The organism is Acinetobacter sp. (assembly GCF_041911495.1).
Classification (GTDB): Bacteria; Pseudomonadota; Gammaproteobacteria; order Pseudomonadales; family Moraxellaceae; genus Acinetobacter.
The window spans coordinates 1-56,415 of the sequence record NZ_JAYROT010000043.1; the positions used below are offsets into that span (position 1 = coordinate 1).

General features: G+C 41.5%; 44 protein-coding genes, 1 tRNA gene and 3 pseudogenes. 26 read left to right on the plus strand and 22 right to left on the minus strand.

Annotated features, from left to right (window positions below; all coding sequences use genetic code 11):
- Positions 1-197: 197 nt before the first annotated feature.
- The 8 genes and pseudogenes from ACE3PQ_RS05710 to hflX form a co-directional block, all read right to left on the minus strand.
- The gene (locus ACE3PQ_RS05710; protein WP_374296012.1) at positions 198-3,368 is read right to left on the minus strand and encodes an efflux RND transporter permease subunit; all 3,171 of its coding nucleotides are present in this window, start codon (positions 3,366-3,368) and stop codon (positions 198-200) included.
- An 88-nt stretch (positions 3,369-3,456) separates the two neighbouring features.
- Positions 3,457-4,635, minus strand: a complete 1,179-nt coding sequence (locus tag ACE3PQ_RS05715) for an efflux RND transporter periplasmic adaptor subunit (protein ID WP_374296014.1) — start codon at positions 4,633-4,635, stop codon at positions 3,457-3,459.
- Between the two features lie 45 nt (positions 4,636-4,680).
- A complete protein-coding gene (locus ACE3PQ_RS05720; RefSeq protein ID WP_374296017.1) occupies positions 4,681-5,310 on the minus strand; it encodes a hypothetical protein in 630 nt (209 codons plus the stop codon).
- Positions 5,311-5,466: 156 nt separating this feature from the next.
- Positions 5,467-5,916 (minus strand): DUF2147 domain-containing protein, encoded by a 450-nt coding sequence (locus tag ACE3PQ_RS05725; RefSeq protein ID WP_374296019.1) that lies wholly within the window; start codon positions 5,914-5,916, stop codon positions 5,467-5,469.
- Positions 5,917-6,014: 98 nt separating this feature from the next.
- A pseudogene (locus ACE3PQ_RS05730) lies at positions 6,015-6,472 on the minus strand (DUF2147 domain-containing protein).
- A gap of 328 nt (positions 6,473-6,800) precedes the next feature.
- Positions 6,801-7,469: an LrgB family protein gene (locus ACE3PQ_RS05735; protein ID WP_241571196.1), complete on the minus strand. Its 669-nt coding sequence runs from the start codon at positions 7,467-7,469 to the stop codon at positions 6,801-6,803.
- A gap of 76 nt (positions 7,470-7,545) precedes the next feature.
- Complete coding sequence (locus tag ACE3PQ_RS05740; RefSeq protein ID WP_374296021.1) at positions 7,546-7,911, minus strand: hypothetical protein; 366 nt, start codon at positions 7,909-7,911, stop codon at positions 7,546-7,548.
- Between the two features lie 117 nt (positions 7,912-8,028).
- A complete protein-coding gene (gene hflX, locus ACE3PQ_RS05745) occupies positions 8,029-9,357 on the minus strand; it encodes a ribosome rescue GTPase HflX (RefSeq protein WP_374296022.1) in 1,329 nt (442 codons plus the stop codon).
- A gap of 236 nt (positions 9,358-9,593) precedes the next feature.
- Between hflX and ACE3PQ_RS05750 the strand changes: the two genes are divergently transcribed.
- Complete coding sequence (locus ACE3PQ_RS05750; protein ID WP_374296024.1) at positions 9,594-10,472, plus strand: lysophospholipid acyltransferase family protein; 879 nt, start codon at positions 9,594-9,596, stop codon at positions 10,470-10,472.
- Positions 10,473-10,532: 60 nt separating this feature from the next.
- Here ACE3PQ_RS05750 and ACE3PQ_RS05755 read toward each other — a convergent pair whose 3' ends face one another.
- Entirely contained in the window at positions 10,533-12,113 is a 1,581-nt protein-coding gene (locus ACE3PQ_RS05755) for a phosphatidylserine/phosphatidylglycerophosphate/cardiolipin synthase family protein (protein WP_374296026.1), read from the minus strand.
- Positions 12,114-12,518: 405 nt separating this feature from the next.
- Here ACE3PQ_RS05755 and ACE3PQ_RS05760 point away from each other — a divergent pair, with 405 nt between their 5' ends.
- The 8 genes from ACE3PQ_RS05760 to infC all read left to right on the plus strand — a co-directional run bounded on the left by ACE3PQ_RS05760 (position 12,519) and on the right by infC (position 24,894).
- Positions 12,519-13,529, plus strand: coding sequence for a metallophosphoesterase (locus tag ACE3PQ_RS05760; RefSeq protein WP_374296028.1), 1,011 nt, complete (start codon positions 12,519-12,521; stop codon positions 13,527-13,529).
- Between the two features lie 650 nt (positions 13,530-14,179).
- Complete coding sequence (locus tag ACE3PQ_RS05765; protein WP_374296089.1) at positions 14,180-17,020, plus strand: 2-oxoglutarate dehydrogenase E1 component; 2,841 nt, start codon at positions 14,180-14,182, stop codon at positions 17,018-17,020.
- Positions 17,020-18,222 (plus strand): 2-oxoglutarate dehydrogenase complex dihydrolipoyllysine-residue succinyltransferase, encoded by a 1,203-nt coding sequence (gene odhB, locus ACE3PQ_RS05770; protein ID WP_374296030.1) that lies wholly within the window; start codon positions 17,020-17,022, stop codon positions 18,220-18,222. Before ACE3PQ_RS05765 ends, odhB begins: the two co-directional genes overlap by 1 nt.
- A 143-nt stretch (positions 18,223-18,365) precedes the next feature.
- Positions 18,366-19,802: a dihydrolipoyl dehydrogenase gene (gene lpdA / locus ACE3PQ_RS05775; RefSeq protein ID WP_374296032.1), complete on the plus strand. Its 1,437-nt coding sequence runs from the start codon at positions 18,366-18,368 to the stop codon at positions 19,800-19,802.
- A 146-nt stretch (positions 19,803-19,948) separates the two neighbouring features.
- Positions 19,949-21,115 (plus strand): ADP-forming succinate--CoA ligase subunit beta, encoded by a 1,167-nt coding sequence (gene sucC, locus ACE3PQ_RS05780; protein ID WP_374296033.1) that lies wholly within the window; start codon positions 19,949-19,951, stop codon positions 21,113-21,115.
- A gap of 13 nt (positions 21,116-21,128) precedes the next feature.
- On the plus strand, positions 21,129-22,019 hold the full coding sequence (sucD, locus tag ACE3PQ_RS05785; RefSeq protein ID WP_374296035.1) for a succinate--CoA ligase subunit alpha: 891 nt from the start codon (positions 21,129-21,131) through the stop codon (positions 22,017-22,019).
- A gap of 394 nt (positions 22,020-22,413) precedes the next feature.
- The gene (gene thrS, locus ACE3PQ_RS05790) at positions 22,414-24,336 is read left to right on the plus strand and encodes a threonine--tRNA ligase (protein ID WP_374296037.1); all 1,923 of its coding nucleotides are present in this window, start codon (positions 22,414-22,416) and stop codon (positions 24,334-24,336) included.
- Between the two features lie 6 nt (positions 24,337-24,342).
- Positions 24,343-24,894, plus strand: coding sequence for a translation initiation factor IF-3 (infC, locus tag ACE3PQ_RS05795; RefSeq protein WP_374296091.1), 552 nt, complete (start codon positions 24,343-24,345; stop codon positions 24,892-24,894).
- Between the two features lie 30 nt (positions 24,895-24,924).
- On the opposite strand, the pseudogene ACE3PQ_RS05800 reads toward infC, so the two are convergent.
- From ACE3PQ_RS05800 to ACE3PQ_RS05835, 8 genes and pseudogenes are all read right to left on the minus strand, one after another.
- Positions 24,925-25,479 (minus strand): annotated as a pseudogene (locus ACE3PQ_RS05800) (IS30 family transposase); the annotation flags it as partial.
- A gap of 193 nt (positions 25,480-25,672) precedes the next feature.
- Positions 25,673-25,894 carry a helix-turn-helix domain-containing protein gene (locus ACE3PQ_RS05805; protein ID WP_374296039.1) on the minus strand — a complete coding sequence of 74 codons (222 nt, stop codon included), beginning with the start codon at positions 25,892-25,894 and terminating at the stop codon, positions 25,673-25,675.
- Between the two features lie 224 nt (positions 25,895-26,118).
- Positions 26,119-27,039, minus strand: coding sequence for a CysB family HTH-type transcriptional regulator (locus ACE3PQ_RS05810; protein ID WP_374296041.1), 921 nt, complete (start codon positions 27,037-27,039; stop codon positions 26,119-26,121).
- A 163-nt stretch (positions 27,040-27,202) separates the two neighbouring features.
- Entirely contained in the window at positions 27,203-28,267 is a 1,065-nt protein-coding gene (locus ACE3PQ_RS05815; RefSeq protein WP_374296043.1) for a sulfate/molybdate ABC transporter ATP-binding protein, read from the minus strand.
- Positions 28,268-28,354: 87 nt separating this feature from the next.
- Entirely contained in the window at positions 28,355-29,218 is an 864-nt protein-coding gene (gene cysW, locus ACE3PQ_RS05820) for a sulfate ABC transporter permease subunit CysW (protein ID WP_374296045.1), read from the minus strand.
- A complete protein-coding gene (gene cysT / locus ACE3PQ_RS05825; RefSeq protein WP_374296047.1) occupies positions 29,215-30,048 on the minus strand; it encodes a sulfate ABC transporter permease subunit CysT in 834 nt (277 codons plus the stop codon). The genes cysW and cysT overlap by 4 nt, the downstream gene beginning before the upstream one ends.
- 365 nt (positions 30,049-30,413) lie before the next feature.
- Positions 30,414-31,061, minus strand: a complete 648-nt coding sequence (locus ACE3PQ_RS05830; protein WP_374296049.1) for an RBBP9/YdeN family alpha/beta hydrolase — start codon at positions 31,059-31,061, stop codon at positions 30,414-30,416.
- Positions 31,062-31,123: 62 nt separating this feature from the next.
- Positions 31,124-32,131, minus strand: a complete 1,008-nt coding sequence (locus tag ACE3PQ_RS05835) for a sulfate ABC transporter substrate-binding protein (RefSeq protein ID WP_374296051.1) — start codon at positions 32,129-32,131, stop codon at positions 31,124-31,126.
- A gap of 195 nt (positions 32,132-32,326) precedes the next feature.
- Here ACE3PQ_RS05835 and pabC point away from each other — a divergent pair, with 195 nt between their 5' ends.
- The 5 genes from pabC (at position 32,327) to ACE3PQ_RS05860 (ending at position 36,718) form a co-directional block, all read left to right on the plus strand.
- Positions 32,327-33,187, plus strand: a complete 861-nt coding sequence (gene pabC, locus ACE3PQ_RS05840) for an aminodeoxychorismate lyase (protein ID WP_374296053.1) — start codon at positions 32,327-32,329, stop codon at positions 33,185-33,187.
- A gap of 87 nt (positions 33,188-33,274) precedes the next feature.
- Positions 33,275-34,357, plus strand: a complete 1,083-nt coding sequence (gene mltG, locus ACE3PQ_RS05845; RefSeq protein ID WP_374296055.1) for an endolytic transglycosylase MltG — start codon at positions 33,275-33,277, stop codon at positions 34,355-34,357.
- Between the two features lie 19 nt (positions 34,358-34,376).
- Positions 34,377-34,979, plus strand: a complete 603-nt coding sequence (gene tmk, locus ACE3PQ_RS05850; protein WP_374296057.1) for a dTMP kinase — start codon at positions 34,377-34,379, stop codon at positions 34,977-34,979.
- Positions 34,980-35,494: 515 nt separating this feature from the next.
- A complete protein-coding gene (locus ACE3PQ_RS05855) occupies positions 35,495-35,989 on the plus strand; it encodes a hypothetical protein (protein ID WP_374296060.1) in 495 nt (164 codons plus the stop codon).
- Positions 35,990-36,244: 255 nt separating this feature from the next.
- Positions 36,245-36,718, plus strand: a complete 474-nt coding sequence (locus ACE3PQ_RS05860; RefSeq protein WP_241571219.1) for a Dps family protein — start codon at positions 36,245-36,247, stop codon at positions 36,716-36,718.
- 387 nt (positions 36,719-37,105) lie between these two features.
- On the opposite strand, the gene ACE3PQ_RS05865 is transcribed toward ACE3PQ_RS05860, so the two are convergent.
- Positions 37,106-37,594: a winged helix-turn-helix transcriptional regulator gene (locus ACE3PQ_RS05865; protein WP_374296062.1), complete on the minus strand. Its 489-nt coding sequence runs from the start codon at positions 37,592-37,594 to the stop codon at positions 37,106-37,108.
- A 126-nt stretch (positions 37,595-37,720) separates the two neighbouring features.
- Entirely contained in the window at positions 37,721-38,869 is a 1,149-nt protein-coding gene (locus ACE3PQ_RS05870) for an iron-containing alcohol dehydrogenase (RefSeq protein ID WP_374296093.1), read from the minus strand.
- 98 nt (positions 38,870-38,967) lie between these two features.
- Here ACE3PQ_RS05870 and ACE3PQ_RS05875 point away from each other — a divergent pair, with 98 nt between their 5' ends.
- From ACE3PQ_RS05875 to ACE3PQ_RS05895, 5 genes are all read left to right on the plus strand, one after another.
- Positions 38,968-39,507: a low molecular weight protein-tyrosine-phosphatase gene (locus ACE3PQ_RS05875; protein ID WP_374296064.1), complete on the plus strand. Its 540-nt coding sequence runs from the start codon at positions 38,968-38,970 to the stop codon at positions 39,505-39,507.
- Positions 39,508-39,561: 54 nt separating this feature from the next.
- Entirely contained in the window at positions 39,562-40,632 is a 1,071-nt protein-coding gene (gene murB / locus ACE3PQ_RS05880) for a UDP-N-acetylmuramate dehydrogenase (protein WP_374296066.1), read from the plus strand.
- 43 nt (positions 40,633-40,675) lie between these two features.
- Positions 40,676-41,827, plus strand: coding sequence for a YdcF family protein (locus tag ACE3PQ_RS05885; RefSeq protein ID WP_374296068.1), 1,152 nt, complete (start codon positions 40,676-40,678; stop codon positions 41,825-41,827).
- Positions 41,828-41,829: 2 nt separating this feature from the next.
- Positions 41,830-42,873 carry an alpha/beta hydrolase gene (locus ACE3PQ_RS05890; RefSeq protein WP_374296071.1) on the plus strand — a complete coding sequence of 348 codons (1,044 nt, stop codon included), beginning with the start codon at positions 41,830-41,832 and terminating at the stop codon, positions 42,871-42,873.
- 66 nt (positions 42,874-42,939) lie between these two features.
- Positions 42,940-43,764, plus strand: coding sequence for a Rossmann-like and DUF2520 domain-containing protein (locus ACE3PQ_RS05895; RefSeq protein ID WP_374296073.1), 825 nt, complete (start codon positions 42,940-42,942; stop codon positions 43,762-43,764).
- A gap of 232 nt (positions 43,765-43,996) precedes the next feature.
- Here the strand turns inward: ACE3PQ_RS05895 and gcvH are convergent, their stop codons facing one another.
- The 3 genes from gcvH to ACE3PQ_RS05910 form a co-directional block, all read right to left on the minus strand.
- Entirely contained in the window at positions 43,997-44,371 is a 375-nt protein-coding gene (gene gcvH, locus ACE3PQ_RS05900; RefSeq protein WP_374296075.1) for a glycine cleavage system protein GcvH, read from the minus strand.
- A 244-nt stretch (positions 44,372-44,615) separates the two neighbouring features.
- Entirely contained in the window at positions 44,616-45,629 is a 1,014-nt protein-coding gene (locus ACE3PQ_RS05905; RefSeq protein WP_374296076.1) for an AraC family transcriptional regulator ligand-binding domain-containing protein, read from the minus strand.
- A 278-nt stretch (positions 45,630-45,907) separates the two neighbouring features.
- Positions 45,908-47,740 carry an ABC transporter ATP-binding protein gene (locus ACE3PQ_RS05910; protein WP_374296078.1) on the minus strand — a complete coding sequence of 611 codons (1,833 nt, stop codon included), beginning with the start codon at positions 47,738-47,740 and terminating at the stop codon, positions 45,908-45,910.
- 561 nt (positions 47,741-48,301) lie between these two features.
- Between ACE3PQ_RS05910 and ACE3PQ_RS05915 the strand changes: the two genes are divergently transcribed.
- The 7 genes and pseudogenes from ACE3PQ_RS05915 (at position 48,302) to ACE3PQ_RS05945 (ending at position 55,859) form a co-directional block, all read left to right on the plus strand.
- Positions 48,302-50,332, plus strand: a complete 2,031-nt coding sequence (locus tag ACE3PQ_RS05915) for an FAD-dependent oxidoreductase (protein WP_374296080.1) — start codon at positions 48,302-48,304, stop codon at positions 50,330-50,332.
- Positions 50,333-50,458: 126 nt separating this feature from the next.
- Positions 50,459-50,548: transfer RNA gene (locus ACE3PQ_RS05920), tRNA-Ser, on the plus strand.
- 97 nt (positions 50,549-50,645) lie between these two features.
- Positions 50,646-51,227, plus strand: a pseudogene (locus ACE3PQ_RS05925) (putative toxin); the annotation flags it as partial.
- Positions 51,228-51,238: 11 nt separating this feature from the next.
- The gene (locus ACE3PQ_RS05930; protein WP_374296082.1) at positions 51,239-52,621 is read left to right on the plus strand and encodes a hypothetical protein; all 1,383 of its coding nucleotides are present in this window, start codon (positions 51,239-51,241) and stop codon (positions 52,619-52,621) included.
- Between the two features lie 423 nt (positions 52,622-53,044).
- On the plus strand, positions 53,045-54,037 hold the full coding sequence (locus ACE3PQ_RS05935) for a DUF1852 domain-containing protein (protein ID WP_374296084.1): 993 nt from the start codon (positions 53,045-53,047) through the stop codon (positions 54,035-54,037).
- A gap of 82 nt (positions 54,038-54,119) precedes the next feature.
- Positions 54,120-55,151, plus strand: coding sequence for a methionine synthase (locus ACE3PQ_RS05940; protein WP_374296085.1), 1,032 nt, complete (start codon positions 54,120-54,122; stop codon positions 55,149-55,151).
- A gap of 189 nt (positions 55,152-55,340) precedes the next feature.
- Entirely contained in the window at positions 55,341-55,859 is a 519-nt protein-coding gene (locus tag ACE3PQ_RS05945) for a flavin reductase (RefSeq protein ID WP_374296088.1), read from the plus strand.
- Positions 55,860-56,415: the final 556 nt, after the last annotated feature.

Below are 56,415 nucleotides of genomic sequence, written 5' to 3' on the forward strand. Positions count from 1 at the left end.
CGCATTTTTTGGTTTTTTTCTGTGTGTGGAAAATAAAAAGCGACTCGCTCGCATACAATGTCCTAATTAAAAATCTACTAATTCAAAACGTCTTAATTTACACTTTTCGCAATGCGATCGCACAGTGTATTACAACCAAATTGTCTGATTCAAGACATATGCCTAGTTGTTACCAAGCGTATACCCGAAGAAGCTCGCTATGATATGATTTTTCTAAACACTCGGGAACTAAAATTTTTCAAATCTTCCAAATAAGTGAAAAATACTGGCACTACAATCAAGGTCAATAATGCAGAAGTAATTAAACCGCCAATCACAGCATGAGCCATCGGCGCACTTTGTTCGCCACCTTCACCGAGCCCGAGTGCCAAAGGTACCATACCCATCACCATCGCACAGGTAGTCATTAGAATAGGGCGTAGGCGAGTCTGACCTGCTTCTAAAATTGCCTCATGGCGTGACATGCCGTGATCCATGGCTTTTTTGATAAAGTCGATCAGCAAAATGGCGTTCTTCGTGACCAAGCCCATCAACATAATAATGCCGATGATCGAGAAAATATTTAAGGTACTATTAAATAAGAACAACGCCAAGAACACGCCAATCAAGGACAATGGCAATGCCATCATGATCGCAGCAGGGTGGATGAAGCTATTAAACTGCGAACCAAGCACGATATAAATAAACACGATGGACAATGTAATTGCAGTCATCGCATAGCCTGCCGACTCCGCCATATCCGCATTCGCACCTTGCGTAGAGAAACTATAACCCGCAGGAAGATCAAAGTTTTGCTGTAAATTCTCAATATCTCGACCAATATCCCCCGCAGGACGACCTGCGGTATTCGCTTCAACCAAGATTTCACGGGTTAGATCACGACGGTTAATCTTCGAAGCTCCTAAAGTTTCCTCCATTGTGGCGACTGCTGAAAATGGAATCAATGCGCTTGCGCTATTATTTGACAATGTTGAATTTTGGGTAGAATTGGCGAGTGTATTTTGAGTTGTGCCATTTTGTGCAGAGCTTGCATTCCCGCTAAAATAAAGCTGTTGTAAGTCACTTGGACGTGAACGATCTTGTTCAGATAGGCGAATATTCACATCATAATTTTCACCATCCTCATCCTCCCACGTGGTGACATTATCACCTGCGATGAGTGGACGAAGTGCCGTCGCAATTTGATTGACTGATAAGCCTAAATCACTGGCGATCTGACGATTAATCTCAATCGACAGTGTAGGCTTCGGCTCACCCAGTGAACTTTCCAAATCGACCAGACCTTCAATCTTAGAAATTTCCGTCATAAAACGATCGGAGATTTTTTGTAGTTCTTTCAGGTCAGGTCCTTTGATGGAGATCAGAATCGGCTTTTGACCGCCTGAAACGCTTTCATCAGCAGAAGACACAGAGGTGATTTTGATCCCTGCAACATGGCTGATGCGATCACGAAAATCATTGGTCAGTTCAATCAGTGATTTATCACGTTCTTGGCGTGGCGTGAGGCTGACTTTGATGCTGGCGTGATTTTTGCCTTGATCATTGACTGCATTGACCACGCCGTAAGTATTTCTCACTTCGGGAAATTCTCGTAGAATTTTTTCCACTTGTAAGAGCTTGGCATTGGTATATTGCAGTGAAGAATCGACAGGGGTTTCAAATTTGACCACCGCTTCGCCTTTGTCTGGAATCGGTACGAACTCTGTACCGATTAATCCTGCCAAAGCAAATGCACCAATTAACGAACCGACAGCGATCATCATGGTGACAAAACGGAAACGTAACGCCCATTTCAACACTTTGGCGTAAACATCATTTAAACGATCAAGCTGATTCGATGTCCATTGGAAAAAACGAGTAATAACGCTAGGTTTTTTATTTTCTAGTTGGTCTTTCTTTTCTGCCCAATGTGCTGAAAGCATTGGATCAAGGGTAAAGCTGACAAACATCGAGATCAATACCGCAGCACTGACAGTCACGCCAAACTGATAGAAGAAACGTCCGATAATGCCACCCATAAACGCCACAGGTAAAAATACCGCAACAATCGTCAGGGTTGTGGCAAGTACGGCGAGTCCAATCTCTTGCGTACCTTCAATCGCCGCAGTGATATGATCTTTACCCATATCGGCATGGCGGACGATATTTTCTCGCACCACGATTGCATCATCAATCAATAGACCAATACTTAGTGAGAGGGCGAGTAGGGTCATCATATTGATACTAAAGCCCATCGCCCAAACCACGGTCAAGGTACCAAATAGCGCAATCGGTAAGGTTAAACCTGTGATAATGGTTGAGCGGAATGAGCCAAGAAAAAGTAGGACGATTAATACAGCAAGTACAGCACCTTCGACAATCGTCCGTGCCACATCTTTGATTGAGTTACGAATACCTTTTGAGGTGTCAGTGACGACAGTCAGGCTCATGCCTTGAGGAAGTTGTGTTTTGATGTTATCAAGGCGTTTGTAGAGATTATCAATGGTGGAAATGACATTGGCATCCGAGTTGCGCAGAATATCAACCGAGAGCGCAGTTTCACCATTGAGATAGGCACTACTTTCTTGTTCCGCAGTTCGATCTTCCACTTTGGCAACTTGTCCTAAGCGGATTGGAACGCCACCCAAATTACTGACGATTAAATTATTAAAATCCGCAGGCTGACGGACTTTGGCTTGGATTTCAACAACCAGTTCTTTATTGCCTTGTTTTAGTGTACCTGCGGGAATTTGTACATTTTCACTTTGTAGGCTTTGCATGACTTGGTTAATGCCAATACCGTAGCTTTGTAAACGTAGTGGATCGACTTCGATACGAATTTGACGTTCAGTTTCACCTTGCAGATTGACGCGTCCGACACCTGATACTGTGCGCAGTTGTGGAATAAGCTGTTGATCAACATAGCTACTCAACTCACGCATATTCATCTGTTTAGATTCAAACACCACCGACATCACCGCACCTGCTGATGGGTCGTAGCGATTGATAATCGGATCATCGATCTCATCACGGAACTGGCTTGATACAGGTGCAATCTTGTCACGAACTTCTTGTGCTGCCACAGAGGAATCAACATCGAGGTTGAACTCTGCAACGACCGTCGAGATGCCTTCATTGGAGATGGAAATAACGCTTTTTAAACCCGAAATGGTATTGATCTGATCTTCTAGTTTTTCGGTAATTTCACTTTCGACAATCTCAGGCGATGCGCCTGCATACGTGGTGTGAACGACAACAAAAGGGAAGTCCACATCGGGGAACTCTTCGACGTGCATACGCTGCCAAGAGGCAAGACCCAGTACCAAAAAGCACAACATCATCATGATGGTGAAAACAGGATATTTGATACTGATTCGAGTAAACCACATGCTGTGAGATTCCTTTCCTAAATGATTTTGTCGCTTAAATTGCCTTGTCGTTAAAATCGTTTTATCGCAAACCGCTTTTAACTTTGTTTTAGTTCGCTTGAGCTACTTCGCCTTGAGCTATGTTGTTTTGAATTTCGTCATTTTGAATAATGACAGCTTTATTTTGATCATCATGTTTAAAGTCAATCAAACTTACCAAATCATTATTTTGCAGACCACTGACGATAGCGAGTTGATCGGTACTTTGCTTTTGCATGACATCGACTTTAACTTTGAGCAATTTTTTATCACGAATTACCCAAACAAAAGGTGCGGTGTCGATATGTCGAATCGCATTTAGTGGAATGATTTGACCAGAAGCTTGTTGATTGCTACTGCGAATAATAGAACCTTCAACAAAAGCCCCAATGTGTAATGGTGCTTGCGTCGTTGGGCGTGCAAAGAATGTGATATTTCGGCTTGCTTGATCGGCGACTGGGGACACACGAGTCACTTTAGCAGGGTAGAGTGTGGTATCGCCTTGTAGGCGAAATTCAATATTTTGCCCGACAAAGAGTTTATAGGCTTCAGACACAGCTAGACTGGCTTTGAGCTCTAAGTTTGATGGATCAACGATTTCAAATAAGGTTTGTCCGACTGAAATGGTTTGCCCTTGTTCCACTTGACGGTTGGTGATCACACCATTGATCGGGCTACGAATCACCGTATCTTGCGCTGCTTTTTTTGCAATATTGACATTGGCTTGCTCAGCCTTGATTTGTTCAGCTTGCGCAAGATATTCGACTTGGCTTTGCTCATATTCCAACTTGGAAATAAAACCTTGTTGCCACAGTCTGCGTTTGCGCTCTACCAATGATCTATTGAGCTCAGCTTGGGCTTGGGTCGCTGCGAGATTGGCATTTGCTTGTGCCAAGCGAGCGTTATTGTCTTGATTATTTAGCCGAACTAGGACCTGTCCTTTGGATATGGATTGTCCAATTTCTGCGGTAACCTGCATTGCTGTAGCACTGACTTGAGATTGCACACTGGTTTGTGAAACGGCTTGAATCGTCCCTGTAAATGGTGATTTGTCCGCAAGTGATCCAGTTTGTATCTGTACAACGTCTTCTGCAATCAACTCAATCGCTTGCTGATTGTTTTGCTGACCATTTTGTGGATTGGCGTTCTGATTTGCAGTTTCGATTGCTTCTTTTTGGCAGGCTGTTAAACCGAGCAACGTGCAAAGAATGAGGGAAAAGCGAAGATATTTTTGTTTTTGAATGTCCATATTTACATGAGGCAAGCTGTGTAGTGCTTGCCAATATAAAAAGGATTACATCACTTGTAAACGGTAAATAACGTAATCGTAATACTCTTGTTGATCCGAGATGGTTTTTTTCAGGTTTTCGATTGCACCACGAGTGTTTTGAATGTGTTGATTATTATTATAAATATTGGTTTCCAAAACGCTGGGGATATCTTCTTTTTTCAACAAAAAATTCGCTTTTGCTGTGAGATATTTACTCCGATCTGACTGCAATTGTTTCATCAGAATATATTGTTGACGCAACTGTTTGTTTAAAACTTTCATCACATCATTTTTTTTGCGAGTAGCGTATTCCACATCACGAAAAGAGCGTTTGATTTGTAAGTCTTTGCGATGACGTTCAAATTGAATTGCACGTTGCTTTTCTTCACGTAAATCTTTTTCAACATTATAGGCAGGCACTTTTTTGATCAAATACATATTTTGATCAAGCACCTCATAACCTCTGCGGATATGCGTTGGCGTGACAGTGCGACTGACCGTGGCGACACCATTACTATAATATCGATAGTAGGCAGCTTTTGGCTGTGTGTTGTTGGCAAAGACAAAATGGCTCGAAAACGCAAAAATTATAGGCAAAACACTGCCAAAAATGCGTTTAAAATAAGTTTTGTGCTGTATTTTGTGAATATTCATCAGCAACTTCATTCTAAGTGTATAGACCCCTAACAATGCTTCGATTGTGAATTGAATAAGGATATTTAGTCAAGAAAAACATGCAAATAAAGCCAAAAATCCCAGAGAATTGATCTGGGAATTTGAGCAATAAATTAATTCAGAAAAGCGGAAAGCTTATTCATCACGAATCCAAGTTTGACTGCGACCAAAGACTTCAACACCGACATAACCACGCATTCTTAAGCGTTTACCATTGTTACTGACTTTGATTTTGCTTTTGTAAATCTTGCCAGATAAAGGATCAAGAATCGTACCGCCTTCATATTCAGTGGTGTTCTTTTGCTTCATTCCATCAAGTACAGTCAACCCAAGGATTGGCGCACCCTTATAAGGAGCTGGGCAGTCTTGGCAATGGGTCTTTGGCGTATAGCCTGGGCGAGGCAAGATTTTGATAATTTTACCTGTATATACACCTTTGCCATCTTTTTTGATCTCGATCAGTGCTTTACTAAAACCTGTCTTATCATCAATAGATCGCCATGTGCCTGCGATGTCATCTGCGGCAAAGATTGATGATGCGCTCAACATTAAACCTGTGAGGAGTGCAAGCTTCATTTTTTTCATCATAAACATCCTTTTTTAACTACGATATTCACTACCAAGCGGTGACCTTGTAACGACTTCCTGAATTCCTCAAGATCACCAAGCTGATATTTGCTGAATTAGTCCTGACGTATCCAAGTTTGGCTACGACCAACGACTTCAACACCTACATAACCTCGCATATTTAAGCGAGAACCACTGCTATTTAACTTCATTTTGGTTTTGTAAGATTTACCAGTCAGCGGATCTAAGATACGGCCACCAGTAAACTCACGTTCATTTTTACTAGATTGCTTCATACCCGAAAGTACAGTCATTCCAAGAATTGGTTGATTCTTTAAAGCACCTGAACACTTTTCACAAGTTGCCTTAGGGGTATAACCAGGGCGTGGAATGACCTCAACGTTTTACCTGAGTAAGTGCCGTCACCAGATTTGGTGATTTTGACAATACCTTTACTAAAACCAGTTTTATCATCAATCGTACGCCAAGTACCCTGGATATCTGTTGTTGCGAACACAGATGCGGATGCCATCAGTAATGAGCTAGATAATAAAAACAGCTTGATGCCTTTCATTCGGTAAATCCTATACAGTTGTAAACCTTATAATCTCATCTTAACGCTTTAAAATAGGTGAGTAAATATGCTGAAAATATCTAATAACTATCCTTTTGAGAACTTTTAATTGACAAAAAATATCACTTAGCACTTTTCTTGTTTTGAAGAATGTTTTAATTAATTGAATTATAAGTAAAAAATAATTTTATTTTTGTCAGTAATATTTCTAATTTTCTAAATGCACAGTTGTTCATATTTGCTTCATGTTTAAATTTTTATGTAATGAAGTCAATGTTAGATATACAAATCTGTGATTTATGCCTTTTTTATTTGTTGATAGTGTGATTTATTGCAATGTATGAAATAAAATCGGTAACCATATCGAAGTAAGTACAGCATTGATTGCCATGCCAAAAGCAGCATAACGCCCTGCAACTGTACCACGTTGCCATGCTTGCACCGTACCGATTGCATGTGCGGCAAGTCCCAAAGCCAAGCCTGAAGCACGCTCATCATTGATATGTCGTAAAATCCACGGTGAAAACGCTGCGCCGATCACCCCTGATAAGATCACAATAAGGCTGACCATAGCGAGAGGGGCATGAAGTAAGGTGGCAATATTTAATGCCACAGGTGTGGTTACGGCACGTGTGGCAAATGCCAAAATGGTAGGCTCAGCAAGGTGTAATAAATAAGCAAGTCCCATTGGTAGTGCAACAGCACTGATACTGGCAAAGGCGAGAATACCAATCATCGGTTTGAGTGGTAAATCGTCAAAACGCATTGCAGCAAGTGGTATCGCAAGTGCTACAGTGACATATCCGAGCAGATGATCAAAATACGGCTGTACGTTCGCCATGTAGTCTTCGTAATGCCAATTCACTAGCCACAACAAGATAATCACCCAAATCATTGCAGTTACGATCACAGGGATTTGCGGAAGATACCGAAACCCGATCTTGCCAAGAATAAAGGCAATCAAAGTTAAGACAAAACCTGCAAGTACCGTGAGCATGGAAGATCCTTAATGATTGTAAATTAAGTTAAAGCTGAGTTGAGCTAAAGCTAGGTTGATTTTAAGTTGGCTTCAATTATAGCCAGCGTTTGGAAATTTTGGCATAGACCCATAGAGGGATCAGCGTACTGACTACCATCACCAATAAAAATGCAGGAATCTCAGCGCCCATTGCCACCAGCATGATCACAGCACCCGCTGAGATCGGTAAAAATGCAAACGCACTTTCTTTCATAATCAGAGCATTAGCATCAATCATTCGGTGTGGAATCGGTTTAAAACGACGCCAAATGACAAGTAGGATCAGCAACAATGCCAAGCCAATCAGATTACCAAGCTCAGGATGTCCAATTAAAGTCATCAAGACAACCGCACCTTCACGTGCGATCACGATGAGTAGGACGGTAAAAAATAAGGCGATCCAGTCGATTTTACTTCTCATGGTATACCCAAATATCTCAATATGTTGCCTTGTCAGGTGAGTGTATGTGGTGAATTTAATCGTTTTTTAATATAGTCATAGTGACTTTACACGTTGAAATTCCGCAGACTTTGTCTATTAATGTTGTTCAAAAGCTTCAAGTGGACGTTTAAACTGTGTTGCTTGCTCACCTAAGATTTGATCAATATCATGATGGTTTTGACCGATGAGTTGAATTAGACGTTCGCCTGACATACGCACAGTAAGATGTAAAATACCTTCTTCGTCATAACGTTCTGATTCAATCACTTCTAAATGATGCAATTGGCTACGAAGTTTGCCATGCGTTGCATCAAGACGTAGTTCAAAGGTTTTCAGCTGACCAAGTAATGACTCTTGTACTGCTTGCATTAACAAATCCATGCCTTCACCCGTATGTGCCGAAACATAAACACGCTCAGGCTGATGCGGTTTGCGATAAATAATTTTCGCCTCATCTTTAGATTGGTCAATCTTATTATACACTCGCAAAATCGTGACATCTGCACCAATTTCACCGAGAACGGTTTCTACCGCATCGATTTGCTCCATCATGTCTGGACTACTGGCGTCAATCACATGAAGTAGCAAACTGGCTTCTAAAGTTTCTTCCAGTGTCGCTCGGAATGAATCAACCAATGAATGGGGGAGGTCTTTAACAAAACCGACTGTATCAGCAAGTACCAGCGTGCCTAACCCTTCCCACTGTACACGGCGCAACGTCGGGTCAAGTGTGGCAAACAGTTGATCGGCAGCGTACACATCACTTTCAGCCAAACGATTAAATAAGGTAGATTTGCCTGCATTGGTATAACCAACTAAAGATACCGTTGGAATTTCGGCTTTTTGTCTTGCGGCACGGCCTTGTAGACGAGTCTGGCGAACTTTTTCCAGTTTGTCTTTGAGTTGTGTCATGCGAATACGCAATAATCGGCGGTCAGTTTCGAGCTGTGATTCACCCGGGCCACGTAGACCGATACCGCCTTTTTGACGTTCCAAATGCGTCCAACCTCGAACCAGTCGAGTAGACAAATGTTCAAGCTGAGCCAATTCGACTTGCAGTTTCCCTTCATGCGTTCGAGCACGTAGGGCGAAAATATCCAAAATCAAACCTGTACGGTCGATGACTCGACATTTAAAGATTCTTTCTAAGTTACGCTCTTGTGCAGGGGAAAGTGGGTGATCAAAAATAGCCAGATCAATTTCTTCTTGTTGAATAAACTGGGCAATTTCTTCGGCTTTACCTGAACCAATAAATAGCTTTGGATCAGGTCGATTGCGTGAAGTGGTCATGTGCTCAATAATCTCTGCACCTGCCGACTCCGCAAGCAGGCGAAATTCCTCAGCATCTAAGTCCTCTAAAATCTGTACTCGGGTGCTGATTAAAATTGCACGTTCGCCACCTTGGTGTCGTTCAAAATATTCCACGCAGTCGTTATCTCTATATAAGGTCAAAGAAGTCTATTGTATGAAAAAAACAGTGGTTTGACTATTTGACTTACGGTGAAGTGGCTTGAATACTTGCATTTTAAAAAATGAAAATTTATCAGAGAAAAATTAAAAGATGGGACAGTGCAAAGTATTTGGCACATTTTACCACTTTGATGCTTGGCAAAAATAGATTATGGTTACAGTGAAAAATAGTTTTTAGGAACACGGCGTCAATGTCGCAACAACCGCTTGCTCAATCGGATCAAAAACCTGATCAGTCAAATCCACAGCAGAACAATCAAAATCAACACAATAATAGTGTGGGCAAAACGCAATTACCACAGCGCAATTTATTGCTACGCATTACGCTCTACATCATAAAATTTTTCCATTTGCTACTCGTGATTTTTAAAGGGTTTTATCTCATTTTTTCCAAAAAACTCTATAAAAATCCAAATGATCCAAGTAACACACGCTACGTACAGTATTTCTGCCGTGAGTTAAGTTCGGTATTTAATGTCAAAGTGCAAGTGCATGGCGAGATTGCACGTCATCCTGCGCTTTGGGTGAGTAATCATATCTCATGGCTAGATGTGGCAGTGCTTGGCTCAGGAGCGAGAGTTTTCTTTTTGGCAAAAGCAGAAGTGGCGTCATGGCCGATCATTGGTAAGCTTGCACGTTGGGGCGGGACGTTGTTTATCCGTCGTGGTTCGGGTGATTCTGTATTGATTAAAGATCAAATCACCGAATTTTTAAAGCAAGACTCACCTGTTTTGTTTTTCCCTGAAGCGACCACGACTGACGGTACACGAGTAAAAAAGGTTCATGGCAAACTTTTGGCATCGGCAATCGAAGCGCAAAAGCCAGTACAAATTTGTTTAATTGCCTATGTCAACCATCAAGGTCAGCTCGACAATATTATTCCATTTATTGGTGATCAAGGTTTTGTGCAAAATCTGACGCAGGTATTACAGATGCCAGTCGTTACAGCACATTTGGTTGCCTTACCTGCGATTGATAGTCGAGAGCATACCGTTCAAAGTTTGACTGCGTTGGTGCAAAAAGAGATGCAAGAAGGGCTAGAGAAATTGCATCAAGATGTCTTAGCTTAAATGCACGATATTTAAAATAGCGTGGCTAATTCTGTTATTGCGCTGAGGCTATTATCGCTATTACATTTGTCCTTCGATTGGCAAAAATGAAATGAGTTTGAGTCCCAATTTTTCCCACCAAGACATTTGCGGTTCTTTTTTATAAGTAATGCGTTGATCATTCTCTGTTTTCTTTTGCCATTCAAGTTTGCCTTGATCATTCAAGCTTACTTTGTAGGCATAATCCATAATGTTTTGATCAAGCCCTTGATGGATCGCCGTGGCGAGTTCAGGGCTTTCCAATATCACGCCAATTTCCGTATTTAAATGTGCAGAACGTGGATCGAAGTTGAATGAACCGATAAACACTTGTTGGTTATCGAGTGCCATAAATTTGGCATGTAAGCTACTGCGATCAATCGCATCTTTATTCACATTTTGATCGGCGAAAAGCTCTTTGCGCTCTGCTCGTGAGAGGGTGTAGGGCGTCGACGGTAAAAATTCATATAAAGAAATACCTTGCGCCAAAAGTGGCTCACGATACTTAGAATAGAAAGCATGAACAAAAGGCACATCATTGGCTTTATAAGAGTTGGTTAAAACACGAATTTTTACGCCTTGTTGGGAAAAAGTTTGAATCAACTGCTGTGCTTGTTGATCGGGAATGAAATAGGCAGACACCAAATCGACATGACTTTTTGGTGCTTTCAGATAGCTAGTCATTTGGAAGTTGAGATGTTCTTGCTTTGGCGCATCTTTTTTGATTTTATCGGCAGAGTCTTTGATGACTTCAGCTTTGACCCATTGCAGAGGTAGATTGGTATTAAACCAATCATCAAAGGACAGCGATGAGCTCAGAATACCGAGATAATCTTCTACCGTACTTTCAAACCAATTTTGTTCGAGCTGTTTGCGTAGACTTTCCATGCTGAGCCGATCGGCACGATTGCGATTCAGGTCTGCGATAGGGTAGGCGTAGTCATGATTCCAATATTCATCGAAAGAGCTCATGATGTCATCGGTGGCTTTTCCGACTAATAATACGTCCATGTCGGAAAATTGGTAACTTTCGCCAGCATTGTAGTATTGGTTGCTCATATTGCGCCCGCCGATGAGCGCCACTTCTTGATCAACAATAAAGGTTTTATTGTGCATGCGTCGTGTGATGCGATCGAAGTCGAGCACCATATCTAAAGGACGAAAATTGCGAAAACGAAACGGATTAAACACTCGCACTTGAATGTTTGGGTGTTGTGTTAATGTGCGTAGGGTTGCCTCTAAATTTTTACTATTATTGTCATCGACCAAAAGGCGAACTTTTACACCACGATCGGCAGCACGTAAGATCGCTTCGATGGCAAGTGCGCCAACTTTGTCATTGTCCCAGATATAATATTGTAGGTCTAAGGTTTGATCTGCACGTTCAATCAGTTGTAGTCGTGTTGCCAGTGCTTTGGTTGGCTCAAAAAGGACATGATAGCCCGTAAGGTTTGGATGACTTTGTTTAAGCGGTTCGAAAAGCTGTGAGAGCTGCGTATTATCTGTTTGGTATTGTGTCGAATAGGTTGGTAAAACAGGTTCACGCTGTGGCAAGGTGGAACATGCTTGCAAAACGCCGAGTGATAAGGTCAATAGGCTAATGCGAAAAGCGTTGGAGCGCATATCGGGACGAATCCTTATCTCAAAGTATGATCATCATTGATCAAGAAAAAATATAAAACGAAAACTTAGGTGCAGTATAGCGGAAAGGCGATTAAAACCGAATGATTTTTGATGAGCCGTCGGTGTATTGCGACGAAAGATATTGTTGTAAAAGTACAGTGGACTTGAAGATTGTCTTAGAAGCTGTCATATAATTAACATATAGATGTCACATGATTCTATTTTTGATTGACTTTAAAATGATTGGTTTATTGGTTAATTTTGAGCTGATTGATTTTGAATTGGTTGATTTTGAGTGAAAAATATCTTGCAGAATCATCTATATGACTATAACAACAATTTGTATTGTGAATATAGTCATGACAAGGGGCGAGTAGAACTTCTGTACGTTTAAATAATTAAAGCATGAATGACCTTATGAATATTACACATTTGATCTATTGGTGTATTGCAATAATGCTAGGTTGGGCAATCTGGCAAGCATGGACGAGTGCACGGCGTACTGAAACGACGCATCACTTTAAAGCGTTCCTATTATTATTTGTGTTTTATCTCTGCTATTTGATTTTTCCGTGGATTGTGTTGACCCTCTGGCAGTGGTATCAGTCGGATATTAATCATATTCAAGCGATTTCTAGTTTAATCATTGCTTCGATTTTGATCTACGCTCGGTTTATCGAACCGCACCATGTCGTGGTGAAGCATACTGACATCACAATTGATGCAAACTTTCCCTTAAAAAACTCACTGACAGTTGCGCTGATTGCAGACTTACATATTGGTCTGTATTCAGGAAAAGAGCGACAACTCGAAAATATCGTCAATAAAATCAACCAAGAACAGCCTGATGTTGTGGTGGTGTCAGGGGATTGGACCTATGAGCCCGAAGATAAGCTGACCGATGAACTCAGAGTTTTGCGTCAGATTGATTGTCCGATCTATTCGGTGAATGGTAATCATGATGAACAATATCCAGGACCGCCCATCCAAGAGTTATTGGCAAAAGCTTTATTTCACAACAATGTACTCGACATTGAAAATCAAATCGTAGAATTTGATGAAGTGCGAATGCTAGGTGTTGGCGATCTATGGGCAGGTAAGGCAGATATGCAACAACTGCGTAATCTCCCGCAGGACAAGCCGTGGATACTGCTTGCGCACAATCCTGATACGGTCGAAATGGTGCCTCAGCTACCGAGTAAACCGTTGATGTTGTCAGGGCATACGCATGGCGGGCAGATTGAGTTGCCATGGATTACCAGTTATGTCATGCGAAAAGTATCCATGCTCGGACACAAAAAAGGTTACTACCAACATGACACCGCCAATGTTTTTGTCACTGTTGGCACGGGGATGGTTGGAGCGCCGTTTCGATTTCGAGTGCCTCCGACGGTTGATATTTTGCATTTGCATTGAAAAGTTATTTATGGTCGAAATAGGATGATTTCGATTAGAAATGATGCTTTTCGATGAAAAAAATTGATGGAAAATCAAGCAATAGCCATGAAATAAGAATCAGTATATTTAATATATTTATGAATGGTATGTTTGGAATAAATCAGTGAATCTCTTGATCTCATGTTAGCATTGTTGTACTTCAAATGGTTCGATTGGAAATGTCTTAAAATTCAATCATGCTGATCATGGTTTTTGCGATAAATCGCTATTATTCGATGGTCGAATGGATAACATCTCACCATGCGTTAAAATTGATAGGAATTTATGTTTTAGATTCATCGTGAACGATCTTCGTGGTAGTAGTGATTTATTTAAGATAGGGTCTTATGAATAAGGGTAAAGCCGTTTTATCTTTATTCATAAGTCTTGCAGAAATACTCTAGAAGTAGGGTAATTGGTATCGTTCGTGGCAGTATGCTTTTTCGGAAGTAATGAAAAGCATACAAAGCGTAACGCTATTTCGTAGTCAGCTTGTCTGACAGTGTGTAAAACTCTTAATTGAATGAATCGATTAAGAGAATGTGAATACGTGTTTACCAAATACATATTCATCAAAGTGATCTAAGCGATTACCACAATTGATTATGCAATAGGAAATGGGTCCACTCATGCAAGATGTTGCTGACGCCATGCGTCTAGACACAGAACTGTCCGCTGATAGTGCAGCGTATATAGAAGAACTTTATGAAAATTATTTGACGTCGCCTGACCTCGTTGGTGAGGATTGGCGTCAATATTTCGATCGATTTCCTAAAGGTGATCAACCACATAGCAACGTCCGCGAGCAGTTTTTACTCCTTGCTCGTAACTCTGGACGTGCACAGCCTATGGCGCATAGCGAGGTCAGTACCGAGCATGAGCGTCGTCAGATTGCAGTATTGCAACTGATCGCAGGTTATCGTAACCGTGGTCATCAAAAAGCTCGACTTGATCCTCTGGGCATTGCACCTCGTGAAGATGTGCCTGATTTGGACTTGAGTACACATGGCTTATCTAAATCGGATTTTGATACTGTATTTAATACGGGTAATCTCGCAATCGGCAAGTCTGAAGTCACTTTGGGTGAGATGGTTGCTGATATGGAGTCGATTTATTGTTCGTCGATTGGTGCAGAATATATGCACATCGTTGATACCGCAGAGAAGCGTTGGATTCAACAACGTCTTGAAGGTGCACGCGGCAAATTCGATTTTAATGCCGATCAGAAAAAACATTTCTTAGAGCGTTTGACCGCAGCCGAAGGTTTGGAAAAATTCCTCGGTAACAAATATGTTGGTGCAAAACGCTTTGGTGTAGAGGGCGGTGAGTCTTTTATTCCAATGGTCAATGAGCTCATTCAACGTGCGGGTGCTGTCGGCTGTAAAGAAGTCGTGATCGGCATGCCTCACCGTGGTCGCTTGAACTTGCTCGTGAATATCATGGGTAAAAATCCTGCGGATTTGTTTAGCGAATTCGAAGGCAAGATGGCAAATACGTCGGGTTCAGGCGATGTGAAATACCATCAAGGCTTCTCATCGAATGTGATGACTCCAGGCGGTGAAGTGCATTTGGCATTGGCATTTAACCCATCACACTTAGAGATCGTTGGACCTGTGGTTGAGGGTTCGGTACGTGCTCGCCAAGTACGCCGTAAAGATATTGGTGGTGATGATGTCTTGCCATTGATCGTACATGGTGATGCAGCATTCGCAGGTCAGGGTGTGAACATGGAAACCTTCCAAATGTCACAGACTCGTGGCTATACGGTGGGTGGTACAGTTCATATCATCGTCAATAACCAAGTTGGTTTTACTACATCTGATCCACGTGACTCACGTTCTACAGAATATTGTACCGACGTTGCGAAGATGATTCAGGCACCGATTTTTCATGTGAATGGTGATGATCCTGAAGCGGTAATCTTTGCCACTCAGCTTGCACATGACTTCCGTCATACTTTCCGTAAAGACGTGGTTATTGATCTATTTTGCTATCGTCGTCGTGGTCATAACGAAGCGGATGAGCCTGCTGCAACACAGCCGATCATGTATCAGAAAATCGCCAAACAACCGACAACACGTACTTTGTATGCCGACAAGTTGATTAATGAAGGCATCATAGATCGTTCTGAAGCTGATGCGATGATTGAAAATTATCGTTCGGATCTCGAAGCGGGCAAACACGTTGCCAATGCTTTGGTACGTGAGCCAAATACACAAATGTTCGTGGATTGGAAGCCATACCTCGGTCATGAATATACTGATGTTTGGGATACGACGATTAGCATCGACCGTTTGAAAGAACTAGGCACGGTTATGAACACTTTGCCTGAAGGCTTTAAGCTTCAACGCCAAGTACAAAAAGTCATTGATGACCGTATGCAAATGCAAACGGGTGAAATGCCACTCAACTGGGGTGCGGCGGAAACTCTAGCCTACGCCTCATTACTTGATGAAGGTTATTTGGTACGTATTACAGGTGAAGACGTTGGTCGTGGTACATTCTCACATCGTCATGCAAAACTGCACAATCAAGTAGATGGATCAGTCTACATTCCACTGTGCCATATCAAAGAAAATCAACCACGTGTTGCGGTCTATGATTCATTGCTTTCAGAAGAAGCAGTGCTTGCATTTGAATATGGCTATGCAACGACTTTGCCAAAAAGCTTAATCATTTGGGAAGCGCAGTTTGGTGATTTTGTGAACTGTGCGCAAGTGGTGATTGACCAGTTTATCGCTTCGGGTGAAACCAAATGGGAGCGTGTTTGTGGCTTGACCATGTTGTTGCCACATGGCTACGAAGGTCAAGGTCCTGAGCATTCATCTGCACGTCTTGAGCGTTTCTTACAACTCTGTGCGGAAGACAATATGCAAGTGATGACACCGACCACACCAGCACAGATTTTCCATGCCTTACGTCGTCAGGCAATCCGTCCGATTCGTAAACCAATGATCGTCATGTCACCGAAGTCACTGCTTCGTCATAAGCTTGCCACTTCGACTTTGGATGAACTTGCAACAGGCACATTCCAAACCGTGATCGATGAGATTGACGAGATTAAAAAAGATGATGTGACTCGCCTAGTGATCTGTGGTGGTAAAGTCTATTACGACATTCTCGAAAAGCGTCGTGAGCTTGGTTTAAACCATATTGCCATCGTGCGTATCGAACAGCTTTACCCATATCCAAAAGATACAATCAACGAGCTACTTGCAAGCTATCCAAACATCACAGATGTGGTTTGGGCGCAAGAAGAGCCGAAAAACCAAGGTGCTTGGTTATTCGTTGCACCTCGTTTGTACGAAGAAATTTTACCTACGGGTAGACCAATTAAAATTCACTATGCAGGACGTGAAGCATCTGCTGCTCCTGCGTGTGGCTCACCTTACTTGCATGCAAAACAACAGTCTGGGCTTGTACTTGACGCATTAGATGTCCAAGCTGAAGAAACAGGAGATAATCAATAATGGCAACTGAAATTAAAGCACCAATATTCCCAGAATCGGTCGCAGACGGCACGATTGCCACATGGCACAAGCAAGCAGGTGAATCTGTAGCACGTGACGAAGTCATCTGTGATATCGAAACGGATAAAGTTGTACTTGAAGTGGTTGCTCCTGCGGACGGTGTAATTAGCAAAATCATCAAAAATGAAGGTGATACTGTTCTTTCGGCAGAAATCATTGCAGAGTTTGAAGCTGGTGCGGCAGATGCTACAGCTTCAACAGCTGAAAAAGTTCAAGAATCTGTAGAAAAAACTGAAGCAGGTGCTGCACCAGTTGTTGAGAAAGCTTCAACGGCTACACAAGTTCAGGATCAGTCGCCAGCAGTACGCAAAGCATTGACTGAACAAGGTTTAGATGCCAAAGATGTGCAAGGCACAGGTCGTGGCGGTCGCATTACCAAAGAAGATGTGGCAAATCATCAAATTAAGCCAGCTGTAACGCCACTGAGCCAATCTGTGAGTGAACGTGTTGAAAAACGTGTACCAATGACTCGCTTACGTAAACGTGTTGCAGAGCGTCTACTTGATGCAACGCAATCTACAGCAATGTTGACTACGTTTAACGAAGTGAACATGAAGCCAATCATGGAATTGCGTAAGCAATTTAAAGATCGCTTTGAAAAGCGTCACGGTGCTCGTCTTGGCTTTATGTCATTCTTTATCAAAGCAGCGACTGAAGCATTGAAACGCTATCCTGCGGTGAACGCTTCAATTGATGGTGATGATATTGTTTATCACGGTTTCTACGATGTGGGTGTCGCAGTATCTTCTGATCGTGGTCTAGTTGTTCCTGTACTTCGTAATACCGATCAAATGAGTTATGCAGAAATCGAAGGTGGTATTGGCGACTATGCAGCGAAAGCGCGTGAAGGCAAATTGAGCCTAGAAGAAATGACTGGCGGTACATTCACCATTACTAATGGCGGTACATTCGGTTCATTGCTATCAACGCCAATCTTGAATCCGCCTCAAACAGCGATTCTTGGCATGCACAAAATCCAAGATCGCCCAATGGCAGTGAATGGACAAGTTGAAATTTTACCGATGATGTATTTGGCATTGTCTTATGACCATCGTCTGATTGATGGTAAAGAAGCTGTAGGGTTTCTTGTGACGATTAAAGAGCTATTAGAAGAGCCTGCTTCTCTATTACTCGATTTGTAATAGCGGAAACATCTTTAATTTCATCTTTTGTTAGTACACATATAGTTTTGCGCTGAAATTGGTTTTATTTGTAGTAAGCCTTTAGCGCAAAAGTAATGACAAATCTAAGACAAAAGCAAGGACAAAATCTAGGAGAACAATCAATGTCCCAACAATTTGATCTTGTTGTGATCGGTGGTGGACCAGGTGGATATGAGGCGGCGATTCGTGCCGCTCAGCTTGGTTTTAAAGTCGCTTGTATTGAAAAGCGCAAACTCAATGGTAAACCATCTCTCGGCGGTACGTGCTTGAACGTCGGCTGTATCCCATCTAAAGCATTATTAGACTCATCGCATCGCTATGAAGCGACTGTACATGAGCTCGATGAACACGGTATTACGACGGGTGAAGTCAGCTTTGATTTAGAAAAAATCTTAGCACGTAAAGACAAAGTCGTAGAACAACTGACTGGCGGCGTTGCACAGCTTCTCAAAGGCAATGGCATCGAGTGGTTACAAGGTTCAGGTAAATTGCTTGCAGGCAAAAAAGTGGAATTCACGCCATTTGAAGGTGAAGTTCAAATTTTAGAGCCAAAATATGTGATCTTGGCGACAGGTTCTGTACCTGTAAACATCCCAGTTGCACCAATTGATGAAGACTTAATTGTTGACTCTACTGGTGCACTCAGCTTCCCAGAAGTGCCAAAACGCCTTGGAGTGATCGGCGCAGGTGTGATCGGTCTTGAGCTTGGTTCCGTATGGCGTCGTTTGGGTTCAGAAGTTGTCGTGTTTGAAGCATTAGACAGTTTCTTGCCAATGGCAGATAAAGCACTTGCAAAGGAATATCAAAAAATCTTGAAGAAGCAAGGTTTGGATATTCGTTTAAATGCCAAAGTCGCTGGTACAGAAGTCAATGGTCGTGAAGTGACCTTGAAATATAGCGAAGCAGGCGAAGAAAAATCACAAGCTTTTGACAAAGTGATCGTATGTGTAGGGCGTAAGCCATATACAGAAAGCCTATTGAGCGATGATTCAGGCATTAAAGTCACAGATCGTGGTTTCGTCGAAGTCAATGATCAATGTTTAACTTCTGTTGAGGGCGTTTATGCGATTGGTGACTTGGTACGTGGGCCAATGCTTGCGCACAAAGCGATGGAAGAAGGCGTGATGGCAGTTGAACGTATTCACGGTCATGCTGCACAGATCAACTATGACACGATTATTAGCGTGATCTATACGCATCCAGAAGCGGCTTGGGTTGGTTTAACCGAAGAGCAAGCAGCTGAGAAAGGACATGCTGTGAAAACAGGTCAATTCCCATTTGCGGTGAATGGCCGTGCCTTAGCAGCAGGTGAGTCAGCAGGTTTTGTGAAATTCGTTGCCGATGAAAAGACCGATCGCTTACTTGGTATGCATGTGATCGGTCCTGGTGCATCAGACATCGTTCATCAAGGCATGATCGCACTTGAGTTTGTATCAAGTGTGGAAGACTTGCAGTTGATGACTTTTGGTCATCCAACCTATTCAGAAGTTGTTCATGAAGCAGCGTTATCCGTTGATGGTCGTGCGATCCACGCTATTCAACGTAAACGTAAGAAATAAGCATTAACCGATGAGGAAGGTCGTCATTGTGCAGTTGTTCGTGGTCTGTGGTTTGGCTATTGCACTGCGCAGTGATTCTCAAAAACCAGTGTCCGCCGAAAAGTTATAAGTCATTTCGGCACGTTAAACACGATTAAGGTAAAACAATGAATCTACATGAGTATCAAGCAAAAGCGTTGTTAAAAAAATACGGCTTCCCTGTACAAGAGGGTGCTTTAGCGACAACGCCAGAAGAAGCAGCAAACGCTTTTGAGCAAATTGGTGGAAAATTTGCAGTCATCAAAGCACAAGTCCATGCAGGTGGTCGTGGTAAAGCAGGTGGCGTAAAAGTCGTTAAATCTAAAGAAGAAGCTGCTCAAGTTGCACAAGACTTAATCGGTACTCGTTTGGTGACGTATCAAACTGATGCATCAGGTCAACCAGTCAACAGCGTATTGGTGTGCCAAGATGTTTATCCAGTAGAGCGTGAGCTATATTTGGGTGCAGTCGTCGATCGTTCTAGTCGTCGTATCACGTTCATGGCATCTACAGAAGGTGGTGTGGAAATTGAGAAAGTGGCAGAAGAAACGCCTGAAAAAATTCTTAAAGTTGAAGTTGATCCATTAGTTGGTTTACAGCCATTCCAAGCACGTGAAGTTGCATTTGCTTTGGGTCTAAAAGACAAGCAAATTAGTCAATTTGTAAAAATCATGACAGGTGCATATCAAGCATTTGTAGAAAATGATTTTGCATTATTTGAAATCAACCCATTGTCAGTGCGTGAAAATGGCGACATCTTGGCGGTTGATGCCAAAGTTGGTATCGACTCAAACGCTTTGTATCGTTTGCCTGAAGTAGCTGCATCACGTGACAAATCTCAAGAGAATGAGCGCGAGCTTAAAGCATCTGAATTTGAACTCAACTATGTTGCACTGGAAGGTAACATTGGCTGTATGGTCAATGGTGCTGGTCTTGCAATGGCAACCATGGACATCATCAAGCTGTATGGCGGTCAACCTGCAAACTTCCTTGACGTAGGTGGCGGCGCGACTAAAGAACGTGTGATTGAAGCGTTCAAATTGATCTTGGCAGATACCTCTGTACAAGGTGTATTGATCAATATCTTCGGTGGTATTGTACGTTGTGACATGATTGCTGAAGCGATTATTGCAGCGGTTCAAGAAGTCAATGTCACTGTACCTGTTGTTGTTCGTCTTGAAGGCAACAACGCAGAACTTGGTGCAAAAATTCTTGACGAATCTGGTTTAAAACTAACTTCTGCAAATGGCTTGGCTGATGCTGCAGAGAAAATTGTTGCTGCAGTAAAAGGCTAAGGGAGTATCAATCATGAGCGTATTAATTAATAAAGACACCAAAGTATTGGTACAAGGTTTTACGGGTAAAAACGGTACATTCCACTCTGCACAAGCACTTGAGTACGGTACAAAAGTTGTTGGTGGTGTGACTCCTGGTAAAGGTGGTTCTACTCACTTAGACTTGCCTGTATTTAACACCATGAAAGACGCAGTAAAAGAAACTGGTGCTGATGCATCTGTGATCTATGTTCCTGCGCCATTCGTATTGGATTCGATCGTCGAAGCAGTTGATTCTGGTGTGGAATTGATCGTAGTGATCACTGAAGGGGTACCGACCATCGACATGCTTAAAGCGAAGCGTTACCTTGAAACCAATGGTAATGGTACACGTCTAGTTGGTCCGAACTGCCCAGGTGTGATTACTCCAGGTGAATGTAAAATCGGTATTATGCCGGGTCACATCCACCAACCAGGTCGTATCGGTATCATTTCACGTTCTGGTACATTGACGTATGAAGCGGTTGCACAAACTACTAAACTTGGTCTAGGTCAATCGACGTGTATCGGTATTGGTGGTGACCCAATCCCAGGAATGAACCAAATTGATGCTTTGACATTATTCCAAGAAGATCCTGATACAGATGCAATCATCATGATCGGTGAGATCGGTGGTTCTGCGGAAGAAGAAGCAGCTGAATTCATCCAATCAAATGTGACGAAACCAGTTGTGGGCTATATTGCTGGTGTGACTGCGCCGAAAGGTAAGCGTATGGGGCACGCAGGTGCGATCATCTCTGGTGGTAAAGGTACTGCGGAAGAGAAGTTTGCTGCATTTGAAAAAGCTGGCATGGCGTATACACGTAGTCCTGCAGAGCTTGGTTCAACCATGCTAGAAGTTTTGAAATCTAAAGGTATGGCATAAGTTTTGTCAGAAATATTTTAATCCACTACCACTACGCCGCTAAGCTCATACGCAGTACGTCGAGTACAGCATCATTCGGTTGCTTAGAGTGTATAAAGTAGTGAACTTAAACTATTTAGACAAAATTATAAGTTATAACTTTCTTAAAGTTTCTCAAAAGCATCTCTTCGGAGGTGCTTTTTTATGGGATTCATGCATGCAAAGCATGATAAAAATAAGCACAGAGGTTTATTAAATCCAAAGATCGGTGTAAAATTTGGTGTTAAATTTTTATGCACCGTTTTATCTGTTTTAGGTTCTTTTAAGCCTTTCAATTAAGCTTTCCAAAAACCTTGATCATAATCTCGCGGTGATATGCTCTTTGGTAGAGGGCATCACTCCTTAAGGATTTTATATGCCAATTATTACCTTGCCGAATGGCGACCAAAAATCTTTCGATCATGCTGTTTCAGTGATGGAAGTTGCACAAAGTATCGGACCGGGACTTGCGAAGAATACCGTTGCAGGACGTGTCAATGATCGTTTGGTTGATGCCAGTGACTTGATTAGCGACGATGCGACATTGCAAATCATCACGCCAAAAGATGATGCAGGTGTCGAAATTATTCGCCACTCATGTGCGCATTTGGTTGGTCATGCGGTCAAGCAATTGTTCCCTGAAGCGAAAATGGTCATCGGACCTGTGATCGAAGAAGGTTTTTATTACGATATTTGGATGCCTCATCCATTCACTTTAGAAGATATGGCAAAAGTCGAAGAGCGTATGAAACAGCTTATCGACCAAGATTATGATGTCATCAAAAAAATGACCCCACGTGCCGACGTGATCAAAGTATTTACCGAGCGTGGCGAAGATTATAAATTGCGCCTTGTTGAAGATATGCCTGATGAGCAAGCGATGGGCTTGTACTATCATCAAGAATATGTCGATATGTGCCGTGGCCCTCACGTGCCAAATACCAAATTCTTAAAGTCATTTAAATTGACCAAGATTTCAGGTGCGTACTGGCGTGGCGATGCCAAAAATGAACAACTGCAACGCATTTACGGCACAGCGTGGGCGGATAAAAAACAGCTTGCCGCTTATGTCAAACGGATTGAAGAAGCTGAAAAACGTGACCATCGTAAGATTGGTAAAGCCCTAGATTTGTTCCACATGCAAGAAGAAGCACCGGGTATGGTGTTTTGGCATCCGAATGGTTGGACAATCTATCAAGTGCTTGAGCAATATATGCGTCAAGTTCAGCAAGACAATGGCTACCTTGAGATTAAGACCCCGCAAATCGTTGATTTCACATTGTGGGAAAAATCAGGTCACGCTGCTAACTACGCTGAGAATATGTTCACTACACATTCAGAAAGTCGTAACTATGCAGTCAAACCGATGAACTGCCCATGTCACGTACAAGTCTTTAATCAAGGCTTGAAGTCGTACCGTGATTTGCCGATTCGTTTGGCGGAGTTTGGTTCGTGTCACCGTAATGAGCCGTCAGGTTCGTTGCACGGTATCATGCGTGTGCGTGGCTTTACCCAAGATGATGCACATGTCTTTTGTACCAAAGAGCAAATTGGTCAAGAAGTTGCAGACTTCATCAAGCTGACTTTGGATGTGTACAAAGATTTTGGCTTTGAAGAAGTGCAAATGAAACTCTCGACACGCCCTGAAAAACGTGTGGGTGATGATGCACTTTGGGATATTGCTGAAAAATCTTTGGCAGATGCACTGGACGAAGCAGGTCTTGATTGGCAACTGCAACCGGGTGAAGGTGCATTCTATGGGCCAAAAATTGAATTTTCACTGAAAGACTGTCTTGGTCGTGTCTGGCAGTGCGGTACGATACAGTGTGACTTCAACTTGCCAGTACGCTTAGACGCAGAATTTGTGACAGAAGAGAACGATCGTGACCATCCAGTGATGTTGCACCGTGCGATTCTTGGTAGTTTTGAGCGATTTATTGGTATACTGATTGAACACTACGCAGGATTTATGCCACCGTGGTTATCACCGATTCAAGCCTGTGTGCTCAACATAACCGATGCGCAAGCTGAGGCTTGCCAATCTGTGGTTGCGAAACTAAAGTCGAAAGGGATTCGTGCAGAGTCTGACTTGAGAAATGAGAAGATCGGCTTTAAAATTCGCGAGAAAACTTTGGAACGTGTACCATATCTACTTGTACTCGGTGATCGAGAAGTGGAAGAAGGGACAGTCAATGTCCGTACACGTACAGGAAAAAATTTGGGTACGATGTCTATTGATGCGTTCATTGACCTCGTAAATTCAGCCGTTGCCGAACGTGGCCGGTATATTGTGGAGTAAATAGCAATCAAACAACCTGACCGTAATAAACAGCAAAGTGCAAAATCGAACCGTCCTGCGATTAACGACGAGATCCGTGCGAAAGAAGTACGCCTCGTTGCCGCTGATGGTGAGCAAAAAGGCATCGTGACACTTGCAGAGGCAATCAAAGCCGCTGAAGATGCTGATCTAGATTTGGTAGAGATCGTGGCGAATGCTGAGCCACCAGTCTGCAAAATCATGGATTACAACAAGCACTTGTTTGATCTAAAACAAAAGCAAAAAGACGCCAAAAAGAAACAACATCAAGTACAGGTGAAAGAAATTAAAATTCGCCCAGGTACTGATGTTGGTGACTATAATGTGAAACTACGTGCGATCACTAAGTTCCTTGAAGAAGGTAACAAAGTGAAAATCTCATTGCGTTTCCGTGGTCGTGAAATGGCGCACCAAGATCTTGGTTTGGCACAATTACAAAAGATCGAAGCCGATGTGGCAGAGATTGGTGTGATTGAGCAAGCACCGAAGATGGAAGGTCGTCAGATGGGTATGCTCATTGGACCAAAGAAAAAGAAATAATTGATTCTTTTTCCATAAAAAACGCAGTTTTTAGACTGCGTTTTTTATTGCATTGATTTGCATTTGAAGTGCAACACCGTGCTGTTGCCATAATACCTGACTCAGACTTCTAAAGCTGAGTCTTTTTCTAGGGCGGTGATTCAGACGTTGCGTGATTTCTGCAATATAAGCCACTGTATACATATTCAAATCACTGCCTTTCTTGATATATTGCCTGATTAAACCATTGGTATTTTCATTCGTACCTCGTTGCCAAGCACTATAAGGATCAGCGAAATACCAGCCTATTTCTAATGCTTGAGCAGTATATTCATACAGGCTGAACTCTTTACCATTATCTGCGATAATCGTTTTGAGTTGATCTTTGATCGGCATGAGAAGTCTGATCGTTGCTTGGGAAATTTCTTCTGCCTTACGTGTTTGGCATTTCTTGAGCCATAAATAGCCAGTTTTGCGATCAACGATAGAAACTAATGATTGCTGATGGTACTTACCTACAATCGTATCTATTTCTAAATCACCAAAGCGGATGAGTTGTTCAACCTCAGTGGGTCGATCATGGATACTTTTACGATTATTTAGTTGACCACGAGTTTCAGGAGAACCCTATTTTCTTTTTGTTTGATTTCTGAACCGTAGATTGAGAAATAACTTTCCACCTGTGCCTTTATCTTGTCGTATGAAACGATAAATTGAATGCAAACTGACAGAAACATGTGAGGCGATCTGTTTGGGACTCCATTGATGCTTGAGATGGGAAATGACACGAGCCCATATTTCATGAGAGATTCTTTTTATGATTGGAGCAGTGGTGTCTTTTGGCGAGTTGATCGGCATGTTTAGTGAAATAATCGTTTCTTGCACGATTACGTTGAATTTCTCTAGAAATGGTCGAAGATGAACAATTTAGCCTACATGCGATATGACGCTTCGAAAAACCTTCTCGTAACAACGCATAAATCTGATATCTTTCTTCTAGAGTGAGATGGGTATAGATCATGCGTGCAACTTTGACTTTGGACGGTCGGAAGCAAAATGCTAGCTCATCTTGCTTCTTTCCAATAATTTAGTCTCTCTTGCACTTCATTTGAGAATCTAAGGTTAGAAAATAGTGGATATTTCATAGATTTTCAGGTGGGTAATCTAAACGCATAAAAAACCACCGTTTATATGATTCTTCTAATTCGGACACTATAAACGATGGCATTTTCCAAACTGTAACACTTACTCAGGATAAGCGGCTTTTTTCAAGGCTTTAATATCTGTATTTGGCGAGCACAGTGAAATGAAGTCATAACCATAGCCACGAAGCAAATGTCCTTTGCGCACAGCAATCCACGTGGTATTGGTACCAAATAACGAGGTTTTGATCTGTTTTAAACGGTGATCACGTTCCCCATCGAATGCTACACCATTGACAATACCTACGCCCATGCCTAGCTCAACATAGGTTTTGATGACGTCGGCATCGAGCGCTGACATGACGATTTCTACATCAAGGCTGGCTTCTTGAAAGGCTTGGTCGATCTTCGAGCGCCCTGTAAAACCGCCATGATAGGTGATCAGGGGATATTCAGCGAGATCGTATAGACTCAATTCTTCAATTTGGGTCAAAGGATGATCTTTCGGCGTCAAGATGCAATGTTGCCATTGATAGTAGGGCACACTTGCTAGGGCATCTTCGGTGGTGAGTGATTCCGTGGCAATGCCAATATCCGCCTCGCCGAGCAGCAGCATTTCAGCAATCTCTACGGGACTGCCTTGTTGTAGGATCAGATGGACTTTCGGGAACAATTTTTTAAATTGACTGACGATCGGCGGTAGCACATAACGCGCTTGGGTATGCGTGGTGGCAATGGTTAACGTGCCTTCATTAACCAGATTGAAGTCATCGGCAAGACGTTTGATATTATCTGCATCGACCAACATGCGCTCAACGATACCGAGTAGCGACTGCCCTGGCTCCGTCAGACCTAGTAGACGCTTACCTTTACGCACGAAAAGCTGTACACCAAGCTCATCTTCCAAATCTTTGATGTGTTTACTCACCCCAGACTGTGAGGTGTAGAGGGCATTGGATGCCTCAGTCAGATTGTAGTTCTGACGTACCGTTTCTCGGATAATTCTTAATTGTTGAAAATTCACTCAATATCTCCGTGAATAATGCAAATTCGCATCATTACTTATCAAGACGAGATTTGCTGAAATTATAGATTCATTTACTTTTAAATGTTGAATTATTTCAGTAAATTAAGCGTCTTAGTTGAATCAGTATAGCAACTTTATTAGTAGCAATGTTAGCAATCGCTTATGCCGACTGTGACACATCAAAAATATGTAAATTTGACGCTGCAATCCACACCGATTGTTGTGCTCGCAGTTGTAATTGACCCGCTTGTTCAGGACTCAAACGGATCTCAATCAAGCGTCCATCATTATCACGAAACTCCGCCAAAATCTCGCCTGCAATCCACAGCTCACGTTGGAAATGTGCCTGAATGGTATTGTGCTGTGGCGTGGTATGAATGTGCAATTCATTTGGTCGAGCAAAGGCAATCACTTGACCTTCAGCACGTGCTTGATGATCAGGGAGAATTAAATTCGATTGACCAAGCTGTAAGGTATTTTGCTTTACATTACCGTCAAAACGATTTGCCTGACCCAAGAAATCAAATACAAACGGACTCGCAGGATAGTCATACACTTCACGTGGCGTACCGATTTGTTCGACTTGCCCTTTATTCATCACCACGATTTGATCAGCAACTTCTAGTGCTTCTTCTTGGTCGTGCGTCACGAAGATTGAGGTAATGTGCAATTCATCATGTAGATTGCGCAACCAACGGCGCAGTTCTTTACGCACTTTGGCATCCAGTGCGCCAAAAGGTTCATCGAGCAACAATACACGTGGCTCAACCGCTAAAGCACGAGCAAGCGCAATACGTTGACGCTGACCACCCGAGAGCTGTGCAGGATAACGATCTGCCAAAAAGTCAAGCTGTACGAGGTCGAGCAATCGAGTGACTTTTTTCTTAATCTCCGCTTCGCTTGGACGTGTTTTACGAGGGCGAACACGTAAGCCAAATGCGACATTATCAAACACAGTCATGTGACGAAATAAGGCGTAATGCTGAAAGACAAAACCCACTTGACGGTGACGCACATGAACATCGGTGGCATCTTGCCCTTCTAAAAGCACGTGTCCTGAATCCGCCGATTCTAAACCTGCGATGATACGTAGTAGCGAGGTTTTGCCACAGCCCGATGGACCAAGCAGGGCAACCAATTCGCCTTCTGGGAAATCAAGGCTAATGTCTTGGAGTGCGTGAAAATTTCCAAAATGTTTGTCGATGTTTTTGACTTGAATACTCATGTCGAATTCCTAAAATCTGTGGTCAATATTTACTGATTAATTTGGCTAAAATTGTGGCTAAACGTGCATGGCGAAATGCTGTTGGGCTTATTGTCGTTCTTGGCGAAGCTCAACCCATGTCTTAATAATCAAGGTCACGATCGCAAGTAAAGCTAACAACGTCGCTACGGCAAATGCGGCACTGTAGCTATACTCGTTGTAGAGAATCTCGACATGTAGTGGCAGGGTATTGGTTTCACCACGAATATGCCCAGACACCACTGATACCGCACCAAACTCACCCATTGCTCGGGCATTACACAGAATCACACCGTAGAGCAGACCCCATTTGATATTGGGCAAAGTCACTTTCCAAAAGGTCTGCCAACCTGACGCACCGAGTACAATTGCCGCTTCCTCTTCCTCTGTACCTTGCGCTTCCATCAATGGAATCAGCTCACGAGCAACAAAAGGCACGGTGATAAATACAGTCGCAAGGATAATCGCAGGTACGGCATAGAGAATCGCCACATCACGGTCTTGCAACCATTCGCCCCACCAACCTTGTGTGCCGAACAGTAGAACGAGCATCAGACCTGCAATCACAGGTGATACGGAAAATGGCAAATCAATTAAAGTGGTCAGAATGGATTTGCCCTTAAATCGAAACTTGGTCACTACCCAAGCGGCTACGATACCAAAAATCACATTTAGCGGAACAGCAACGGCAGCCGTGAGTAAAGTGAGTTTCACCGCAGATAAAGTATCAGGCTCAACCAATGCTGCAAAAAATACCGCACTGCCTTGACGAAAGGCTTCTACAAAGACCAAAACCAAAGGCAACATCAAGCAACTGACAAAGAATAAAAGGGCGATCCCGATCAAGACATAACGTACAGCGCTCGGCTCACGAGTGGCATCTTGCGACTGTAGGCGTAGTGCCAATGCCGTTGAAGAATGATTGGCGTTCATGATACGGTTCTCCCTGTACGGCGACTTGCCCAACCTTGTAACAGGTTAATAATCAATAAGAAAATAAAAGAAATGACCAACATCACTACCGCAATGGTGGTTGCGCCTGCATAGTCGTATTCTTCTAAGCGAGAAATAATCAATAGCGGTGCAATTTCTGTTTGATAGGGTTGATTGCCTGCAATAAAAATCACCGAGCCATATTCACCGACACCACGTGCAAAGGCGAGGGCAAAACCAGTAAGTAATGCAGGCAGTAAAATCGGGAAAATGACTTTGGTAATCGTCTGCCAACGATTGGCACCTAAGGCACTGGCTGCTTCTTCAAGCTCAGTTTCCAAATCGGCAAGGACAGGTTGTACCGTGCGCACCACGAAAGGAATCCCGATAAAGACTAGAGCCAAGGTAATTCCGATCGGTGTATAGGCGATCTCAATCCCAACTCGATCAAAGTACTGACCAATCCAACCGTTCTGCGCATACAGTGCGGTCAAGGCAATCCCTGCAACGGCTGTAGGCAGGGCAAAAGGCAAATCAATCATGGCATCAACAAGTCGCTTACCAAAGAATTGATAACGCACCAAACACCACGCTAAGATCAAGCCAAACACAAGGTTTAACGCCGCAGCAAATAGGGCAGTGGAAAAGCTCAGTTGTAAGGATTTCAACACACGTTCTGAGCCTAAAATCTCCCAAAATCCATCCCATCCAATCCCGAGAGAATGGATAAACACTGCAGATAAGGGCAAAATCACGATCAAGGTCAAATACGTTAAGGTCACCCCAAGAGATAAACCAAAACCTGCGATCACACGGGACTGTCGTGCCATAGGAACACCTAATTATTTAAAAAAACTAAAAATCTAAAAAACGGAGTTTCGAGGAAATAGGGACTTCATCTAATTGAAAAATATAAAGTCTTGCTCCGAATCATACCGTTTATAGTCATATAGGCAGATCAACCTTCGGTTCGACCTACTTTTTTTTCGGGATGAGTGGCATTGCCACGCAAGGGCAAACCAACTTGCGCAACAGTGTTGCTCATCGCAAACTCGGTCATACACTAAAATTTATCCAATGCCTTGAAAAACGCCATTTTGCTAATATTGTTCTGACCTCGGACAATGCGACTGACGTTTCCACGAATCAGATGATTTATACTCATCTTATGCCGTACTTAGGCGAATACTAAAAATTAGCCTGCCAGACTAAAACGTCTTTGCAACACAGTGTTCTTTTGGAATAAAAACGGTTGCTGTTGCATCACCTGCAAATAATCAAGCAACTGCCACCATGCGCCATAACCTGATTCAACATTGATATGCCCTGCAAGCCCTTGATTGATATATGGCACATCCCACGCTTTGGCATAGGTGATGGCATCCTCAAAAGCCAGCCACGGATCGTTTTCACTTAAGATCAATAAAGTCGGTAAATCGAGCGTATATTTCAAAAAATCTGTCGTATAAGAGCCGTTTGTAGATGAATCGTTGCTATTCACCCCATTAGCAAAACCTGTTGTAGAAAACCGTGCAGGATTGGCAGGCGCAACAAGAATGACTTGTTCAACCCATTGTTTCAGCTGTGGATATTGATTCAATGCTGCAATGGTAGTTAAGCAACCAAAGCTGTGCGCAACCAGCTGAATCGGACGATGATATTGGCTGACATGCTGATAAAAGCGTTGCACCCAATGATTCAGCACAGGCTTGTTCCAATCGTGTTGAACGACCCTTGAGGAGTCGCCGAGTTTATAGGCAAGCCATGACTGCCAATGATTGGCATCACTATCACCTACACCCGGAACGATGATGGTATGTAATGTATGTAAGTTATTACTCATCTGCGCCACCTCTTGGTTGATTTTTATTGCAAAGTTTTCAAATTGCACTATTTAAATTTGCATTATTGGCTGTTGTTGGCTTTGACGATTTGATCGAAAATGCCACCATTATCGAAATGATGTTTTTGCGTCTTTTTCCAACCACCAAATTCTTTGTCGATAGTGACCAATTTCAACGGTTTAAAGACATTGCTGTATTTTTTCAGCACGGCATTATTACGTGGACGGTAATAGTTTTTCGCTGCAATCTCTTGTCCTGCAGGGGAATACAAATAGTTCAGATAGCCTTTGGCTAAGTGCTCATTGCCATTTTTCTTGGCATTCTTTTCAACGACTGCAACAGGTGGTTCAGCCAAGATGGACAGACTTGGGGTTACGATCTCAAACTTACCCGGTTGCTCACGAATCGCGAGATGTGCTTCATTTTCCCAAGCGAGTAAAACATCGCCGATACCACGTTCAGCAAAAGTTGTGGCTGAACCACGTGCACCTGAATCCAGTACTTTGGTATTTTTATAAATCTGACGAACGAACTCTTGCGCTTTGGCATCGGTTCCACCTTTTTGATGCTTCGCCCAAGCCCATGCTGCGAGATAATTCCAACGTGCACCGCCCGAGGTTTTTGGATTTGGTGTAATGATTTCGACACCATCTTTCACCAAATCGCCCCAATCTTGCAGACCTTTTGGATTGCCTTTACGCACCAAGAACACGATGGTTGAAGTATACGGCGTGGCGTTATTTGGCAGTTTGGATTGCCAGTTGGCAGGGAGTAATTTTGCCTTTTCAGCGATGACGTCAATATCCGCTGCCAATGCCAAAGTCACCACGTCGGCATTTAAGCCATCAATCACTGCACGAGCTTGCTTACCTGAACCGCCATGTGATTGTTTAAAATTAACGTCTTGCTTGGTGCGATCTTTCCACCAGTCGCCAAAAGATTTGTTGAGCTCGGTATACAGCTCACGCGTCGGGTCATATGACGCATTAAGAAAATCTTTGGCAAAAGTCGCACTACTTAAACCTAAAAGTGCGATGGCAATACCTGTTTTCACTGTTGTAAATTTCATGATGTATTCTCCAAAATATGTAAATTGAATGTTTGCAAAAGTATTCTCTGTTTTTGATAAGGCAAGCATATGTAGTTTTCTAAAGCATAAAAAATATTTAAAAACGCAATTAATATGAAAAAAAGTGATTTATAAGTTGTTTTAAAACGATTAATAGTTTGAAATGATGCACGTATCTCCAAAGAATGAATGACAATGCTGATTCAAAAAAACGCCAAAATGATCTCTGATCATGAGCATCAACATCTTATTTCTATTGAAGATCGTGGATTTTTGTATGGCGATGGATGCTTCACCACAGCACAGCATGGTCGAGGTGAAATTCACCTATGGCAACGTCATCTTGCACGTTTTGAAAAGGCAATTCCTGCGCTTTGCTTAAATTGTGATATGGATCGAATCAATACAGATAAAGAAAATTTCTTAAATCAAATATCAGCGCAATATGGCGAAAATGCACACGGCACAATAAAAATTCTCATTAGTCGAGGGCAGGGACAACGTGGTTATGCACCACCTGATCAAGATGCAGATCTGTATTTTTACTTTTATCCAAAAACGGCATTTTCCAGCGAAATTTCAGTTTTAGAAAAAGTTGGATTGATGGATCAAGCCTTGTCTACGCCAATGCAACAACTGCGTGGTATTAAAAGTTTGAATCGAATTGAGCAAGTGATTTTAAAACATCAAGCCAATCAACAGGATTGGCACGAAGCACTTTGTTTTGATCAACATGATGATTTAGTTGAAGGTATTTCCAGTAATTGCTTTGTTTATATGAATGGGCAATGGCATACGCCAGATTTGGCATTGGCAGGCATTGATGGTGTGATGCGTCAAGAGATTTTATCTCGGATGCAACACTTTCAAATTGCACATCAAATCCGTAAAATTAAGCGTTCAGAATTGGCATCAGTTCAGGCGATTTTTTTCTGTAATAGTTTACACGCAATGCAGATCGTTCAAACTTTGATTGATGACTATGGTGAGCAACAGTTAAATCGAGCTGTTTGTGAAAGCGTATTTCAGCAGTTGCAATTATCCGATTTGAGTTAAGGTGTTCACGCTTTCATTACAGCACTCTGCTTGAATATGAGCGGTAAAGAAGTTTAAATCTTCACATTATTTTATTAAGTATTTTTTATGGCAAAGCAAACGCAACGAAAGTCTGCAACTTCGAAAAAATCGGCAAAACAGAAACCTAAGTTTTTTAATCGAAAATTTCCAAAACTCATCGCTGCGGTTTTTGTAATTGGATTGCTATGCTGTGCTTATGTTTTATCACAGAGTCTTTGGAAAGATTATCCTACGGATAAAAAAGTACAGATGCTGTCGATCGAAAAAGGGCAGACCTATTCTAAGTTTATTGACCAATTAGATGATAACGATCAAGTTAAATTTCCAATCGTACTGAAACTTTATCAACGCTTCGTCATTAACGATACGATGAAAGCAGGTGTCTATGAAGTGCATCAAGGTGATTCGATTGCCTCTGTTTTAAGCATGGTAAGCAACGCTGAAAATGCACTAATGAGCCGTATTTTGGTGATTGAAGGAACGACATTTAAGCAACTGAAACAACAACTACAGAACAATCAATATGTTAAAAATACCGTGCTTGATCAGTCAGATGCGGAAATTTTAAAAGCCATTGGTGCAACGGAATCCCATCCTGAAGGCTTATTTGCTCCTGATACCTATTTTTATGCCAAAGGTGAAACGGACATCACGATTCTAAAAGATTTGTATCAACGTCAGCAGAAAATTTTGGCAGAAGAATGGGCTAAGCGTAGTGCAGATCTACCTTATGACAATGCTTATGAAGCGTTAATCATGGCGTCCATCGTAGAGAAAGAAACTTCGATTGATGCGGAACTTGAGCAAGTGTCAGGTGTCTTTGTGCGTCGTTTAAATATCGGTATGCGCCTGCAAACTGACCCAACAGTGATCTATGGTATGGGCGATCGCTACAAGGGTAATATTCGTCGTAGTGATTTAACCACGCCTACGGCTTATAATACATATACTATCAATGGCTTACCACCGACACCGATAGCCTTGCCGAGTCAAAAGTCGATTCATGCAGCTTTACATCCTGATGATGGCAAAGCGATCTATTTTGTGGCGACAGGTGATGGTGGGCATAAATTTAGCAATACCTTGCAAGAACATAATCAGGCGGTAAGAGACTATCTAACGCAACTTCGTAAGAACCGTAGTGAATGATCAAAAATAAGGAATAACAATGTTTATTAGTTTTGAAGGGACAGAAGGCGTTGGTAAAAGTACACTGATTGCCAGTTTAAACAAGGCTTTAAGCGGTGAGTATGATGTTGTATTAACCCGTGAACCAGGTGGCACACCGCTTGCCGAGCAGATTCGAGAACTTTTGTTGACGCCAAAACAGGAGCAGGTGAGTCATGCGACAGAATTACTCCTCATCTATGCAGCACGTGCGCAACATCTAGATCAAGTGATTTTACCTGCTTTAGCGCAGAATAAAGTCGTGCTATGTGATCGTTTTGTCGATGCCAGTGTTGCCTATCAACATGGCGGGCGTGGCATGGATAAAGCGCAAATTGATCTCTTAACCAATACCTTTGTGGCAAAAATGCCTGATTTGACCTTTTGGCTTGATTTGCCTGTAGAGCAGGGTATGCAGCGTGCGAAGAATCGTGGTGCACTCGATCGTTTTGAACAAGAAAAGATGGCGTTTTTTCAACGCATTCAAGAAAGCTATCGCCAATTGGCTGAACAAAATCCACAACGCATAATTCGTCTTGATGCTTCACAGAGTGCAGAACAACTTTTTGCGCAAGCTTTGACAATTATTCAAGAAAAAATGTAAGGCTTTAGCGAAAACCAAAAAACCAATAGGCAAAAATAAAGCTAGAGATCATCGGCTAAGATCACTAGCTTTGCTTTGGAGGAAATAAATCACTTTGTTCTTCTATTCTGTTATGAAAAGAGTATAGCAAGCTTATTTATTCATCAGAATTGCAAAATACGACAATACTAAAATAAATATTTAGATTTAATTATCAATTAATTCTGTACAATTCCTTGTATAAATTTCATCTACTTACTAATTCTTAAAAAATAGTATTTTTTATTGAAACAATTGTTCAAACTTTGACATTTTGTCATTTTTATACAATTGTATTCCTTGCAGTAAATTGGCAAAAAATGACAGAACTAATGTCGTGTATTGTAATAATTTATTTCTGATGTCAAAAGCATTTTACGTTGCAATCTTGCGTTGTTGTTTGGCGCTGTAGTCTTGAGTTGCTGTCTTGAGATTTTAGGTAGTCAATATTCTTCAGACACACTACAATAGGCGACTTTGATTATTTGAGTCATTTTATGTTTGTTATTTTCTTGACAGATCGTCGTGAAACGGTTGAATTTAAAGATTACCCAGGTGGTGATTCGATCAAATTTATGATGAATTTTAAGAAAATTTTCCCAAGTACAATGGATTTACTTCTACCAATTTTGCCTGAAAGTGATGAGCAAGTTGAGGATATTACGTGGGAAAGTACACATAAAGATTATCAAATGTTTCAGCGGTTGATACAAGAATGGGCAACAGTTGAGTTTCGATTGACGGCGCTTACGAAGCTAAAAGATCGTGATTTTGCCAATCAGTTGGTAAAAAAAGCACAGCAAGCACGTAAAAACTTTCAACAAAAGCAAAACCGACTGAATCAATTATATGATGACTACGTATTCTTACTTGCGATGCATAGTTATCTAGATACAGAGTTGGTTGAAATTGGTGCGAATTTTTATTTGCCAACACTTCGCAATGACTGGAAAAATGATGTACCAAAAGCAGTGTTGATGCTGTCATTTTGAGCAATATGTGCTTCTACGCTACATTTGCTGACTTAGTTAATTCTTTTAAAAGATATATTAACAATTTGAAAATAAACCGCTGTCAATTGACACACACCTTACATTTGGGTTTGTTAGTATAGTTTGCATAAGTTGATGATCTGTTGAGTGCTTTTTAGTTTTGCAACTTTAGATTTGCAAAAGAAACGCAGAGTTTGCACTGAATATATCAAAAATTTTTAAATTAATTTTTTTGATTAGAGGAAGAGAAATCACATGGCAAACACCAATCAAATCGGTCTTGAAAAAAAAGACATGACAGAAATTATTAAAAAATTAAATAACCTTTTATCCAGCTATCACATTTTTTATATTAACGTGCGTGGCTATCACTGGAATGTGAAAGGCGAGCACTTTTTCTCTCTACATGAAAAATTTGAAGAGCTCTATACAGACTTACAACTTCAAATTGATGAAATTGCAGAACGTATTTTGACGCTTGGCGGTGTGCCCCTTCATGCGTATTCAGATTTCTCTGAAAATGCATCGATCAAAGAAGATAAAAATGTTCACGATGGCAAAGCATGTGTGAAAGGCTTAGTGTCTGGCTTGCAAGCCCTGATCGAAGAGCAACGTACGGTTGCCGAAGCTGCGGAAGGTGTGGACGATCAAGGATCAGCTGATCTTGTGACTGAATATGTGCAAGAGCAAGAAAAATTAGTTTGGATGTACACTGCATTTTTAGGTTAATTTTTCAAAAATTCAAATCTCTTAGATTTTAATTTTCAGGTTAGTTATCTTGGAAAGCATCACATCAGTGGTGCTTTTTATTTTGATGTTTTGAAATATCGAACAAATATAGAAATAAAAAAACCAATCAACTCAGCTTCAAAAGTTGATTGGTTTTAAACTTGTTTTAGTTCTGTCTGCGCTCTCATCCTTTGGATTATTCGCAATCCGACGGTTTATTCACTTGTTATTTTTATAGTTTGATGTCGTTTAAACATCATCAAAAATTAAAATTATTGTTATCAAGTTGTGATGCCTATATTAAGTAACCAACTTGACACTTTGATGACAATAACGCTGTTTTAAAAAACTTAACAACCACTTTATATCACCTCCACTTTAGCGAATTTAGGTTTTTGTTTTTTCCGAAAGCATTTGTTCAGCGCTGAGTTCAGATTTACCTTGTTTGATTAAAATCTTCCGTGTTCCGATTGCTGCACCAGTCTGTTGATCGATGACCACTGGCTCAATCATCGTACCTTGCTGGTCGTCGTAGAACTGATGCATCAGGTCAGGATTTTGATGCGGTACATGTTTACTTCCCCAATCGGCAATCACAAATAGAATCGGTAAAAAATCTCGTCCTGCTTGAGTGAGTATATATTCTTCACGAGGTGGATTGTCTGAGTAGCGACGTTTTGTCAACAAACCATCTTCCACTAAATCATTGAGGCGTTTGGTGAGCATCGTCGGGGCAATGTTCAAACGCTTACGAAATTGATCAAAACGTGTAAACCCTGCATGCGCATCACGCAGGATCAGGATACTCCACGTGTCGCCAAAGACAGATAGACTGCGAGCAACGGGGCAGGTGTCATTCACGATTTTTTTGCTCATAGTATGATATTCGCCTTTTCTACCTTGATTTTTTACTACTTAAAAGATAGTAACATGGTTTAAGGTCAAGCTCTACGCATGTCTTTTCGAGAAAGATTTTGAACATCATATATTTTAAGAAGTCGTTTATAACACAGCGTGATAAATCGCTAAAGCATCGGCTTCGCTTAGCTCACGTGGGTTATTTTGCAACAGTCGGGTTTGCAATATCGCATCGTGCGCAAGTGTATCTAATAAATCTTCGGTAATATCCAGTTCAGAGAGTTTTAATTTCAAACCACTTTGTTCACAGATATTTTGCATGTGATTAATAAATAGTTGGCAAAGTTCAGATGTTGAGCCTTTGGCATTTGGATTGATTGCTTGCATAAGTTCTGCATACAGTGTTTCTGCCACCGGCGCATTAAACTTCAAAACCTCACACAAAACTAAGGTGTTGCTGTGCCCATGAGAGAGATGGCAATGCCCACCGAGTGGATAAGCGAGTGCATGGACAGCAGCGACTGGTGCATTGGCAAAAGCCTGACCTGCAAGCATTGCGCCGAAAAGCATATCTTGACGTGCTACTAAATTTTGTGGTGACTTGAGTGCAATCGGTAGTGATTGATCAAGTAATTTTAATGCTTGGATTGCAAGCAAGTCAGAATATGAATTTTTCTTATGTTTTGAGGTGTAAGCTTCGATGGCATGCACCATTGCATCGATACCTGTTGCTGCCGTAATGTGCGCAGGGAGGTTTACAGTTAAGCTTGCATCGAGGATGGCAGTATCTGCATAGAGAATTGGTGACACCACACCAGATTTTGTTGTTTCGCCAGTGGTGACAATTGCGATCGGTGTTACCTCTGATCCAGTACCTGCAGTGGTTGGAATCTGAATTAAGGGTAGACGAGGTGCTTGGACTTGATTGACCCCATACATGCTTTGTAATGACTGTGATTGTTTTGGATGGGCAAGTACCGCAATGAGCTTGGCGACATCCATCGCACTACCACCACCTAATCCGATCACGCCATCGACTTGAGATCGTTTGGCAAAATCGACTGCTGAGAGCACCACATGATCAGGCGGATCGGCTTGCACATCAGTATAGAGCTGATAATTGGTTTGAATCTGGTCAGTCACTTGCTTGGCAATGCCTTGCGCAACTAGACCATGATCGGTCACGACCATGATATTGCGCATATTGAGCCTGCGACATTCTTCATTCATTTGAGATAAACTATCAATCCCAACGATCAAATTCGCAACAGTTTGAAAGGCAAATCCTGACATTTTTCGTCCTGAAACTTTTGTATTGTCCATGATTTTGCTAATGTAGCATGCGTTGCTTAGGCGTCATAGCGCATCATTTACTTTACATTTGGGCAGTCATGTCAAAACCATCAGACCAATTCAGCAATACAAATCAAACGGCAGTGCCTTATAAAGTGTTGTGCGTATGTTTAGGTAATATTTGTCGCTCACCCACCGCAGAGGTGATACTGCAACAACAGGCTTTGCGTGCAGGATTAAATATACAAGTTGATTCAGCAGGCACCAGTAATTATCATCCGAATAAAGCACCTGACTCACGCAGTCAGCGTCATGCACTTGCACATGGTTATGATTTGAGTCACTTACGAGCAAGGCAGTTAAAATTGGCTGATTTTCAAGATTTTGATCTTATCTTGGCAATGGATCATCAGAATTATGCTGATATTCTGCGTTTGAAAGCGCAAGCAGACCAAGTGAATTCAGATCAAATGAATGTAAAAGTTGCTTTAATGAGTGCGCATGATGCAGTCTATCCAAAGCAAGCTTTACCCGATCCATATTATGGTGGGGCAGATGGTTTTGAACGCGTGATTGCGCAGTGTGAATCAAGCAGTGCAGCGTGGGTGCGATATTGGCAATCGCAAAATATCGGCTAATATACGATTTGTATTGCAGACATCAAACTTCATAGAAAATCATTTGGAAAATACGTGATAGCTACACACAACAAGATCAATCTAAACATACAGCACAATGTTGATTTAAGCCCACACAATACACTGGCGTTACAGTCGCAAAGTAGTCATTACTTTGCAATGACTGATATTGATCAAATCGAAACGATTGTTGAATTTGCAGAATCGGAAAAACTATCTATTTTCATTTTGTCTGGTGGTAGTAATATTGTGCTGCCTGCACAGATGCAGACCTTAACTGTGCATATGCAAAACATGGGTAAAGAAATTGTTGAAGATAAAGAAAATACAGTGCTACTCAAAGTTCAAGCAGGTGAAAATTGGCACGAATTTGTAAAATGGTGTTGTGAAAATGGCTATCATGGACTCGAAAATTTAGCATTGATTCCAGGTTGTGTTGGCGCATCGCCGATTCAAAATATTGGCGCCTATGGCGTAGAAGTCGGTGAGTTTATTGAACAGATTTGGGCATATGACTTAGTGCAAAAATGCCATGTCATTTTCCACGCAGATGAGTGCCAATTTGCTTATCGAGATAGTCTGTTTAAACGCAATGCAGGACGATATATCGTGTATGCGGTCAGTTTCCGATTATTAAAAAAAGCAGAACTGAAACTAAATTATGCTGATGTGGGACAGCGAGTTGGTGATGCGCCAACACCAAAAAAATTATTTGATGCGATTGTAGCGATTCGCCAAGCGAAACTCCCTGATCCAAAAGAATTTCCAAATACAGGCAGTTTTTTTAAAAATCCAGTTTTGGATGCAACACAGTTTGCCGAGTTTATTAAGAAGCACCCGAATGCCCCACATTATAAATTAGCAGATCAAGTTGATACATCGATCAAAGTCGCAGCGGGTTGGCTCATTGAGCAAGCAGGTTGGAAGGGGAAACGGCTTGGTTCGGTGGGTATGTTTGAGCGTCAGGCATTGGTTCTAGTGAATTATGCAATCGCCGATCAACAGGATGTAAAGAACACTTATCAACACATTCAACACGATATCTATCAAAAATTTGCTATTCGTCTTGAGCCTGAACCCGTATTATTGGGTGAAGATGGTACAATCCAAGCACATAATCAATGATTGATTTGCATGAAACCTTTTGAAACACGATAAATAGGAATCTATGGTAAAACTAGCGAAGCTAAAAAGTATGATGTATTGGGTGATTGGTTTGTCGGTTATCCTCATTTTGCTTATTGCTTTTGTTTATAGCCCATATTATGCCAAAAGTGGCTTGTGGCTGTTGGATCGCTTTGTTAGTCAAGAAGTTGATCCAGTGGCAGCTGAAAGCCAAAAGAACGGACAGCTCAGTGCTGAAAATGAGCTTGAGCCTGGTTCGAAAGAATGGGTCGCACGACAAGCTTATCTTGCCGAAGTGAATCAAAGCTTAGATCAGAATGATGCGTCCAAGTTTTTGCAAATACAGCAACGCTACAACTTATTGTTGAAAATGATTGCAGAGCAAAAACAAGATGAACTGGACTACCAACTTCAAGTTTTTTCTGACAATGAGTTGAAAGCCAATATAGAGCAATATCAGAATCAGGCTTCCGTTTCGAATAATATTGAAAATAGCGTAGATGACGATAGCGAAGTAGAAATAGATATTGAAGCTTTGTTTGAAGATGTCATTAGTGATGAAAATCAACCATTGTTTGAGCAGTATCGTCAATTTCTAACAGATGAATCGACAAAGATTCAACTTGAAAACACTTCGTCTGAAGCCACACAAGTTCGAGCACCATTTATTTTTCAACGCCCTGCACATCAGCCACATGCCATTGTTATTTTGGGTGGCGGTCTAACCAGTGGTGAGCAGGAAGGTGAAATTGTTGTTAATGCATATACTCAGAAACGCCTTGAGCAAGCAGTCGAAGTTTATCAAAGTCATAATCTGCCGATTGTACTCAGTGGTGTGGAAGCACCTTATATGCAGAAGTGGCTCGAACAACATCAAATTCATGCACAATTCTTAGAAAATCGTAGTATGAATACCTGTGAAAATACCCGATTCAGCTCATTATTATTACAAAAGCAGGGTGGTGCGCCGACCGTGTTTTTAGTGACCGATGCTTATCATATGGCGAGAGCAAAGCGATTGTTTGCGATCAATGGTATTGCGACAATTCCTGTGATTGCACCATTGCCAAATACGTTGACTGAGTGGCAACCAAGCAAACAAAATCTAATGCACAGTCGCCGTGCAACCTATGAAATCCTTGCCACCATGCGTGATGTATGGTTTGGTGAAAGTAACTGCCGAGAGATTCCTTAATTATGGCGAATATTCCATTTATGAATCCTGCGTTACTCAGCGCAACTGATTTACCGATTCCCGATCCGATCGAAACGCCAAAGGCACTGAATCATTTGGATTTGTCTGAGCCAACTTTGCTCAACCCAATGCTTGAGGGTTATCAACGGCTTTATGCACTTGATCAACTGAATAGCTATCATTGGCAAGGTGTGGTTGAAGTTGATCAATATCGTATTCATGTTCAAGTTTATGAACCAAAATTTGCTGAAGATGAACAAGGCGAAGTAAAAGGCTCTGTCTGGTTGGTACATGGTTATCTTGAACACAGCGGGATTTATCAGCCAATTATCAAAGAAATTTTGGAGCAAGGTTTTAGCGTATTGGCTTTTGATTTACCTGGTCATGGACTGAGTAATGGGACTGTGGCGGGTATAGAAGATTTTGATGATTATCAAAAAGTGCTACACGGTATTGCCGAAGTCGTTGAAGGCGCAAAATCCCTACCTAAGCCGTGGCATGGCATTGGACAAAGTACAGGTGGCGCGATTTGGATGCATCATTTATTGGAATATGCTGAAAATCGACAGCAACCTTTAGTCGATCGCGTATTGTTGTTATCACCTCTGATACGCCCTGCAAAAAGTTCTTGGTGGCACAACTCGGTTGGGTTGGGTATTGTGCGACGCATTCGGCGCCAAGTGCCTCGAAAGTTTAAACGTAATAACCATAATCCTGAATTTCTACGTTTTGTTCGATTACAAGATCCTTTGCAACCTCGTGCGATGAGTATGGATTGGATATTGGCATTGTCAAAGTGGATGCCTCTGATGGAAGCTCGACCACCGTGTCGTATTCCTGTTTGGCTGGCGCAAGGTGCGCTCGATCAAACGGTGGATTGGCGTTATAACCATGAATTTATTCGTCGAAAATTTCGTTTGCAGACTTCATTGATTTTGGAAGAAGGTTCGCATCAGTTGATCAATGAGCGTGAAGATATTCGTGCTGCGCTAACAGGATTAATCCCTGCATTTTTACATGCCAAATATAAGCGTCAATACTATTAAAAGCTCTTTGTAATAACTGATTGGAAAATGCATTATTAAAACTTGCTGACAAGATTTGAGAAAAGAATGACGGATCAAGAGCAACTCACAATTTCTATTATTGGAACAGGTCGTGTTGCAACCCATCTTGCACACCATTTGTATCAGCAAAATCAAGAAATTCAAAATGTCTTTAATCGGAGTTTGCAAAAAGCACAGGCTTTTGCAAATCAAATCAATGCGAAAGGTATTGATGATTTAGCGCAAATTTGCGATTCAGATATTGTGTTGATTTGCGTCAGTGATTCAGCAATTACAGAGATTGCTCAACAACTTTCCCAAAATCAATATCAAGGCTTGGTTGCACAAACATCGGGAAGTACCGCACTTCAAGCTCTAACCGATTTTGGATTGAATTCAGGCGTGTTTTATCCATTGCAAACATTTAGTTTTGATCAAAAGATTGATTGGCAAAACACACCGATCTTTATTGAAGCAAGATATGAGAGTTCATTGGCACAGTTGCAACGACTCGCAGAGAAATTTAGCTCGAAAGTATATCAATACGATTCAGCGCAACGTTTGTCGTTACATTTAGCCGCAGTATTTGCATGTAATTTTAGTAATTATTGCTATGACATTGCGCAGCAAATTTTGGATGAAAAAAAGGTCGATGTAGATTTGCTGTTACCACTTATTGATGCTACCGCAGAAAAGTTAAAGCATGGCAGGGCAGTTGATAACCAAACAGGACCTGCTGTACGCAAGGATCAGCAGGTATTGAAGATGCATCAAAGCATGTTAGGAAGTAATACAGAATGGCAAAAACTGTATCAGCTAATGAGTGATGGAATTTCTTTTAGAGCTCGTACGAATACAAAATGCCACGAACAAGCAGGAAAGCCTTTTTAGTCTATTAAATTCACAAATGCACTGTCATATCACGGGCTAGTAACTCAAAGAAAACAAAAGCTTACTTAGCCAGTAATTGCCATAAAAAATCATTAATTTTGTCCATTAAGCGTAAGTTTATATTTTAGAAATTAAAATCAAAAAAACACGTTGTTATTCGACAACGTGTTTTTTTAATACTTATTCATCTTGTAAATGATGAAACGATCAGACTCGTCTAGGAGTTACGAATTTACAACCCCGCCTCATAATCTGCACTGTTAAGCAGTGCTTCAACATCCGCAATATTGTCTGCTTTGATCTTATAAATCCAACCTTTGTCATATGGGTCTTCATTGACGATTTCAGGATCATCTTCGAGGGCAGTATTGACTTCGATCACTTCACCTGACACAGGTGCATGAATATCCGATGCAGTCTTGACCGATTCAACGATGCCTGCTTGCTCGCCTGCAGTGACAGTATCGCCAACTTCAGGCGCTTCTACATAGACCAAATCACCCAAAGCATCTTGCGCATGATCGCTGATACCTGTAATGACAATGTCACCATCTACACGAACCCATTCATGTGTGCTTGCATAACGTAAATCTTCTGGGTGATTCATAGTGTTCCCTTAAATTCTAAAAAATAAATCAAACATAGTCAGAGAAATTTAATCCTGCTACAGCGTTAACCTCGCTCGCAGTACTATTTGTACACCTTCGCTCGGTTGCCTTATATCAGAAATTAATTTCTTCGACTATAAAAGCTTGGAAAAGTTATACCGTGTTTGACAAAAAAAGCAAATCATAAAGCTAAATGGTGATCACAATTTAAGTGAAAAATTCATACAGCTAAAGATCAACCGATTATAAATATGGATCTTTACGCCAGTTGCTTGGGCTACGACCACTCCAACGCTTAAATGCACGGCTAAAATTCGCAACGTCTGAATAGCCAAGCTCATCAGAAATTTGCTCTAAACTATAGTCCGTACGTGACAATAGCGCAGTAGCACGACGATAGCGTACTTCATCAACGATGGTTGAGAACGATGTCCCTTCGGTGGCAAGTTGACGCTTTAATGTCCGATCAGACATAAACAACTTTTCTGCGACCGCTTCGATACCGAGGTGTTGTTCATGCTCAGTCAAAATGTCACGCACTTTCATGGAAAGACGACGGCGTTCACCCAGAGCAGAAAGCTCTGTTTCGCAGTGGTTAATCGCTACTTGGCTAGATATCGGGTCGGCGTGTACCATATTCAGACCCAAATAGCTTTTATCAAAGCTTGCCAAGAGATGTGGTTGATTAAAACGAAAGGTTGAATTGATTAAATTTTTATAACGCTCAAAGCCTTCTGGTTGCTCAAAATCAAAATCAATCTCACCACGCAACTCTTGACCTGTCAAAGCTTGTCCCATGGTCAAAATGCCAATGGTCAGTGTCATGATAATTTCGTTACGAAGTGGTTGTAGTTCGATATTACACTTCAGCTCAATAGTGGCTTTGTCTGTAAAAGTAGAAAAATACAGCTGTAAAAAGGGCATACGTAGCTGAATAAAGCGAGAGGCAAGGACTAAGGCTTCGGTGGCATTTTCAGCGGTCATGATGGCATAGCCAATAAAGCCATGAATGGAAATACGCATCTGCGTACCGAGATGAAAGCCAAGACTTGGCTCTCCAGTCAAGGCATGAGCGCGTTTGATTAGTTCATTGGCGACTTCAACAGGCATACGTGTATCGGGATGTGCCAGTTGTTCGCTAGTTAGTCCGAAAGGCTCAAAAAATACCGTATCGTTGTAGCCCCAACGTGAAACCACATCGAGTATTAACAAGCCATATACACCTGGAATACCTTGATCTTGGTGCATTGTCGTCATGCCAATATCCTTATCACACAGTCATTTCGCCATCTTGACGAAATGATTTTTCAATCGCTTAGCAGTAGATGCTAAATTTTAATTCGTTTGGCATCATGCCATGAAGCGATATTACCAATCTTAAAAATTGTCTAACAACAAGATTCGCATTGCAATAGCTGAAATGCCGACATTAATAGGTGGAAAATGTCATTCAGCTATTTAACTAGTTATTCAACTTAGATTAGCAATTATATCGAGGCGTCAGTCTTTTCATCGACGGTTATCTGGCCATCTTCTTAATGCTCATCAAGATTAATAAAACCACCACTCTGACGTGCCCAAAGCTGTGCGTACAGCCCATTTTGATGAATCAGTTCATCATGAGAACCTTGCTCGATGATACGCCCTTGATCCAGTACAATCAGGCGATCCATTTTGGCAATCGTGGATAGTCGATGTGCAATGGCGATCACCGTTTTACCGTCCATCAAGTGTTCTAAACTTTCTTGAATCGCCGCTTCAACTTCTGAATCTAGTGCACTGGTTGCTTCATCCAAAATCAAAATTGGCGCATCTTTTAAGAATACACGGGCAATGGCAATACGCTGACGTTGACCGCCTGAGAGTTTGACACCACGTTCACCGACATAGGCATCTAAACCTTTGCGACCTTTCATATCGACCAACTGCGGGATAAAGTCACTGGCTTGTGCTTTGGCAAGTGCTTCTTGCACTTCTGCATCAGTTGCATCAGGACGACCATATTTGATGTTTTCAAGTACAGTACGATGCAGAAGAGAGGTGTCTTGAGTTACTAGGGCAATTTTTTTACGTAAGCTATCTTGCGTCACATCTTGGATATTCTGTCCATCAATCAAAATCTGACCTTGATTCACACGATAAAAATGTAATAACAATTGAATCAGCGTTGATTTGCCTGCGCCTGAACGACCAACGATACCAATCTTTTCACCTGCTTTGATGTCAAGGTTGAAATGGTCTAAGACATTGCGATCGGTGTAGGCAAAATTCACATCTTTAAACTGAATGCGACCATGATCCACTGCTAAAGTTTCGGCATTAGCCTTGTCTTGAATGGCAATCGGTTTGCCCATGGTATGCATGCCGTCTTGAATCGTCCCGACATTTTCAAAAAGTTGTGTGACATTCCACATCAAAAATTCAGACAAACTATCGAGTTTCAGTACCATCGCCGTTGACGCTGCAATCACGCCAAGCGCAGCTTCACCATTCATCCAAAGATACAGCGATGTGCCAATCACACTGATATATAGAAATGCACTGAGTACATTGATGGAAATCTGATATTTCACACCCAAGCGCATTTGCTTATACACAGTGACCATAAAGTCCTGCATTGAGCGTTTGGCGTAGATGCTCTCACGACCTGCATGAGCAAAGAGCTTTACCGTTTGAATATTGGTATAAGCATCGGTGATACGACCTGTCATCTCGGCACGTGCATTGGCTTGCTCAGCAGACACTTTACCCAAGCGTGGAATAAAATAACTGGCAATCAGTACAAATAAAGCGAGCCAAATGAGCAGAGGTAAAACCAATAATGGCGAGATCGAACCCAGTACGATATTGATACTGATAAAGTAAATCAGGACGTAGGCAAGCATATCGCCCAAGATTATCCAAAATTCACGTACAGCAAGCGCAGTCTGCATGACTTTTGCCGACAGTCGTCCTGCAAAATCATTATGGAAAAAGTCTAAGCTTTGACCTAAAAGCAGATTGTGAAAACGCCAACGCATGCGCATTGGGAAATTGCTAAACAAAACTTGGTGTTTGATGATCGACTGAAAACTGGCGAAAAAGACATTCGCAAATAACACCGCAACCAATAACATTAAATTCTGCTGATGATCTACAAGAAATGATTCAGGTGAGCTTTGGCTGATCCAATCGACCAATTTACCAATATAGGTGAAAAAGACTACTTCAAAAGCTGCCGTTGCAGCCGTACACAAAATAAGTAGTAATAAATACGGTCGAACGCCTTTAGTCGCCTGCCATACAAAAGCAAAAAATGTCTTAGGTAATGGTGTGTTGAGATTTTCCGTCGGGTAGGGATTAACCAGTCTTTCAAACCAAGCAAACATAAAATACCTAAATCATTTTTACAGATCACTACCTTAATGTGGCTTTTCGATCAAAATTCAAATTTATCACTCAGTTTTTGAAATATAAGGTTTGAAAAAGTCTTGATGCAGTTAAGTCGTAGGTAGCGTAGCAGGAGAATGTATATTCGAGCGATTCTAAATCTTTGATGTGTTTGGAATGCGCTGTAATTTCGTGTTTATTTTAGCGCAAAATTACCCTATATTGCTGTATTTATCACATAAATTCTGATGTTATCAGCGTATTTCAAAGGCAAAACTAAGCGTGCTTGCCAAGTTGACACCGTATGTCGTCGCTAATGCCATTCACTTGACCACGCAAAATACTTAAATTATCACTTAATCTATGCAACAAAGTGCATAAATGCAAATTTGCTGATTTTATCCGTTTGAATTGCTTTATGTACCACGTATTTAAATTGATCAATTTAGATTAGACTGACTTTTTTTAATCTTGATGATGAAAACGGCAGATAACTAAATCAGCTAAGCAACACAGCCAAACGACAACACCAACACGACAGCCAAAGTAGGAATTCACCCATGACTAGCTATCAACACGTTTTACAGCCTTTGGATTTGGGCTTTACCACGATTCGTAACCGTACTGTGATGGGTTCAATGCACAGTGGTTTGGAAGATCGTTTTTATAATTATCCAAAGCTTGCTGCATATTTTGCAGAACGTGCTAAAGGTGGTGTAGGGCTGATTATCACAGGTGGTATTTCGCCAAACCGTCAAGGTTGGTTGCTGCCTGCGGGTGGTACCATGAACACATGGGGTGATGTGATCAATCATCGTATCGTAACGCATGCAGTGCATAAGCATGGCGCAAAGATTTTGATGCAAATTCTGCACTCAGGGCGTTATGGTTATCAGCCTTTTGTGGTGTCATCTAGTCCGATCAAATCGCCAATTTCACCGTTTAAGCCACGTAAGCTCAGTGATAAGCAAATTCTTAGTACCATTGATGATTATGCACGCTGTGCCAATTTGGCAAAAAAAGCAGGCTATGATGGCGTAGAAATCATGGGCTCAGAAGGTTATTTGATTAACCAATTCCTTAGCCGTCATGTCAATCAACGTGATGACCGTTGGGGTGGAGATATCGAAGGGCGTATGCGTTTCGCCGTGGAATTAGTTAAAGCAATCCGTGCTAAAGTCGGCGAGAAGTTTATTATCTGCTTCCGTCTGTCGATGATTGATTTGGTTCAAGATGGCAACACGATGGAAGAAGTCATCATCGTTGCCAAAGCACTTGAGCAAGCGGGTGTGACTTTGCTGAATACTGGTATCGGGTGGCATGAAGCACGTATTCCAACCATTGTAACTTCAGTACCTCGTGCAGCTTTTGTTAATGTTACGGCGGAAGTAAAACAACACGTATCCATCCCTGTGATTGCATCGAATCGTATCAATATGCCTGAAACAGCTGAGCAAATCTTGGCAGATGGGCAAGCGGATATGATTCAAATGGCTCGACCATTCTTAGCTGATCCGTATTGGGTGAACAAAACCGCAGAAAATCGTGTTAATGAGATCAATACTTGTATCGCCTGTAACCAAGCCTGCTTAGACCATACTTTCCAAAATAAACGTGCATCTTGTCTAGTCAATCCACAAGCGTGTCACGAAACAGAATTGGTCTATATCAAAACTAAGAAACCAAAACGTGTTGCTGTGGTCGGTGGTGGTGTCGCAGGCATGTCTGCGGCAACTGTTGCTGCACAGCGTGGACATCAAGTGACTTTGTTTGAAGCGGATAGCGATATTGGTGGTCAATTTAACTTGGCAAAAGTCGTTCCGGGTAAAGAAGAATTCCACGAAACCATTCGTTATTTCAAAGTACAACTGGAGAAAACTGGGGTTGATGTGCGATTAAATACCCGAATCAATCGTGAACAACTTGAACGTGAAGGCTTTGAAGAGGTGATCGTGGCGACTGGTGTAGTGCCACGTCAGCTGAAAATCGACGGTGCAGATTCACCAAAAGTATTGTCTTATGCCGAAGTCCTAAAAGGCGCAGAAGTCGGTAATCGTGTTGCGGTAATTGGTGCAGGTGGGATTGGCTTTGATGTCAGTGAATACTTGCTTAAACCACCGCATCAACCACAACCGCAACCACTCGATGAGTGGCGTAAAGAGTGGGGCGTTGATCCACATGCAAACTATGATTCGGAAGGTGGTCTAGTTCGTGCAGAAGTCGAAACGCCAATCCGTGAGATTTTCTTGCTACAACGTAAAACTACACCGCTGGGTATTGGTTTAGGAAAGACTTCAGGTTGGGTACACCGTGCCCAACTGAAAAAGCATAATGTAAAAATGATGCGTGGCGTACAGTATAAAGCTGTGACTGATGAAGGGCTTTGGATTGAAGCGAATGGCGTCGAGCAACTTCTTCGTGTTGATACGATCGTGGTTTGTGCAGGGCAAGAGTCTGTCAAGGCGCTCTATCCTCAAGAAGGTGAAAAGCATCTTGCTAAGTATCACATCATTGGCGGTGCAAAGCTTGCGGCCGAGCTTGATGCAAAACGTGCGATTCGTGATGGCGCTGAAGTGGCATCTAAGCTGTAATGCACTGTAGTCCATCGTCTTTTTAAAAATGTATTGATTATGGAATATGCAGTTAAAGCGTTGTGATGCAAAAAGTGATGAAATTCACTTGTATAAAGCATCAATGCTTTGTATCCTTGCGCACAAGGAAGCGTGGCAGAGCGGTTTAATGCACCGGTCTTGAAAACCGACGAGGGTGTGAGTCCTCCGTGAGTTCGAATCTCACCGCTTCCGCCAAATATTTTAAAGAGCCCTTGATTATTCAAGGGTTTTTTATTTGAGTTAGATTTTTACCACATCAATTACCACAAAGTGGTTTGGATTAGTTGCCATTTTAAGAAAAAATGGTGGTGAAGAGTTAGTAGGAATTGCTGACGATATCTTAGTTATTTTTGGCAGAAACTCCTCTTCATTTGATCGAGTTCTTTCAGCGATTGATTTAATTGTAGGTACTGATCTTAAGCCAGGAAAAGGTCAGTCACTTACCCTGATTAAAAATGACGCTGATAAAATTAGAAAAGATAGAGATCATGTACAAACGGTCTATCAAAATAAAGTAGATGTTATTACACGAAATAGGTTGAATGGAAAAGAGTTTGAAACTAGTGCTGCAAGCAAGTTGGGGGTGCAACGCAATACAGATCGGCAAATGATTACTGTAAAAACAGAAAGAGATGGGCAAATTAATATTATCCCAGATGCTTTTGGTAATGGTCGTACATTAGTTGAATTCAAGAATGTTCAATATCTTTCAGATACTAAGCAACTCAGAGGCTATGAGGCAACAGGAAAACCTGTAAGCTTAGTTGTAAATATGAATACAAAGATATCAGCAACAGTGCAAAATGCTATTTTTAAAAATAATGGGACAATACAGCGATTTAATCCTATTACTAAAACAGTTCACCCATTATAGGAAATATTCAAATGAAGTTTAAGCGCCCTATTCATTGTAAAATTTACACACCAATTATGTTGAGAAACCCGCAAGATTTTTTTATGCGAGTACACCATTATTGCGACCATTTCTCAGACATGCTTCCTGAAAAGTGTGGTTTTTGGAGTCCATTAAAAATTAGCTTTACGCCTGAAATGATTGAAAGTTTAATCCCTGAAGATCGAGGTGGAGCAGCAGATCGATTGTATTGTCAGCGCTTAAAAAAGCCACGTTGTCATGTACAGTTCTCACCCTCCTCAATACATGGAAAAAGTCATAGTGAAGAATATATTTGTGCTGAATTAGGTCAAGTAGATCAAAATAAGCTCATTGAATATATCAAAGAAACTACGGTGAAATACATGGCTGATTTAGCAATTATTGATGCAAACCGTGGAAAGGAACCTGATCCTCTAATAATTGAAGGTTGGCGTGATATTACACCGATTACACTTCAGTTAAAACATTGGTTACCAGATATGTATTGGGGCGTTGTATTTGGAAAGCCTTATGTTGATCTCTTTGGCTTAAACATTCTTATGTCCGTACCAGCATATAGGGTCGAAAAGTTATCTGATCATGCAGTTTATATACAGCTTTCTGAATTTGTCGATGATGTATTCGAGAAACGTGACTATATAGATGAGCAACGTGAAATATTAAAACAACACTTAGGCAATGATGCTTTTTGGAGTAATGAAAAAAGCTATGTAATTAATATCGATTACAGGGTTTTAAAAGGTTTGTCTGAACATACAGAAATTCATATCCCCTTACAGACAAATTATACAGATGTTTTTCGTGTCCCACATTTTAAATTTATTTCTGATACTTATATGCAAGCTGAAATAGCTCCAGTAAATATGGAAGAATATTTAAGTGAAATAAAACAAATTGGTACAGATGATTGGGAGGTCAGAGTATCGCAAAAATGGTTATTAAGACCTTTTGATACAAGTGTGGATTATGATAGTTATGGTGACGTTGAGGAAATATCTTTCTTTTATAAACCAGATGGTTATGATTTACCTGTGGACAAAGAACTTTTCATTGGTGCATGGGATCACTCAGTGCAAGACATTCAAGAATATGCAAAAAATATACTTGTAAATTTAAAATCTGCTTACCCTCAATCAGAAACAAAATGGGAGTGTATTGAGCAAAGTGTTCAAGAGGTAGATGGAGTCTATGTTGTTTTGTTGGATCAAATTGATCAACAACAACATAACATATTTAGAATTGTATCAAAGGTCTTAATTTTTCCGAATTATGTTGTAAAACTTACATTTATGGATTATTGGGTTGATCGGTTGGATGTTTCAAAGGAAATTTCAGATCCAATTATGGATTCGTTCAAAAAAATTGGTGGATAGTCAGCTAAAATTTGTCTGATTTCATCGCTGTGCAGTGGAGGTCCTATTATGCACATCTTATTACTAAAAAATTGGGTGGATCAGTATGATGATGCATGTATTTTTTAAAAACAAAAGAAAGATAAACTTTTAATTCCTAGTATCGTCAACTAATTGTTGTTGATGTGGTACAGCAATAGCTTCCCATTCATCATAAGACAAAATAGGTGGAAAAGCGGCTACTACTAATTGAATGGTAGCTACTCAACTTTCAACATTAATTTAAATTTTTTTAATAAATCAGTCTGCTTTACATATAACCTCCACAACATGAATTTTCTTCATCTTTTTGTGAAATTAAGTCGTTTTTATTCATGTTGGCTTTTCGGTATAAATAGCGTCATAGATTAATACGCTTTTTATCTCTCAAGGGGCTACATCATCATGACTCAGATTAAACCTAGCCAAGAATTTACATTTTCGATCAAGCGTATCCGCTTTGATGAAGACTATCGTCCTTCGGACAATACGCGGATCACCACGAACTTTGCCAATCTCGCACGAGGTGAAAGTCGCCAAGAAAACTTGCGTAACACCATTCAGATGATGAATAACCGTTTCAATGCTTTGGCGCATTGCGACAATCCAAATGCAGATCGCTACGCTATCGAGCTTGATATTATCTCTGTGGATATTGATGTAGAAGGCAAAGGTGATACTTTCCCAACCATTGAAATTTTGCAAACCACGATTATTGATCAGCAAAAAAATCAACGTATCGATGGTATCGTGGGGAATAATTTTTCATCGTATGTACGTGATTATGATTTTAGCGTGTTGTTACCTGCGCATAATCAAGATCAAGCGCAGTTTAGTCTGCCTGAAAACTATGGTGAGCTTCATGGCAAAATTTTTAAATCTTTTGTGCATTCAGATGTATATGCAGCGAACTTTAGTAAATCGCCAGTGATTTGCTTGAGTGTTTCAAATACCAAAACTTATCATCGTACCGCTAATGTGCATCCTGTATTAGGTGTGGAATATCAGCAGGATGAATATTCTTTGACCGATGAATATTTTGCAAAAATGGGTTTAAAGGTGCGCTACTTTATGCCGAAAGATAGTGTGTCACCGCTTGCTTTTTATCACAGTGGCGATCTGCTGAGTGATTATAGTGAATTGGAGTTGATCGGTACGATTAGCACGATGGAAACCTTCCAAAAGATCTATCGTCCTGAAATCTACAATGCCAATTCTGTGGCAGGACAATGTTTTAAGCCAAGTTTAAAGCATCAAGATTATTCATTGACACGTATTGTCTACGATCGTGAAGAGCGTGGTCGCTTGGCGATTGAACAAGGCAAATTTACCGAAGAAAGCTTTATCAAGCCGTATAAAACCATCCTTGAACGATGGGCGAGCAATTGCGCTGTTTAAAGCCTTAAGCATTTATAAACAGACTTGAGTGTCTAAAACAGCCCGAAACATTTAAAAACTTATTTTTTATAGATGATTGAATATGAAAATTTTACTACCGACATCAACCGCAGGCAGTTTGCCGAAACCATCTTGGTTGGCGGAACCTGAGAAACTTTGGTCGCCGTGGAAACCGCAAGGTGATGAGCTGATTGAAGCAAAGCAAGATGCGTTGAGTTTGTCTTTACATGAGCAAGTCCAAGCAGGCATTGATATCGTCAGTGATGGTGAGCAAACTCGTCAGCACTTTGTGACCACATTTATCGAGCATCTAAATGGTGTGGACTTTGAAAAACGTGAAACGGTGCGTATTCGCAATCGCTATGATGCCAGTGTGCCGACCGTGGTCAGTGCGGTATCTCGTCCAAAATCGGTCTTTGTTGAAGATGCAAAATACTTACGTCAGCAAACGTCGCAACCGATCAAATGGGCATTGCCTGGTCCAATGACCATGATTGATACGCTATATGATGCGCACTACAAAAGCCGTGAAAAGTTGGCGTGGGAATTTGCCAAAATCCTCAATGAAGAAGCCAAAGAACTCGAAGCGGCAGGGGTGGATATTATCCAATTCGATGAGCCTGCATTTAATGTGTTCTTTGATGAGGTCAATGATTGGGGGGTGGCTACACTTGAGCGTGCAATCGAAGGCTTGAAGTGTGAAACCGCCGTGCATATCTGCTACGGCTACGGTATCAAAGCCAATACCGATTGGAAAAAAACACTCGGCAATGAATGGCGTCAATATGAAGAAGCCTTTCCAAAGCTACAACAATCCAAAATCGACATCGTGTCACTCGAGTGCCAAAACTCACGAGTGCCAATGGATTTGATCGAATTGATTCGTGGTAAAAAAGTCATGGTCGGAGCAATCGACGTGGCTACCAACAGCATAGAAACGCCTGAACAAGTGGCTGATACCTTGCGCAAAGCATTGCAATTCGTGGATGCGGATAAACTCTATCCATCAACCAACTGTGGCATGGCACCACTCGCTCGTGAGGTGGCAAGAGGCAAGCTGAATGCACTCAGTGCAGGTGCGGAAATTATTCGTAAAGAGCTTTTGGGCAAATAGTCATCTAGAGTGTGATTTAACCCCTCTAAATCTCCCAATAAAAAAGGGGAGACTTACTAGAATTCTCATCTGTATTAGATTCGTGTCTCCTTCCCTTTTTTAAGGGGAAGGTCGGGATGGGGTTTTATTTGACCATCCTTCTTTAAAAAGAGGGGACGGTCGTAAATTGTGTACGTGAGGAAAAATGTGATGGTTGAAGCAACAGATTTTAGAGATGCAATGTCTTTATTGAGCAGTGCCGTCAGTGTGGTGACTACGGCAGGTGTGTCAGATCGTCATGGTTTTACTGCATCGGCAGTATGTAGTGTCACTGATACACCACCGACCTTATTGGTGTGTATGAATCAATTTTCTCGTTCACATACACATTTTGCTGAAAATAAAATCCTCACGGTAAATGTGCTTGGTGCACAGCATCAACACATTTCCAATATCTTTGCTTCAACGATGAGTTCTGAGGAACGCTTCGAGCATGGCGAATGGACGACCTTAGAAACTGGTGCACCTGTGTTAAACGATGCGTTGGTCAGTTTTGATTGTGAGATCGAGCAAGTGCAAGCTGTAGGGACGCATGATATTTTTATCTGTCGAATTGTGGCGATACAGCACAATGCCGATGATGAAAGTAAGAGTGATAAAAGTTTGGTTTACTTTAACCGCACTTATCATCATGTTGGAAAAGTGGTGGAGCAGGTGGAGATTGCCTAAATAGAAAGAAATGCTTTTGCTTATCTCCACGGAAATACGCATAAAGATACTCTTTAAGTAATTAAAATATCTATAAGAATTCGATTGTCAGAAAAAAAATCGACTTTAATATACAAAGATATAATTTTAACAAGATGCGCAATGATGACACTCGATCATTACTATGATCAATTGCATGATCTGATCTATCAAATCCCGAGCTCAAAGCAAGGATGGGAGAACTTTGCGAAGTAGTTATTACAAGTGCTGAACGCATCGTATGTGCACATTCAAGCGATTGATTTTCGGTATCAGGTGGTTTCATTTAGTAATGGAGTAGGACCACTACCGCTTGAAAACTACGTAAATGCAGAACTCGCATATTTGCGGTTACCGATCGAATCTGACCCACGTTGGGGGAAGTTTTTAGAAACCGAGAGACTGTAAATAAAACTGTGTAAACGCTTAAACTATCCCTCAACGTTGTTGGGGGTAACACAGGTGTTTACCATGAAAGATGAAGCAATGTTGGCATTAGCTAAAGAATTTGCCAAAAACCTAAAAACAGAAGCTGACC

Bases quoted from the DNA above. Each gene is read 5' to 3' on its own strand.
- ACE3PQ_RS05710 (WP_374296012.1), bottom strand. From the start codon at position 3,368: ATGTGGTTTACTCGAATCAGTATCAAATATCCTGTTTTCACCATCATG.
- ACE3PQ_RS05715 (WP_374296014.1), bottom strand. From the start codon at position 4,635: ATGGACATTCAAAAACAAAAATATCTTCGCTTTTCCCTCATTCTTTGC.
- ACE3PQ_RS05720 (WP_374296017.1), bottom strand. From the start codon at position 5,310: ATGAATATTCACAAAATACAGCACAAAACTTATTTTAAACGCATTTTT.
- ACE3PQ_RS05725 (WP_374296019.1), bottom strand. From the start codon at position 5,916: ATGAAAAAAATGAAGCTTGCACTCCTCACAGGTTTAATGTTGAGCGCA.
- ACE3PQ_RS05735 (WP_241571196.1), bottom strand. From the start codon at position 7,469: ATGCTCACGGTACTTGCAGGTTTTGTCTTAACTTTGATTGCCTTTATT.
- ACE3PQ_RS05740 (WP_374296021.1), bottom strand. From the start codon at position 7,911: ATGAGAAGTAAAATCGACTGGATCGCCTTATTTTTTACCGTCCTACTC.
- ACE3PQ_RS05750 (WP_374296024.1), top strand. From the start codon at position 9,594: ATGTCGCAACAACCGCTTGCTCAATCGGATCAAAAACCTGATCAGTCA.
- ACE3PQ_RS05755 (WP_374296026.1), bottom strand. From the start codon at position 12,113: ATGCGCTCCAACGCTTTTCGCATTAGCCTATTGACCTTATCACTCGGC.
- ACE3PQ_RS05760 (WP_374296028.1), top strand. From the start codon at position 12,519: ATGAATGACCTTATGAATATTACACATTTGATCTATTGGTGTATTGCA.
- ACE3PQ_RS05765 (WP_374296089.1), top strand. From the start codon at position 14,180: ATGCAAGATGTTGCTGACGCCATGCGTCTAGACACAGAACTGTCCGCT.
- odhB (WP_374296030.1), top strand. From the start codon at position 17,020: ATGGCAACTGAAATTAAAGCACCAATATTCCCAGAATCGGTCGCAGAC.
- lpdA (WP_374296032.1), top strand. From the start codon at position 18,366: ATGTCCCAACAATTTGATCTTGTTGTGATCGGTGGTGGACCAGGTGGA.
- sucC (WP_374296033.1), top strand. From the start codon at position 19,949: ATGAATCTACATGAGTATCAAGCAAAAGCGTTGTTAAAAAAATACGGC.
- sucD (WP_374296035.1), top strand. From the start codon at position 21,129: ATGAGCGTATTAATTAATAAAGACACCAAAGTATTGGTACAAGGTTTT.
- thrS (WP_374296037.1), top strand. From the start codon at position 22,414: ATGCCAATTATTACCTTGCCGAATGGCGACCAAAAATCTTTCGATCAT.
- ACE3PQ_RS05805 (WP_374296039.1), bottom strand. From the start codon at position 25,894: ATGATCTATACCCATCTCACTCTAGAAGAAAGATATCAGATTTATGCG.
- ACE3PQ_RS05815 (WP_374296043.1), bottom strand. From the start codon at position 28,267: ATGAGTATTCAAGTCAAAAACATCGACAAACATTTTGGAAATTTTCAC.
- cysW (WP_374296045.1), bottom strand. From the start codon at position 29,218: ATGAACGCCAATCATTCTTCAACGGCATTGGCACTACGCCTACAGTCG.
- cysT (WP_374296047.1), bottom strand. From the start codon at position 30,048: ATGGCACGACAGTCCCGTGTGATCGCAGGTTTTGGTTTATCTCTTGGG.
- ACE3PQ_RS05830 (WP_374296049.1), bottom strand. From the start codon at position 31,061: ATGAGTAATAACTTACATACATTACATACCATCATCGTTCCGGGTGTA.
- ACE3PQ_RS05835 (WP_374296051.1), bottom strand. From the start codon at position 32,131: ATGAAATTTACAACAGTGAAAACAGGTATTGCCATCGCACTTTTAGGT.
- pabC (WP_374296053.1), top strand. From the start codon at position 32,327: ATGCTGATTCAAAAAAACGCCAAAATGATCTCTGATCATGAGCATCAA.
- mltG (WP_374296055.1), top strand. From the start codon at position 33,275: ATGGCAAAGCAAACGCAACGAAAGTCTGCAACTTCGAAAAAATCGGCA.
- tmk (WP_374296057.1), top strand. From the start codon at position 34,377: ATGTTTATTAGTTTTGAAGGGACAGAAGGCGTTGGTAAAAGTACACTG.
- ACE3PQ_RS05855 (WP_374296060.1), top strand. From the start codon at position 35,495: ATGTTTGTTATTTTCTTGACAGATCGTCGTGAAACGGTTGAATTTAAA.
- ACE3PQ_RS05860 (WP_241571219.1), top strand. From the start codon at position 36,245: ATGGCAAACACCAATCAAATCGGTCTTGAAAAAAAAGACATGACAGAA.
- ACE3PQ_RS05865 (WP_374296062.1), bottom strand. From the start codon at position 37,594: ATGAGCAAAAAAATCGTGAATGACACCTGCCCCGTTGCTCGCAGTCTA.
- ACE3PQ_RS05870 (WP_374296093.1), bottom strand. From the start codon at position 38,869: ATGTCAGGATTTGCCTTTCAAACTGTTGCGAATTTGATCGTTGGGATT.
- ACE3PQ_RS05875 (WP_374296064.1), top strand. From the start codon at position 38,968: ATGTCAAAACCATCAGACCAATTCAGCAATACAAATCAAACGGCAGTG.
- ACE3PQ_RS05885 (WP_374296068.1), top strand. From the start codon at position 40,676: ATGGTAAAACTAGCGAAGCTAAAAAGTATGATGTATTGGGTGATTGGT.
- ACE3PQ_RS05890 (WP_374296071.1), top strand. From the start codon at position 41,830: ATGGCGAATATTCCATTTATGAATCCTGCGTTACTCAGCGCAACTGAT.
- ACE3PQ_RS05895 (WP_374296073.1), top strand. From the start codon at position 42,940: ATGACGGATCAAGAGCAACTCACAATTTCTATTATTGGAACAGGTCGT.
- gcvH (WP_374296075.1), bottom strand. From the start codon at position 44,371: ATGAATCACCCAGAAGATTTACGTTATGCAAGCACACATGAATGGGTT.
- ACE3PQ_RS05905 (WP_374296076.1), bottom strand. From the start codon at position 45,629: ATGACGACAATGCACCAAGATCAAGGTATTCCAGGTGTATATGGCTTG.
- ACE3PQ_RS05910 (WP_374296078.1), bottom strand. From the start codon at position 47,740: ATGTTTGCTTGGTTTGAAAGACTGGTTAATCCCTACCCGACGGAAAAT.
- ACE3PQ_RS05915 (WP_374296080.1), top strand. From the start codon at position 48,302: ATGACTAGCTATCAACACGTTTTACAGCCTTTGGATTTGGGCTTTACC.
- ACE3PQ_RS05930 (WP_374296082.1), top strand. From the start codon at position 51,239: ATGAAGTTTAAGCGCCCTATTCATTGTAAAATTTACACACCAATTATG.
- ACE3PQ_RS05935 (WP_374296084.1), top strand. From the start codon at position 53,045: ATGACTCAGATTAAACCTAGCCAAGAATTTACATTTTCGATCAAGCGT.
- ACE3PQ_RS05940 (WP_374296085.1), top strand. From the start codon at position 54,120: ATGAAAATTTTACTACCGACATCAACCGCAGGCAGTTTGCCGAAACCA.
- ACE3PQ_RS05945 (WP_374296088.1), top strand. From the start codon at position 55,341: ATGGTTGAAGCAACAGATTTTAGAGATGCAATGTCTTTATTGAGCAGT.